Source organism: Methanobacterium lacus (assembly GCF_000191585.1).
GTDB classification, from domain to species: domain Archaea; phylum Methanobacteriota; class Methanobacteria; order Methanobacteriales; family Methanobacteriaceae; genus Methanobacterium_B; species Methanobacterium_B lacus.
Genome location: NC_015216.1, coordinates 57,672 through 115,342, shown reverse-complemented (window position 1 = coordinate 115,342; position 57,671 = coordinate 57,672). Strand labels below are relative to the sequence as shown.

51 protein-coding genes and 2 tRNA genes (1 of these 53 only partly in view) are annotated in these 57,671 nt (G+C 35.9%); 21 read left to right on the top strand and 32 right to left on the bottom strand.

Annotated features, from left to right (window positions below):
• Positions 1–2: 2 nt before the first annotated feature.
• Complete coding sequence (locus tag METBO_RS00555) at positions 3–932, bottom strand: cobalamin biosynthesis protein (RefSeq protein WP_013643715.1); 930 nt, start codon at positions 930–932, stop codon at positions 3–5.
• 1,364 nt (positions 933–2,296) lie between these two features.
• Between METBO_RS00555 and METBO_RS00550 the strand changes: the two genes are divergently transcribed.
• Positions 2,297–3,445 (top strand): orc1/cdc6 family replication initiation protein, encoded by a 1,149-nt coding sequence (locus tag METBO_RS00550; RefSeq protein WP_013643714.1) that lies wholly within the window; start codon positions 2,297–2,299, stop codon positions 3,443–3,445.
• Between the two features lie 39 nt (positions 3,446–3,484).
• On the opposite strand, the gene pyrB is transcribed toward METBO_RS00550, so the two are convergent.
• The 9 genes from pyrB to METBO_RS00505 all read right to left on the bottom strand — a co-directional run bounded on the left by pyrB (position 3,485) and on the right by METBO_RS00505 (position 14,392).
• Entirely contained in the window at positions 3,485–4,408 is a 924-nt protein-coding gene (gene pyrB, locus METBO_RS00545) for an aspartate carbamoyltransferase (protein ID WP_013643713.1), read from the bottom strand.
• A 98-nt stretch (positions 4,409–4,506) separates the two neighbouring features.
• The gene (locus tag METBO_RS00540) at positions 4,507–5,235 is read right to left on the bottom strand and encodes a tRNA (adenine-N1)-methyltransferase (protein WP_013643712.1); all 729 of its coding nucleotides are present in this window, start codon (positions 5,233–5,235) and stop codon (positions 4,507–4,509) included.
• A gap of 92 nt (positions 5,236–5,327) precedes the next feature.
• Complete coding sequence (locus METBO_RS00535; protein ID WP_013643711.1) at positions 5,328–7,637, bottom strand: DEAD/DEAH box helicase; 2,310 nt, start codon at positions 7,635–7,637, stop codon at positions 5,328–5,330.
• Positions 7,638–7,921: 284 nt separating this feature from the next.
• Positions 7,922–8,842 (bottom strand): HAD family hydrolase, encoded by a 921-nt coding sequence (locus METBO_RS00530; RefSeq protein WP_013643710.1) that lies wholly within the window; start codon positions 8,840–8,842, stop codon positions 7,922–7,924.
• Between the two features lie 383 nt (positions 8,843–9,225).
• On the bottom strand, positions 9,226–10,416 hold the full coding sequence (locus METBO_RS00525) for an aconitase X (protein WP_013643709.1): 1,191 nt from the start codon (positions 10,414–10,416) through the stop codon (positions 9,226–9,228).
• A 27-nt stretch (positions 10,417–10,443) separates the two neighbouring features.
• Positions 10,444–11,805: a single-stranded-DNA-specific exonuclease RecJ gene (locus tag METBO_RS00520; RefSeq protein ID WP_013643708.1), complete on the bottom strand. Its 1,362-nt coding sequence runs from the start codon at positions 11,803–11,805 to the stop codon at positions 10,444–10,446.
• A complete protein-coding gene (locus METBO_RS00515) occupies positions 11,771–12,172 on the bottom strand; it encodes a 30S ribosomal protein S15 (protein WP_013643707.1) in 402 nt (133 codons plus the stop codon). The genes METBO_RS00520 and METBO_RS00515 overlap by 35 nt, the downstream gene beginning before the upstream one ends.
• A complete protein-coding gene (locus tag METBO_RS00510; RefSeq protein ID WP_013643706.1) occupies positions 12,173–12,733 on the bottom strand; it encodes an XTP/dITP diphosphatase in 561 nt (186 codons plus the stop codon).
• Positions 12,734–12,757: 24 nt separating this feature from the next.
• Positions 12,758–14,392, bottom strand: coding sequence for a bifunctional N(6)-L-threonylcarbamoyladenine synthase/serine/threonine protein kinase (locus tag METBO_RS00505; protein ID WP_013643705.1), 1,635 nt, complete (start codon positions 14,390–14,392; stop codon positions 12,758–12,760).
• Between the two features lie 135 nt (positions 14,393–14,527).
• On the opposite strand from METBO_RS00505, the gene cobT reads away from it, so the two are divergent.
• Positions 14,528–15,598 (top strand): nicotinate mononucleotide-dependent phosphoribosyltransferase CobT, encoded by a 1,071-nt coding sequence (cobT, locus tag METBO_RS00500; protein WP_013643704.1) that lies wholly within the window; start codon positions 14,528–14,530, stop codon positions 15,596–15,598.
• 59 nt (positions 15,599–15,657) lie between these two features.
• Here cobT and uppP read toward each other — a convergent pair whose 3' ends face one another.
• Both uppP and METBO_RS00490 read right to left on the bottom strand, forming a co-directional pair.
• A complete protein-coding gene (gene uppP, locus METBO_RS00495) occupies positions 15,658–16,479 on the bottom strand; it encodes an undecaprenyl-diphosphatase UppP (protein WP_013643703.1) in 822 nt (273 codons plus the stop codon).
• A 94-nt stretch (positions 16,480–16,573) separates the two neighbouring features.
• Complete coding sequence (locus METBO_RS00490; protein ID WP_013643702.1) at positions 16,574–17,494, bottom strand: branched-chain amino acid transaminase; 921 nt, start codon at positions 17,492–17,494, stop codon at positions 16,574–16,576.
• Between the two features lie 207 nt (positions 17,495–17,701).
• Between METBO_RS00490 and METBO_RS00485 the strand changes: the two genes are divergently transcribed.
• Both METBO_RS00485 and METBO_RS00480 read left to right on the top strand, forming a co-directional pair.
• Positions 17,702–17,773: transfer RNA gene (locus METBO_RS00485), tRNA-Val, on the top strand.
• Between the two features lie 116 nt (positions 17,774–17,889).
• Positions 17,890–17,961, top strand: a tRNA-Val gene (locus METBO_RS00480).
• A 138-nt stretch (positions 17,962–18,099) separates the two neighbouring features.
• On the opposite strand, the gene METBO_RS00475 is transcribed toward METBO_RS00480, so the two are convergent.
• A complete protein-coding gene (locus METBO_RS00475) occupies positions 18,100–18,906 on the bottom strand; it encodes a restriction endonuclease (RefSeq protein ID WP_173319763.1) in 807 nt (268 codons plus the stop codon).
• 156 nt (positions 18,907–19,062) lie between these two features.
• Between METBO_RS00475 and surE the strand changes: the two genes are divergently transcribed.
• Positions 19,063–19,839 (top strand): 5'/3'-nucleotidase SurE, encoded by a 777-nt coding sequence (gene surE, locus METBO_RS00470; protein ID WP_013643700.1) that lies wholly within the window; start codon positions 19,063–19,065, stop codon positions 19,837–19,839.
• A gap of 549 nt (positions 19,840–20,388) precedes the next feature.
• Here the strand turns inward: surE and METBO_RS00465 are convergent.
• Genes METBO_RS00465 through METBO_RS00450 form a run of 4 tightly spaced genes read right to left on the bottom strand, consistent with a single transcriptional unit; the run spans position 20,389 to position 24,713 of the window.
• Positions 20,389–21,390 carry a methanogenesis marker 12 protein gene (locus METBO_RS00465; protein WP_013643699.1) on the bottom strand — a complete coding sequence of 334 codons (1,002 nt, stop codon included), beginning with the start codon at positions 21,388–21,390 and terminating at the stop codon, positions 20,389–20,391.
• A 49-nt stretch (positions 21,391–21,439) separates the two neighbouring features.
• Positions 21,440–22,426 (bottom strand): ketol-acid reductoisomerase, encoded by a 987-nt coding sequence (gene ilvC, locus METBO_RS00460; RefSeq protein WP_013643698.1) that lies wholly within the window; start codon positions 22,424–22,426, stop codon positions 21,440–21,442.
• A gap of 51 nt (positions 22,427–22,477) precedes the next feature.
• A complete protein-coding gene (gene ilvN / locus METBO_RS00455) occupies positions 22,478–22,978 on the bottom strand; it encodes an acetolactate synthase small subunit (protein WP_013643697.1) in 501 nt (166 codons plus the stop codon).
• A gap of 1 nt (position 22,979) precedes the next feature.
• Complete coding sequence (locus METBO_RS00450; RefSeq protein WP_013643696.1) at positions 22,980–24,713, bottom strand: acetolactate synthase large subunit; 1,734 nt, start codon at positions 24,711–24,713, stop codon at positions 22,980–22,982.
• 408 nt (positions 24,714–25,121) lie between these two features.
• Between METBO_RS00450 and purD the strand changes: the two genes are divergently transcribed.
• Together purD and argF are read left to right on the top strand one after the other, a co-directional pair.
• A complete protein-coding gene (gene purD / locus METBO_RS00445; RefSeq protein ID WP_013643695.1) occupies positions 25,122–26,447 on the top strand; it encodes a phosphoribosylamine--glycine ligase in 1,326 nt (441 codons plus the stop codon).
• Positions 26,448–26,536: 89 nt separating this feature from the next.
• Positions 26,537–27,439, top strand: a complete 903-nt coding sequence (argF, locus tag METBO_RS00440) for an ornithine carbamoyltransferase (RefSeq protein ID WP_013643694.1) — start codon at positions 26,537–26,539, stop codon at positions 27,437–27,439.
• Positions 27,440–27,460: 21 nt separating this feature from the next.
• Here argF and argS read toward each other — a convergent pair whose 3' ends face one another.
• The 3 genes from argS to ilvD all read right to left on the bottom strand — a co-directional run bounded on the left by argS (position 27,461) and on the right by ilvD (position 31,313).
• Positions 27,461–29,146: an arginine--tRNA ligase gene (gene argS / locus METBO_RS00435; protein WP_013643693.1), complete on the bottom strand. Its 1,686-nt coding sequence runs from the start codon at positions 29,144–29,146 to the stop codon at positions 27,461–27,463.
• Between the two features lie 76 nt (positions 29,147–29,222).
• Entirely contained in the window at positions 29,223–29,648 is a 426-nt protein-coding gene (locus METBO_RS00430) for a signal peptidase I (protein WP_013643692.1), read from the bottom strand.
• 9 nt (positions 29,649–29,657) lie between these two features.
• A complete protein-coding gene (gene ilvD, locus METBO_RS00425) occupies positions 29,658–31,313 on the bottom strand; it encodes a dihydroxy-acid dehydratase (RefSeq protein ID WP_013643691.1) in 1,656 nt (551 codons plus the stop codon).
• 316 nt (positions 31,314–31,629) lie between these two features.
• Here ilvD and METBO_RS00420 point away from each other — a divergent pair, with 316 nt between their 5' ends.
• The 3 genes from METBO_RS00420 (at position 31,630) to METBO_RS00410 (ending at position 34,913) form a co-directional block, all read left to right on the top strand.
• Positions 31,630–33,474: a threonine--tRNA ligase gene (locus METBO_RS00420; protein ID WP_013643690.1), complete on the top strand. Its 1,845-nt coding sequence runs from the start codon at positions 31,630–31,632 to the stop codon at positions 33,472–33,474.
• 231 nt (positions 33,475–33,705) lie between these two features.
• On the top strand, positions 33,706–34,491 hold the full coding sequence (locus METBO_RS00415; protein ID WP_013643689.1) for a ParA family protein: 786 nt from the start codon (positions 33,706–33,708) through the stop codon (positions 34,489–34,491).
• A complete protein-coding gene (locus METBO_RS00410; protein WP_013643688.1) occupies positions 34,488–34,913 on the top strand; it encodes a hypothetical protein in 426 nt (141 codons plus the stop codon). Before METBO_RS00415 ends, METBO_RS00410 begins: the two co-directional genes overlap by 4 nt.
• Positions 34,914–35,003: 90 nt before the next feature.
• Here the strand turns inward: METBO_RS00410 and METBO_RS00405 are convergent, their stop codons facing one another.
• Entirely contained in the window at positions 35,004–36,122 is a 1,119-nt protein-coding gene (locus METBO_RS00405; protein WP_013643687.1) for a radical SAM protein, read from the bottom strand.
• Between the two features lie 84 nt (positions 36,123–36,206).
• Between METBO_RS00405 and cfbB the strand changes: the two genes are divergently transcribed.
• From cfbB to METBO_RS00385, 4 genes are all read left to right on the top strand, one after another.
• Entirely contained in the window at positions 36,207–37,562 is a 1,356-nt protein-coding gene (gene cfbB / locus METBO_RS00400) for a Ni-sirohydrochlorin a,c-diamide synthase (RefSeq protein ID WP_013643686.1), read from the top strand.
• Positions 37,563–37,585: 23 nt separating this feature from the next.
• On the top strand, positions 37,586–38,656 hold the full coding sequence (locus METBO_RS00395; protein ID WP_013643685.1) for a hypothetical protein: 1,071 nt from the start codon (positions 37,586–37,588) through the stop codon (positions 38,654–38,656).
• Positions 38,657–38,900: 244 nt separating this feature from the next.
• Positions 38,901–39,731, top strand: a complete 831-nt coding sequence (locus METBO_RS00390; RefSeq protein ID WP_013643684.1) for a F420-dependent methylenetetrahydromethanopterin dehydrogenase — start codon at positions 38,901–38,903, stop codon at positions 39,729–39,731.
• A gap of 92 nt (positions 39,732–39,823) precedes the next feature.
• Complete coding sequence (locus METBO_RS00385) at positions 39,824–41,044, top strand: HD domain-containing protein (RefSeq protein WP_013643683.1); 1,221 nt, start codon at positions 39,824–39,826, stop codon at positions 41,042–41,044.
• Positions 41,045–41,114: 70 nt separating this feature from the next.
• Here the strand turns inward: METBO_RS00385 and METBO_RS00380 are convergent, their stop codons facing one another.
• The 9 genes from METBO_RS00380 to METBO_RS00340 form a co-directional block, all read right to left on the bottom strand.
• Positions 41,115–41,618, bottom strand: coding sequence for a flavodoxin family protein (locus tag METBO_RS00380; RefSeq protein WP_013643682.1), 504 nt, complete (start codon positions 41,616–41,618; stop codon positions 41,115–41,117).
• Between the two features lie 15 nt (positions 41,619–41,633).
• Entirely contained in the window at positions 41,634–42,209 is a 576-nt protein-coding gene (gene hisB / locus METBO_RS00375) for an imidazoleglycerol-phosphate dehydratase HisB (RefSeq protein WP_013643681.1), read from the bottom strand.
• Entirely contained in the window at positions 42,187–42,399 is a 213-nt protein-coding gene (locus METBO_RS00370) for a 4Fe-4S binding protein (protein WP_013643680.1), read from the bottom strand. Before METBO_RS00370 ends, hisB begins: the two co-directional genes overlap by 23 nt.
• A gap of 186 nt (positions 42,400–42,585) precedes the next feature.
• Positions 42,586–43,179, bottom strand: a complete 594-nt coding sequence (locus METBO_RS00365) for a flavodoxin family protein (RefSeq protein ID WP_013643679.1) — start codon at positions 43,177–43,179, stop codon at positions 42,586–42,588.
• Between the two features lie 743 nt (positions 43,180–43,922).
• The gene (gene cbiQ, locus METBO_RS00360) at positions 43,923–44,756 is read right to left on the bottom strand and encodes a cobalt ECF transporter T component CbiQ (protein WP_013643678.1); all 834 of its coding nucleotides are present in this window, start codon (positions 44,754–44,756) and stop codon (positions 43,923–43,925) included.
• Between the two features lie 255 nt (positions 44,757–45,011).
• On the bottom strand, positions 45,012–45,314 hold the full coding sequence (locus tag METBO_RS00355) for a PDGLE domain-containing protein (protein ID WP_013643677.1): 303 nt from the start codon (positions 45,312–45,314) through the stop codon (positions 45,012–45,014).
• Positions 45,314–45,985 carry a cobalt transporter CbiM gene (cbiM, locus tag METBO_RS00350; RefSeq protein WP_013643676.1) on the bottom strand — a complete coding sequence of 224 codons (672 nt, stop codon included), beginning with the start codon at positions 45,983–45,985 and terminating at the stop codon, positions 45,314–45,316. The genes METBO_RS00355 and cbiM overlap by 1 nt, the downstream gene beginning before the upstream one ends.
• A 472-nt stretch (positions 45,986–46,457) precedes the next feature.
• Positions 46,458–47,678: a bifunctional 5,6,7,8-tetrahydromethanopterin hydro-lyase/3-hexulose-6-phosphate synthase gene (locus tag METBO_RS00345; RefSeq protein WP_013643675.1), complete on the bottom strand. Its 1,221-nt coding sequence runs from the start codon at positions 47,676–47,678 to the stop codon at positions 46,458–46,460.
• A 182-nt stretch (positions 47,679–47,860) separates the two neighbouring features.
• Positions 47,861–49,153, bottom strand: coding sequence for a TrpB-like pyridoxal phosphate-dependent enzyme (locus tag METBO_RS00340; protein WP_013643674.1), 1,293 nt, complete (start codon positions 49,151–49,153; stop codon positions 47,861–47,863).
• 200 nt (positions 49,154–49,353) lie between these two features.
• Here METBO_RS00340 and METBO_RS00335 point away from each other — a divergent pair, with 200 nt between their 5' ends.
• From METBO_RS00335 to albA, 7 genes are all read left to right on the top strand, one after another.
• Complete coding sequence (locus tag METBO_RS00335; protein WP_048186291.1) at positions 49,354–50,373, top strand: DUF1786 domain-containing protein; 1,020 nt, start codon at positions 49,354–49,356, stop codon at positions 50,371–50,373.
• A gap of 34 nt (positions 50,374–50,407) precedes the next feature.
• Positions 50,408–51,058, top strand: a complete 651-nt coding sequence (locus METBO_RS00330) for a PHP domain-containing protein (RefSeq protein ID WP_013643672.1) — start codon at positions 50,408–50,410, stop codon at positions 51,056–51,058.
• Between the two features lie 58 nt (positions 51,059–51,116).
• Positions 51,117–51,914 (top strand): DUF63 family protein, encoded by a 798-nt coding sequence (locus tag METBO_RS00325; RefSeq protein WP_013643671.1) that lies wholly within the window; start codon positions 51,117–51,119, stop codon positions 51,912–51,914.
• Positions 51,915–51,993: 79 nt separating this feature from the next.
• On the top strand, positions 51,994–53,511 hold the full coding sequence (locus METBO_RS00320; protein ID WP_013643670.1) for a 2-isopropylmalate synthase: 1,518 nt from the start codon (positions 51,994–51,996) through the stop codon (positions 53,509–53,511).
• 37 nt (positions 53,512–53,548) lie between these two features.
• Positions 53,549–54,292 carry an ATP-binding response regulator gene (locus METBO_RS00315; RefSeq protein ID WP_013643669.1) on the top strand — a complete coding sequence of 248 codons (744 nt, stop codon included), beginning with the start codon at positions 53,549–53,551 and terminating at the stop codon, positions 54,290–54,292.
• Between the two features lie 18 nt (positions 54,293–54,310).
• Entirely contained in the window at positions 54,311–55,066 is a 756-nt protein-coding gene (locus tag METBO_RS00310; RefSeq protein WP_013643668.1) for a response regulator, read from the top strand.
• A 265-nt stretch (positions 55,067–55,331) separates the two neighbouring features.
• Positions 55,332–55,619, top strand: coding sequence for a DNA-binding protein Alba (gene albA, locus METBO_RS00305; protein ID WP_013643667.1), 288 nt, complete (start codon positions 55,332–55,334; stop codon positions 55,617–55,619).
• 81 nt (positions 55,620–55,700) lie between these two features.
• On the opposite strand, the gene METBO_RS00300 is transcribed toward albA, so the two are convergent.
• Together METBO_RS00300 and METBO_RS00295 are read right to left on the bottom strand one after the other, a co-directional pair.
• Positions 55,701–56,936 carry an outer membrane protein assembly factor BamB family protein gene (locus METBO_RS00300; protein ID WP_013643666.1) on the bottom strand — a complete coding sequence of 412 codons (1,236 nt, stop codon included), beginning with the start codon at positions 56,934–56,936 and terminating at the stop codon, positions 55,701–55,703.
• A 48-nt stretch (positions 56,937–56,984) separates the two neighbouring features.
• Positions 56,985–57,671: the 3' portion of an ABC transporter permease gene (locus tag METBO_RS00295; RefSeq protein WP_013643665.1), read on the bottom strand. The gene runs 483 nt beyond the window's last position; the window shows 687 of its 1,170 coding nt (coding positions 484–1,170); its start codon lies off the right edge, out of view — the gene reads right to left on this strand; it ends in the stop codon at positions 56,985–56,987.

The following is a 57,671-nucleotide window of genomic DNA, read 5'->3' as shown; positions in this document are numbered from 1 at the left end:
TTTTAGATCCAATTCATGATAATTATTGTCAGTATAGTGTAGCATAATACAGAAATTATCAAAAATATTAGTACAACTACTTTTGTTAAAAGAATGGTTCTTGAAATGGTTTCTATCCTTAAAGGATGTATTTGTTCTCCTAATTGATATACTCCCTTTTTTTCCAGTTGTATTTCTAATGCTCCTGCTGTTGCTGCCATGGTGTAGCCAGAATTTGGGCTGGGAGTTTTTCTAGCATCCCTTACCATGATCTTGTAAGAATTTTTCCAGTTCATTCTTAAAATCCATGCAGCCATAACCATTAGAAATCCTGTGATCCTAGCAGGTACATAATTTAGTAAATCATCTAATTTAGCTGGATACCATCCTGTGTTTATGTACTTGGGTGTTTTATAACCCATCATAGCATCTAAAGTGTTCACAACCCTGTAGAATACAGCTCCTAAAATTCCGAATATGAAAGTGTAGATAAGGGGTGCAGTTATGGAATCGGTTATATTTTCTGTTAAAGTTTCGATGGCTGCTGATATTATATCTGATTCTTCAAGATCAGAAGTTTCTCTGCTGACTAAGTATGAAATTGAATGTTTAGCTTTTTCAATATCTTCATTCAAATCTTCTTCTATTTTTTTCACAGAAGTTATGAGAGATCTGATGGCAAACGTGGTTGATAATACAATGGCAGCAACCAGTAAATAGATGTAATAATTAAATTTAGACAGGTCTAGTAGGGTATAAATGATTATTAAAGGAATAATTAAGGTTAATATAGTGATGATAAGACCTGTGAATTTGGTGTTGTGATTATTTAAAGATCTTATCAAGTAATTTATTAATTTACCAATGAGTACAACTGGGTGGATTCTTGATGGTAACTCACCAAACAAGATATCAATCAGCACAGCTGCCAAAATTATTATTATCAAATTCATTAAGCGGCTCCAAAAAAATTTATTGAAATATTGGATTGAAATCTATTTTAAAGTGTAATTTCAAGTTATTATGAATTTATGGGAATTTTTAAAATATAATAAATTAAATTGTTCTTTATGATATGTTTAAGTTTGGATGGATTAACTTTTGTAGATTGTTTAGGTGAATTATGAATGATGTTGGCTACTAATGTGGTTTTTTGTATGATCATATCAGGGGATGAGAGATGCATTTCAAGTGTAAAAAATTTTTGTTTCCAAAAAAAAAATTTGAGAGTTGAATTTCGTCAATAATTCCTCATTTTATCATGTATTTAATGACAGTAAGAGATCAATTTCAAGTGTAAAAATAAATGTGAAAACAGTTGTGAAGAATTGTTATTAAAAAAATCAAATTTTAAAGGTATATTGCAAGTGTAAAAATATTTTTTTTTGAACGTTTAAAGAAGGTTTATAGTGATTTTCAAATTAAAAAAGGACATAATTTAATTTTTATGTGGGAAAAATGTGTAAATTGACTAAAAATATGGGTATTGTTGATAAAAATTGATATTTATTTTTGAAAAAATTTTTTTGTTCCTGTTTTTATTGGATATTAGTTTCTTTTTTTATATTTATTTTATTTTTAATTTTATATTTATTTTATTTTTAATTTTATACTGATATTTTTAGTAATTTTTTTAATATATAAATTTAATTATTATTATTTATTAATTATTTAATATATATTTAGTAAACTCTACAAATAAAGAGATAGAAAGGTAAAATAAAGATAGTATAACTTAAAAAGTAGTAGTAGAGTTAGAATATCCTTTAAACAAAGATATAAAACTTAATAGATATCATTTAATTTTTTAGCCTAATTTATTTAAATTTCATTAAAATTTTTAAATATTTTCAATAAACAAAACTTAATTCGAAAATTTTTTTGATCTGCAGGATCTTCATGCAAAATTTATTAATTTTTTAATGTATGATAATAACAAAAGTATAATACTCACTGAATACTGAATGATATTTACACTTGAAATGTACCTTTCACCCTGAAATTTTCGGATTTGAAAGGTTTGTTTACAGTTGAAATGCACCTCTCGGATCACATAACCAATATTGGTGATGTTTTTTACACTTGAAATGTACCTCTCAATGGGTTGGATGCTGTAAAATATAATTTTTTACAGTGGAAATGCACCCCTGTTTTACCATGAGTTACATATCGAGTAACTTTAACTTCCCCTGAATAGTTCAATTCAATATTATAATAATCAGGATAGTTTATTTATAAAAACTGTGAATATCTGAATTGCAAAATTATATAATTTTTAACTTTAAATTATAATTATTTAAAGGAATGAGTGGTACTGATGAATATATTTGAAGAGTTAGGCGAAAAAAAGAGTGTTTTTAAATGCAAAAAGTTTTTAGATCACAGATTTCTGCCTGAAAAATTACCTCATCGAGAGGAACAGATAAAATCTGTTGCAAAATATTGGATAGAAGCATTAAACAGTGTGACTCCTCCTGATGTGACAATATATGGTAAAACTGGAACTGGTAAGACTGCGGTTTCTAAATTTGCTCGAAAACAGCTCGAACAAATTGCTAAAGAAAAAAAAGTTAATGTTAGGGTAGAGTACATACGATGCACAGATTATACCACTGAGTATCAAGTAATTGCCAGATTATGTCAACAGATGGGTCGGGATGTTCCTTACAGAGGTTGGACTAAAGCAGAGGTTGTCCATGCTTTCCGTGATCTTTTTAAGAAGAACGTTTTTGGAAAAGATCTTATTTTAATAATTATTTTAGATGAAATCGATATTCTGCTCAAAAACGATGGTGATGGACTTCTTTATACCTTAACAAGGACCGATAACGTGTCCATAGCATCAATAAGTAACTTTGTTGATTTTAAGCAGTTTATTAAACCCAGGGTAAGAAGTAGTCTTCGTGACAGGGAAATTGTATTCCCTCCTTACAATGCTCAACAACTTGTAGACATCCTAAAAGAAAGATCTGAAATGTCTTTCAAGGATGGTGTTTTAAACAACGATGTGATCCCCCTTTGTGCTGCACTTGCAGCTAAGGAAGAGGGAGATGCTAGATATGCATTGGATCTGCTCCGAACTTCTGGTGAATTGGCCGACGAAAAAGCTTCAGAAACAGTTTTTGAAAATTATGTCCGAGAAGCTAAAGACTACATAGAACACAACAAGGTTACAGACATTGTAATGACACTTCCAAGTCAACAACAAAAGGTATTGGAATCAATTATCTACTTGACAAAAGAAAAGGAAGAAATTACTTCTGGTAGACTCTACGAAGTTTATAAACAATTTTCCAAGGGAGATTCTGTTTCGTACAGAAGAATATTTGATTTTATTAATGAACTGGAAATGTTGGGTTTGATCTCAACAAAGACCATATCTCGAGGAAGAGGAAAAGGAAGAACCAATATAATTGACTTACAGTGTGAGATGGGTCTTTTGGAAGATGCAATTTGGAATGGTTAATCATTCCATTAATTTTTTTTTTAAAAATAAAATGTATATTTATTCGTAACTCTCGATTATTGACTTTAGGAGAGCCATACGTACTGGTACACCATAAAAGGCTTGTTCAAAATATTTTGCATGTTTGGTGTCATCCAAATCGTAGGATATTTCATCGATCCTTGGGAGAGGATGCATGACTATGAGGTCTGTGTCTTCAACCAGTTTTTTATCGATCATGTAAGCACCTTTGATCCTTGAAAATTCTTCTGGATCAGGGAATCTTTCCTTTTGTATTCTTGTGACATAAAATATATCCGAATCTTCAAGAACGCTGTGGACATCATCCGTTTGCTGAACTGATACACCTGCCTTGTTTAGATCATGAACTATTCCTTCCGGCATTTTAAGTTCTGGAGGGGAAACAAAGCTCATTTTAACATCAAACATTGCAAGAGCGTATGCAAGGGAATGTACAGTTCTTCCGTATTTTAGGTCTCCTATTAAAGCAACATGGAGATCGTCGATCTTTCCAAATATCTTTTTCATGGTGTAAAGGTCCAGAATGGTTTGAGTTGGGTGTTGGCCTGCTCCGTCTCCTGCATTGATAACTGGAACATCAACTATTCCACTAGCAAATCTAGCAGCACCTTCCATATTATGTCTAATAACTATGGCATCGGAATATTCTCCAACGATCTTTACAGTATCTGTTAAATTTTCTCCTTTGGTTGCTGAACTAACATTTGCTTCTGCAAATCCTATTGTACTCCCACCAAGTCTTTTCATAGATGCTTCAAATGATAATCTTGTTCTTGTACTTGGTTCGTAAAATAACATCCCCAACAACTTTCCAGATAGTACATTTGAAGTTTTCCTGGATCTGGCTATGGGTTCCATTTTATCTGAAAGTCTTAAGATATATTCAATATCATCTTTACTGAAATCACTAATGGAAATTATATTCTTTTGATTAAAGACCATTAAAACACCACTAAAAAATTCTATCAACTTTTTCTAAATTAAATTTGCAACCATACAATGATTAGTTGTTGTATTTACATTCAATTTATTATTTCTATTTAAATTTTCCTTCCAAAACTCAAGTAGCCAGTGTGCCCAGCCATTCGTGTTTTTGGTCTGGTTCCTTTGTTTGTAACTTCAATACCTCTAAATATACATTCAAAACTTTCAACTTCTTTGAATCCAACCTTTTTTAGTATCCTTTGAAGTACTTGGATCTGTTCAATGAATGGGGTGTAGGTTGCTATGTATCCACCATGTTTAAGGGCAGCCATAGCTTCATCTGCTGCATCCCATGGTTTTGGCAGGTCCAGAAATATCAGGTCAAGATCCTTCTCTTCTATACCTTCAGTCACATCCTTACATTTGACCTCAACATTATCCAATCCAAATCCTTTAACATTACGTTCTGCAATTTCTGCAAAGTCTTCTCTGATTTCATAGGAAAAAACTTCACCTTTGTCTCCTACAATGTTTCCAAAATGCATTGCAGTTGCTCCAGAACCACTCCCAGCATCTAAAACTCTATAACCAGAACCAAGACCAGTTATTGCAGTTATTATTCCAACATCCTTGGGAAGAATTATTGAACACTTTCTTTCCATGAGTTCAATGTAGTCGTTAATGTTGGGTTTAATTACTTTAAACTCACGTCCAAGGTGAGTTTTTAGGGTATCACCTGATTTTGAGCTTACTATATCTTCTTCGGTAATATATCCAAAGTCAGTGTGAAATTCTTGGTCTTTGACCATGTATTTTTTTCCTCGTTCATCCATTAATATTCGCAAATAATCACCCGAAAATTTTCGTTAATATTTATAAAATTGTTCTAATGCTATTTCAATTGTTAATTACAGTACTAAACTGCTATTTTTATGAATTAAGAATTCTTCAAATCAAGTTTAAGATATTTCTCGCTTTTGAGAGTTTTAAATCCAGAATCCACAACCCTTATAATATTTTTGGCTATTTTATCTCCAATACCATCAACTTTTTTCAGTTCTTCTTCAGAAGCATTTATCACTCCTCGAACTGTTTTAAATTCTTCTAAAAGTTTTCTAGCAGTTACTGGGCCTATATTCGGTAGTGATTCAACTATGAATATCTGTTGTTCCCATGTTGTCAGGGGTTTTTTCTCAGTTCTGATCTGAATATCTGATCTTTCATGGGTTTGTTCCCGTATTGCTATTCTGTTTATCATGGCAGCAGTATCTTCCGGTGATCTAGTTGGTATTATTGGTATCCCAAAATCGACTGCAATGGATGCTAATGCTCCTCTAACAGCATTTGGATGTATAAATCCTGAGTAGAATTCAGAACCTTCAATGATAATAACTGGCTTTTTAAAGTTATCCACCAGTTCTTTTGCCTGTTTATGAAGCCTTTTATCCATTATGGAGCTTACAAAATCTGTATTAGTTTTCCTTTCTATTGCAACATCATCACTTACTTGATAGTCGGCCACTGCAAGACTCTTAACTTTAATATCAACATTAAGTCGTTCTAATTCTCTTAGAACTCTTGAACTACCTTCCCGTGAATCTGCGTATATTATGGGTCTATTTTCATCGGCTGGTTTTTCCGCGTCTTCTGAGTTTGTTTTAGTTTTAACTGGTTTAAAATCAGTTAAATCTTTATTAAAATTTTTATTAAGCTGTTTTTTCATCTGTTTTTCTTTGTTAATGCTGGACCAGTAATATGATTCGTCTCTTGTTCCTTTTGTTATTAAAATGAACATTCTGCCTCTGTTTTTTCGTCCTGTTCTACCTCTTCTCTGTATCATTCGTATTTCTGATGGAACAGGTTCGTAGAGCACAACCAGATCAACTGAAGGTATGTCAATTCCTTCTTCAGCAACACTGGTAGAAATAAGAACATCATATTCTCCATTTTTGAAGGATTTAATGATTTCTTTTTGCTTTTTTTGTGTTAATCCCTTTTCATTTTCCCTTGATGCTTGGCCATAAAATTTAACTGCATTTATGTTCGTTTCCATACAGTGTTGATAGATATTTTCAACTGAATCTCTGAACTGTGTAAATATTATTATTCTTGAATTCGAGTTTTTCAATTCTTTTTTCAGTATCTGCATTAAACGTTTGAGTTTGGGGTGGTCAACTCCATTTTCAACAGCTTTATCAGCAAGCCCCACTGCCATCTGAAATTCAGCATCATTTAAAAGACCTTTTGCTGCTTTTGTTTTCTTTTTCTTCAACCTTTCTATGTATTTCTGAAGAGGAATTGTGCCTTGGGTTTCAAGTAATTCAACAGAGTGCTGAATATTTATCACTGCAGTCAAGATCGAAACTGCAAGAAAACATTTCTGTGGTGGGTGGAGGCTCACTCCAATACGTTTTTGAGCCCGACCTTTAGCTTTTAAAACATCTTTTTTACTTACATTGGAAATTGAACTTATAACTCCCATCTTTTTTAGAGTTGTTAATCTGGCCTTAAGCGCCTTCTCCAAATGCATTTTAATATCTTTAAGTTCTTGATTTAACTCTGTTTTAATCCATTTAACCTCCACTGGGTTAAAATATGGTTCAACATCAGAATCTTCTTCAGATTTAATTTCCACTTCCTTGATGTAAAGATTTTGACACACTTCTTGTATTTTGTCCTCATTCCAACCTGGAGATGCTGTGAGTCCAAGTAATAGTGGATTTTTAGCTTCTTTCACATACTTATCAGCCAAGTATACGTAGGAGTAGGATCCAACTCCTCTATGACACTCATCGAAGACCATGAGGGAAACATTTTTGAGATCGTACCTCGAAGAAATTATGTCAGATTCCACAGTTTGTGGAGTTGCGCAAATAATTTGTGAATTATTCCATAGTTTAACACGTTCTTCAGGTTTTATGGATCCTGTCAGTGAACTCACACTGGTTTTTAAAAATTCCCTAAAACTTTCCTCATGCTGAATAACTAGTGGTTTGCTAGGTGCAAGAACTAAAACCTTAGAATCTTCAAAGGTTTTTAATCTTTCAGCAGAAACCAAAGCAGCCACTATGGTTTTTCCTAAAGCTGTAGGGGCAACTATCATTGTGTTGCCTTTTTTAAGCACATCTGCTGCTAATACTTGTTGATAAAGTCTAGATTCTATCTTTTCTGGTTTAATCAGAGGATGCTGTATCCATTCCACCTTCTTGGAAGTTTGAACCTCCCTTTCAGTTTTTTTTGAGACCATTGTTTTGACCGTTAATGCAGTGATTTTCTTGACTAATTTGATTCATCTGTTGAATATTTATTTTTATTCATTACTTATATCATAATATTAAATGGTGATCCTAGGTATAATTTATTGGCAAAGCTGACACCAAATATCAAAAATAAATAGATGATTGAATCTTAATATTTACACTAAAATTTCTTCAGGTTCCTAAAATAAAAAATAAACCTATCTATAACTTAAAATTAAAACAGGGATTATATGGCCTTAAGTTGTCCAAATTTATTTGATTATAAAAAAAATTATTTGATTGTATGAATTTCAGCTAAATTTGTTGTTGAAAATCTCTTTCCAGTCATTTTCATACTCACAACAGTGTAATTATTTTCAGAGGCAACTTCAAGCATTTTTTCGGCACCTGTTTGATAGGCATATTCACGTTTATCATCGTCATGATTAATTAATAATTTGAATTCAGAGGCTTCTAACATTTCAATATCTCCATTAGAATTACCAGCTGCAAAGGCAGGTAAACGCCCGGTTCTGGTGAATATATGCTCAACCTTCCCAGGACCCACAACAATTTGCTTAAATGGTTCTTTTACTTTACGTAATCCTCCATTGTAGTATTCATAAATTTCAGTGGTGCCTATTATGTTCTCTTTAGGAATATTAAAAACTCTCTCTGATATGGTCCTAATAAATTCACGACCACTACCTGTGCATAGAAAAATCCTATATTCATACTCTTTTAAAAGTTCAAAAAGTTCTAACATTGGTTTGTATATCAAATCAGTGTAACAAACTCCAAATTTTTCTTGTTTTACTTTTTGGAAAAAATTTGTCACATCTTCCTCATACTCTTCAGGAGTTTGTCCATAACTCCAATTAGCATATGTTTCTGCCATTAATTTAACAATTCTGGGTTTTTCTTCGTCACTAATTACTTTAACATTATTTTCTATCTCAAAAATACTCTTATATGGTTCTTTATCTTTTAAATGGGGATATTCTTCAGCTTTTGAAATAAGAGTCGAAATTAAATAGAGAATTTGTGCTGGTGCTGGTTTTTCTATGCTCAATGTTCCGTCGTAGTCGAAACTTGCAATTCTGTCTTCGGGTTTGATGAAATTTGGACCACTTTCAACAGATGATTCTAGAAATTCAAGTATGGACTGTTTAATTAATCCATCATTCCAGCTCGTTAGTTTATTTTTGCTCATAAATTAACCTCTATAATGCATAATCAATCAATTTTCAAAATAATCCATAACAACTAAGATGGATTACTTCAAAAATACATTTTACTATTGCATCAAATAATTTAAACTGAATTTATCACTTAAATCTAATGCTAATAGTGTTTTTGGGTTTAATTGCAATAAAATGAATTATCATCGTTGCAGTAAACTAAAAACTTAATATATCTTCTTGGGTAAAATATTTAAAATTGTTGGTTCCAGAAACCTGACAACAAACCATAGAAATGCATTAAAACTAATTGAACATAGATGTTAGCAAAAATGAAATAAAATAATCACTACAATAGGAAGCTATGATTAAACACATTATGATAAAAAAAAAGTAGTCAAATTTTAAAAAATAATTATTTGTAAATTATTAAATTTTCCAGTTCGTTGTATACTACATCAAGTCCACACATGTTCGGTACGTAGTTAGCTGCTTTGGCTGAGTCTACACCCACCACTTTGTAGTCTAGTTGTTCAACAGGTGCAACTACCATGCATGTGTCGCAAACAAGCTTTCCACCAGCAGTTTCAATGGTTTTAGTGTAACCCATTCTATCTGCAGCTGCCTTAATTGAGATTGATGTACACACCCAAACCATATTTTTGATTTTTCGTCCCTTTAACAGATCTGCAACCTGTTTAATTTCTTCGAGTGAAGCATGTGGACATCCAACACATATCAAATCTGGTTTTTCATCAGAAGTTGTTAAGGTAGCTCTGGTTTCATTAATATCTTCTCTTCCTACAGAAATTGTTTCAATTTCTTCGTTTAGAGTGTATTGTTTAGCCCATGAACTTTCTGGAGTTACATTTTCAACATGGTACAGTGCAACGGATCCTGAAGATGCGAGTGCAGCTCCCAACCATTTAAGCTGATCTGTTCCGGGATGATTTTTAAATTTGAAGTAAGGTACTCCTCCTCCAACTTTGTTTCCAACAAGATAACCAAGTGCACCGTAATCTGATCCTTGAATTTCTGTATCAACATCCACTATCAAAACAGGTTTCCTTGCTTCATCCATGTGATATCCATATTCTGCTGTTCTTCCACATATTGCTGCTGATAATGCTCCTGGACCACCTTCACGATTTGTTCTAGCTCCAAGCACGGAATTGGCATAGCAAACAGCTGATGATTCTGACCATGCAATATGTGATCCTAATGTTGGTACGTTTCCAACTAGGTATGGTGTACATGTGCAGGTGGTTGAGACACCCATTTTTTGGTAGGCCTCTACTATGGCCTGTTGTTTTAGGGTGAATTCTTCAGAAAATCCAAGTTCCTTCCATATTTCCAAATCCACACCTGCGGGGTTCAATGTTGATGGAACTCTTACATGGGCATCCACTGAAAGTTCTTGAAGATATTCCAGTCCGGCATCACCAATGGTTTTGTAAGACACTCCAGATATCTGTGCTGAACTGATACTCACCAGTTTTTCAGCACCGTAGATATCACCCAATGCCACCAATATTTCCATGGATTTTGCAACAGCAGAACCTTCTTCTCCTTCATACATCCTTTCTTCTTCTTTTGTCAAGTGCATAGAATCACTTTTAGTTTGTTTTATATATTAGGAATTTAACTGTGTCCTTACTATTTCATCCACCAAGTTCAGGAAGTTATCCATTTCTCTGTATGGAACAACAGCACCTGCTGCAATATTATGTCCGCCACCTGAGCCATTAAAGCTTTTAGATGCATTCTCTAATGCATATCCTAAATTAACGCCCATTTCAGTCATTTCTGTGGTTGTTCTTCCAGATACTTTGATGATGTTGTCCATTCTTGACATGGCCAATACAGGTTTGCCGGGATCCAAAATCTCAAGATCAAGCCCTATACTGGAAAGAGTACCCATTATACGTTTTTTCCGTTTTTCTTCGGTGTAAATGTATTGTATATTGTCTTGAATCACGGATCCTTCTTTTTTAATCCATTGAATTCCATGTACTAGATCTTCTCTGTAACTTTTCACCAGTTTCTGAGCTTCTTGGATTGAATCTTTTCTGTCTCCGATACAGATGCTGAGCCCGATACCCTGTTTTTTATTTTTCCCACATGCATCTAGTATGTTGGAATATTCTTCCAGGTTGGTTAATTCAGGTACTTCAGATGGGATCGTGAAAACATCTCCAAATATTTTTGGATTGATCTTAACCAGTTCTGCCTTCAAAATATCCTTTTCTTCGTTGCTCAGTTCTGTGAATTTGATTCCATAGGATATGCCAATTTTTTCTAGGAATGTCACAGCTCCTTCTTCATCTCCTGAAATTCCTTTCAGAACAGGATTTATGGTGTAGGATAAAGCTTTGTAAAGGGGCTCATTCGATCTGTAAGCAATTTTAAGGTCTTCCCGTATTTCGATATTTCCAGAGTCCACACCATCATCTTGTATCATTTTGTTGACACCGGTGAATCCATTTTTATATTGCATATCTCCGAATGCACCAACCAATGCCAAACCTGCAAGATTTTTGCAACCCATTGGCCTGACAGTTAGGTAAGACACTCCTGAACCACTAACATCTTTGGTTCCGTCTAATTCATAGAGGTGTGGATTTACATGTACTATGGAATTTGATAATTCTTCTTTAGAATCAATTGTCTGATGATGATCTGCGATGATCACATCACCTTTAAGTCTTTTAATTCCCCTAAGGTTGCCACTTCCCATATCACAGAAAATAAACAATTTATATTTTTCTTTCAGGAATTTAGCTATATTTTCATCCTTTAATCGGGGTATAATAGTGACATGGAATTTTCCTTGCTGTTTGGCTACTGCATTGCACATTACACCTGCAGCGGAAATTCCATCAGCATCGTTGTGAGAAATAATTCTCACAACATGATCCTGATCAAGATGCCTGCCAAGTAATTCGCAGGCTTCTTCGGCCTTATTTAACAAGGAGTGCTGCTGTTTTTGGATCATATCTCCAACCTTCAGGGAGCACACCTTCCCTTACATAGTATCTTACTAGCCTTCTGATTTTGGATTCGATAATCCTCAGGCCTCTCTTGGTGTGAAGGTCCTTTGGATTTTCCTCTAAGTGGTCCCTTATGTTAACTGCCTTTTTTATGAGATTTATGAGTTCTTCAGGGTATTCTTCTGTTTGTCCGTTCTTTTCTAGAACTGCGGTAATTTTTAAACCAGTTACGGCTTTAACATCAGGAATTCCGTACTGATCTCGGAGTATTACTCCAATTACACTCGTTGATTTTCCCTCTTTTCTGAGTTTTAATATTAATTCTTCAATTTCTTCGTTTGAATATTCTGTCCATTCAGGTTTTGCTGCCATTTAATCACCTACGTAATCTTTATACCATACTGCAAACTTTTCAAGTGACTTTCTGCGGTGTGAAAATTTATTTTTCTCTTGAGTACTCAGTTCTCCAAAGGATTCAGAATATCCTTCTGGGATAAATAAGGGATCGTATGCAAAACCATTTTCACCCAGCTCTGAGTTATCTATTCTTCCGCTGACAGTGCCTAAAAAAATCTCGGGCTCGGTTTTGGGGGTGCAGAACCCAACAGCCGACCTGAATTCGGCATATCTGTCTGTATTATCACTCATTAGTTTCAATATGCCCTCATTTCCTAGTGTATCTTGAACATATGATGAATACGTTCCAGGAAACCATTTGAGGGATTTAATGAAAATTCCAGCGTCTTCTACTATCACTGGCTTGCCAAGACGCACAGCTACATGTTTAGCACCGAACTTTGCTACATCTACCAGATCTCCTTGGATTTCTGGGTAACCAAAGTCAACATGTTCCAGTTCGATTCCAAAGTTATCAAAGATACCTCTGGCTTCTTTTACTTTGTGTTGGTTACCAGTTATAAATGTTATCTTCATTTCATGTCACCATTACCAATAATTTTATTCATAATTTGCTGTGTAACGTCCTCTATTTTCTATTTCAGTAATTTTTTTAGTCACTGCATTATAATCCTGAGCATTTTCATATCCTTTGAGTATGTATCTCATGCATTCATCTGAAATATCGTTGTGAACCCCTGAAATGGCTTTTTTAAACACAAGTAAATCTACTCCCTTATCCTCCACAAGATCAGATATGGTGCCAAGTCCAAAGTCTAGGAAGTACACAGACTCCCCACTCAAGATCAGATTCGAACTCGTTAAATCTCCATGTATAATGCCACAATTATGTAAATTCGCTAGATTTTCCCCTATTTCGACGCATATCTTTTCTAGGGTGCTGGAATCAGAATGGTCTAATACTTCTTTCACGACTTGTCCATCTATTTTTTCCATCACAATTGAAAAGTTCTTTTTGTCTATATCAAAGACTAAGGGAGTTTTGACTCCACAACGTTTAGATTCTCCCAACAATTTAGCTTCTTGTTTGGTTCGTTTTTTCCTTAATCTTAAATCAATTTCAGGTATTCTGTAACTTTTTGAAACTCTGTTTTTGATGATTACGTCATTATCAAGCCACTGACCGGGATAAATATTGGCTTCAGCTCCCTTTTCCAGAATATTTTTGGGTAATTTCAATGATTTCCCTGCACTTTTCATCCATGGAACATCAACCTGGTCAGTTCTGTATTTCTGTATGACTCCTGTGTCTTTAATATCCTTTACTAAGCCATTTTTATGCATTAATTGCCCCATCCATGCGATCATTGCTCCATTATCCCCGCAGTACTTGACCGGCGGCATATAAAATTCACAGTAATGTTCTTCAGACATGGTGGCCAGCATTTCTCTTAAACGTGAATTTGCAGCTACGCCCCCGCACAACATAACTTCCCTCTTATTGGCATGTGCTATGGCTCGCTCAGTTACCTCAACAAGCATTGAAAATGCAGTTTCCTGCAGGCTGTAACATACATCTTCAATGGATTCTCCAGATTCGTATTTCCTAATGGCTGCCGTTAAAAGCCCAGAAAAGGAGAGATCCATGCCTTTAACAGTGTAGGGGAGTTCAATGTATTTGGAATAATTTTTAGCCATTTTTTCTACTTTTGGACCTCCCGGATGGCCCAATCCAACTGATCTGCTGAACTGATCAAGACAGTTTCCCATGGCCACATCCAGAGTTTCACCGAATACACGATATCTTCCATATTCATAGGCTATTATTTGTGTATTGCCGCCGCTAACGTACAGTGTAACAGGATCAACAGCTCCAGTTGTTAACTTACCAATTTCAACATGGCCAATACAGTGATTTACGCCTACAATAGGAATTTTAAGCATTAAAGAAAGGCTTCTAGCTGCTGTAGCTACGGTTCTTAAGGCAGGCCCTAATCCCGGACCTCTTGAAAAGGCCACAAGATCCAAGTCATCCAAAGACAATCCACTTTGATTTAATGAATCGTTGATGAGAGGAACTATAGTTGCAGCATGATGTTCAGCAGCTTCCCTGGGATGAATTCCCCCTTTTTCAGGTATCAATGGTTTGCCTGCTGATGCCAGAATGTTACCTTCTGAATCAACTATTCCTACACCTGTTTTTTCTGCAGTACCTTCAATTCCTATACATATCATCCAATCACTTTAATTTTTTAACCTAATTTATTCTCAAATTCTTTAAAATGCGTCATCATTATTTTTCTTTAAGGTTTAAATGAGCTATCATTACTTATATTGTTTCATAACAATAAGTACTCTGAAGGTGAGGCAATGGATGAAGCAATTAAGTGTTACGGATCATCAGATAAGATTGACAATTTAAAATGTAAGGACTCTTTATTTTTATGTGTTATAGCAAGTACTGAAACATCTAGAATTCCAGGTATCACTGGAGCAGGAGCAACCCCTGAACTTACGGATTACACTCCTGCTGCTGATGTGGAGTTGGTTATTTTGGGAAATCCAATTTGTCTTCCAGAAATTCCAAAAACAGTTGTTAATGGTGGATCAGCACCAACACCTGCGGTGATCACGAAGGCGGCATTGGATCTATCGGAAATTCCATTTATGGTGGCTGATGCAGGGGCTGCAATCAAACCAAACGTTCCATATATTAATATTAATGCCGTTCCTGGGGGCAATATTGGTACTGGTAGGGCAATATTAAATTCTGAAGAAATTTTTAACAAAGGATTTATCCTTGGAAAAACCCTTTCGAAGCTAACAGATCACCTAATTATAGGTGAAAGCACACCAGCAGGAACAACAACAGCCCTTGGAGTTTTAACTGCCTTAGGATACGATGTTGATCATAAGATAAGTGGGAGCACACCAGTGAATCCCCACGATCTAAAACACAAAATAGTGGAAGATGGACTTATTGCATCTGGCTACAAACCAGGTGAACTTAATGACGAACCATTTAAAGCAATAGATTCTGTAGGAGATCCAATGATTCCCGCTGTCGCAGGTATTGTTATGGGTGGTGACATTTCGGTTACTCTTGCTGGAGGAACTCAGATGACTGCAGTTTGTGCAGTTATTAAAGCAATAAATCCTGATTATGATTTTACTGATCTTTCCATCGCAACCACGATATTTGTGGCAGAAGATGAAAGCTCAGATCTAATTTATTTAAAGAGACAAATTGGAGATATAACTGTGTTTGCAGTGGATCCTTACTTTGAGAAATCTAATACTGAAGGTTTGATAAACTACACTAAAGGTTCTGTTAAAGAAGGTGTAGGTGCTGGAGGCGCAATGTTTGCAGCATTATTAAAGGGAAAATCAGTGGATGAAATTAGAGCAAGAACAGAACAGCTTTGTAGGGAAATTTTCTAAATAAAGTTAATATATATTATTTTTTTTAAAAAAAAGAAGAAATGGATGGATATTAACGATTACATTACTACCGTTAGGATTATAACTATAATACCTACTACCCAGCAGTAGTACGCAAATATCATAAGTGTTCTTTCTTTTATTATTTTCATCAGCAATTTTATGGCCAAGTATCCGAAGATGAGTGCTGCTAAAAATCCTGCTGCAAATACTACAATAGTCGCATCAAATGAGGTTATATCCTTAACTTGGACTAATGCTGCCCCTAATATTGCTGGAATAGATAATAAAAAGCTGTATCTTGCTGCTAGTTCTCTGTTTAATCCTGAGTAAAGTCCTGCAGCGATCGTTGATCCAGACCTTGAAATTCCAGGAGCTATTGACAAAGCTTGGAATACACCAATCACAATGGCATTTTTTAATGTCATATCTTTAACATCTTTGTGGCCAGTTTTTACCCTTTCTGAGGCCCATAATAAGAAACCAGTGATAATAAGGAATATACCCACGTAAAGTATGTTGCTGAATAAGGCTTCGAACTCATTTTTAAAAAGGATTCCTGCTAATCCAGCCGGGATTGTTCCTATTATTATTAACCATGAAAGTTTTTTGAAGGGTTCATCATTCAAACCTTGTTTGAAGTTACCTCTAAACAGGTCAAGAAGACTTGATATAAAAGATTTAATTATTTGAACTAGGTCCTTCCAGAAGTACCCTACTACTGCAACCAATGTACCCAAGTGAAGTACTGTGTCGAATGCAACGTTTTGAGGGAGATGTAGTACATCTGTCATGAAAACTAAATGAGCTGAACTACTAACTGGTAAAAATTCCGTTAATCCCTGTATTATACCTAAAATTATTGCTTGTACAATGTCCATTTTATAAACACCTTTTGTAAAATATAAAAAATTACTAAATAAATTATAAGTTATAACTTCTAAGTTATTTGTTATAACTTATAACTCCTTGGTCTCACACATAGCTGAGCCAACCATGTTCATCTTCTTCTTCTCCATTAACCAGTGAAAAGAAATTTTCTTGAATCTTTTTTGTAACTGCTCCTCGTGTCCCATTACCGATTATTATTTTGTCAATGGAGCGAACTGGTGTTACTTCGGCGGCTGTACCTGTTAAGAATACCTCATCAGCTATGTACAGCATTTCTCTAGGAATATTCTCTTCACGAACTTCCAATGAGAGTTTTTGTGCTATTTTGATAACAGAGTCCCTTGTCAATCCTGATAGAAGTGACGAAGATATTGGTGGTGTGTATATTGCTCCATCCAAAACAACGAAAATGTTCTCTCCACTACCTTCACTCACCATTCCCTGATAATCTAACATGATGGCTTCATCGTATCCATTGGCTATGGATTCCATCTTAGCTAACTGTGAATTCATGTAGTTCGATCCAGCCTTAGCCATGTTTGGCATGGTGCCTGGAGCCATTCTTCTCCAACTGGAGGTTCCAATATTAACTCCATTTTCAATGGCTTCTTCACCAAGGTATTTTCCCCAAGCCCACGCAGCAACTACGGTTTCAACTGGACAGTTCAAAGGATAGACTCCCAGTTCTCCATAACCCCTAAATGCTACAGGCCTTATGTAGCATTCTTTTAGTTGATTGATCTTTATGGTGTCTAACACGGCTTGGCTAAGATCTTCTACTGAGTAAGGAATTTCCATCCGGTATATTTTACCGGAGTTTATCAACCTCTTAATATGGTCCTGCAAACGAAATACTGCAGGACCATTTTTAGTATCGTAACATCTTATTCCCTCAAAAACGCTGGTACCGTAGTGAACAACATGTGAGAGTACGTGTAGATTCGCATCTTTCCAATCTACAAAATTTCCATTAAACCATATTTTTCCATTTTCATCAAACGCCATTGTAAACCCTCAAATTTATTTATAATAATTATGATTCTTACAATAAATAGATTTATAAATCATTAATTAATTACTTTTTACTAAGTAAATATTCATTTGTAGCTTTTTTGTCCATCTGTTTAAGAACAAAAAAAGATGTTGCTAAAATGGTAATTTACTGATTTCTTGAAAAGGTTTATATATCCAAACACCTAATATGAGAGAAGAGGGCCGGTGGTCTAGGGGTATGATACCTCGCTTACAACGAGGTGATCAGGAGTTCGAATCTCCTCCGGCCCATTTAAATGTATTTTTTTAGCATTTTAAATTGTATATAATAGTTTAATAATAATATGAAGTTTTAATGCGCATTATACTGGTTTAGAACAGTTATTTTATATTATTTTATATGTGCAGGGCCGGTGGTCTAGGGGTATGATACCTCGCTCACACCGAGGTGATCAGGAGTTCGAATCTCCTCCGGCCCATCTAATTATTTTCATATATGACGAATAGAATTAGATTGAAATACTTCCTGATTTTAATTTGATATTGCTGATAATTTTTAGAGCATTCTCTTAAACTAAATATCAGTAGCAAATAAAAAAATTAGAAATTTATGTGAATTACATAATAATTATGAGTACAACGTAAATAATCATAGAAACAAAAAATACTATGGTTCCTTTGGTTAAAACTTCATTACTATTCTTTTCTACCAGAAATACCAATCCATACGCCAGTATAGCTGAGGATAATATTTTCGACATGCCTGTGACTGCTGTGCTCTTGTTGAAGATCCCTATTAAGTAGGTTATCAAAGAAGACAGTAGCAAGACTATAACAATGAGTGCAATGGTGTTGTGGAGTATGGCTTTAACAGTAGGTACTACTCCACTCAAGTTTACACTGGGACTGATATTTTTACTTTTAACCTTTGATAAACTTTTATTTCCACCTGAAAAAAGTGCAGACTTTTTACTTGGAGGAATTGATGTGTAAACTTCCCTTTGATCGTCACCATACTCTTCAACATTGTCTACATCAGAGTCTTCATACTCATAATCTTTTTTTGAGAATTTTTTAGCAATGGCAATTATGCCTTCTTTATCTACGAGTTTGATATTTTTTCTCGCAGCGTAATTGGATGCACTGGTTGTGAAGTTTGAACTGGTGACTACAACTACCTTTGATGCTTGTAGTGTTTTTCCAACCATTTCCATTTCTTTTAAAACATCCAAACCCACTTCCCAATGTTCGTCATAGTTCTTACAAGCTACTACAACTCCCATATCTCCTAATACCGTAGGCAAAACACCATAAATATCAATTACATGGCGGGATGTTTTATAATCTTTATAGACCTTGAACCCAGATTCTTCCATAACCTTTGCAATGAACCTGACCAACCTATCTTTTTCCAATTTACTCACCTTAAAATACTCAAGGGAATCAAATTTTACAATATCTTTATTATCATTATTTAATAGGTAATATTAATTCTTTTCTAATAAAAAAATTTAAAATGTGCCCAGCTTCCAATATTTCACTCGCAAACTTTTTGAATATAGACGTATAAATATGTGAGTATGAGAATTCTAATTACTAACGATGATGGTGTCAACTCATCGGGAATTGTGGCTGCTAAAAGGGCCGTTGAAAATTTGGGAACAATAGATGTTGTGGCCCCAGCTACTCAACAAAGTGGAATTGGGCATGCTTTAACATTGTTCGAACCAATCAGGGTAACATCTACAAATTTAATGGATGGAACAGAAGCTTTTTCTGTTTCGGGCACGCCTACTGATTCAGTTATTATAGGGATCTACGAAGTTACAGAGTCCAAACCAGATTTAGTAATATCTGGAATTAATATAGGTGAAAACCTTGGAAAATCTGAGCTTACAACATCTGGAACTATAGGTGCTGCTATGGAAGCAGCTACCCATGGTATTCCTGCTATTTCAGTATCGTTACAGGTATCAAGGGGTGACATTAAATTTCATGACGGGCATGTTGCTTTGGATTTCAGGTATTCGGAAAAAATTCTGAATTCTGTAGCTAAGAATGTCATAAAAAAAGGTCTTCCTGAAGGAGCAGACTTCATTAATTTGAACATTCCATCACATCCCGCAAGCGACAAGATCAAGTGTACAAGGCTCGGAGAAAGAATGTACGGCATTCATATCCAAAAACGCCTAGATCCTAGAGGCAGACCTTACTACTGGATCGATGGAGATCCAGTTGAAAACGACGAGTACGGTACCGATGTTCACACTTTAAAAAATGATAGATGCCCTACCATCACTCCAATTTCACTGGACTGTACTTCCGACATGCGATCTATGGATGGCTGGTTAGACTGAACATCTATTCATTTGAATTATAGAATTTAACTAAATAGTTTAAGTTGTAGTAAGTTTCAGTATCTTTTCCCGTGAATCCTAGATTTTAATATTTTCAAGAAAAACTTTGCATGAATCTAACTTTATAAAATTCATGGCATTCTAGTTTTTTTTTAATTTATTTTAATTTTGTATTATCAAAAAATTGTTCGTGTCATACCTTTCAAGTGTAAGTCAATATTACAAATATTTTCTACTGTATACTTTTATCTTAATAAAATCTTTTATAAATCTGATTTTAAGTCCATATAATTTTAATTTTGAAATTTTAAATCTAATCCTCTTAAAATAAACATTTATACAGATTTTGGTCTCGTTTACGATCAAATAATTGTTATATTTTCAAATTAGATGCAATGTTTTTTGGGAATATGCTGATTAAAATTTATGAAATTAGTGGAATGTAGCTAACAAAATAATTCTACTGTAGACTTAATTTTGAATAATTTAAAATCCAAAACTACTGAGATCATCAAAATAGATTCTACTGTATAAAAATTTGTAGGATTCTTAGAATCCTTTTTGTACATCGATACCTAAGATTGAATCTGCACCTTCAAAAACAGCCTTTGCAATTTGTGCACTTCCAACAGATCCTGAAGTTGGAGGTAATTTAACAACAGGTGCCAAATTTTCCAGTTTTTCTTTAGTTTTTCCATAGAAATTGAAGGGAGTTTCCATAGCGCCTACTGAACCTGTTAGAACAATACCTTCCATATTATTATTAGCTATTCCTGCAAGTCCGTATATTTCCATCAAAACAGTCATTAGCATGGTTTCGAATGCAAGTTCTGCCTTGGGTTCATTTTTTATATATTTTAAGATAAGTTCTTCTTTGGCTTGGGACACGTTGGTATCTACTTCAGCTATTTTAACGGCTCCTGCTCTTGAAAAACATTCATTTGCAGTTTTAATCCCATCATCAATATCTCTCAACATTTCAAGATCTAAGGGTCCGTGAACTATGCCCATGGCACCTAAACAAGCGTCCATGGCACCAATTATCTTGCCGTCTTCAATTATCATTGATACGGAATTTGAACTGATGTCTGATACAATCATATTTTCAAATCCAGTTTCTAAATATGCGTTGTAGCAGATACTGATCTTTTCAGAGCTTGCATGGTGAGAGTAAGCAGCCTTAAATCTAGGATCTAAACATTCAGTATTTTTGTGAATTCCCGGGATCAAAACTGTAGGAATCCCTGATTCGCTGATTTCATCGTAAACTGCTGTTCCGCCGCCTGTGACTTTACCAGCACCATCCATGGAGAGAATTCCCCGATCTTTCACTTGGTTAATTGGAGTTATTTTGTTCACACCGTCGCCCATTGCATAGGTAATGGCCATCAAATCGATGGAATCAATGTCTATTCTGTTTTTTAACTCTTTCAAAGCAGATGCTTTACCCTTAGATAATTCATCTCGTCCTATCTTAAAATGTACCGGTTGATCACTCAAAATGGTAAACGAAACACCAGTTGTACCATGATCCATTCCAACGAAGACCATTTAATCACCTATTTGTTTGAAAAAAAGATTTAAAAAAAAATAAGGAAACTTATTTTTGTAGTCCACAAAGTTTTCTTAATTTACTACCAACCTTCTCTATTTGAAGGCTGGCTTCTATTGCCCTTAATCTATTGAGCATTGGTTTTCCGGCTTGATTTTCAAGTGTCCATTCCTTTGCAAATTCACCAGTCTGAATTTCTTCGAGTGCTTTCTTCATTTCAAGACGGGTTTCATCTGTTATTATGCGTTTTCTTCTGGATAAACCGCCGTACTCTGCAGTGTTACTCACATCGTTCCACATTCCAGCAAATCCTTTAGCGTAGATAAGATCGACTATAAGTTTTACTTCGTGGCATGTTTCAAAGTAAGCTATTTCTGGCTGATAGCCAGCATCGACCAGTGTTTGGAAACCAGCTGCTATCAATTCTGTAACTCCTCCACAAAGTACCACTTGTTCACCAAATAAGTCTGTTTCAGTTTCTTCTTTAAAGGTAGTTTCAAGAACTCCTGCTCTGGTTAACCCTGAACCCTGCCCCATTGCAAGTGCTATTTTGAATGCATCTCCTGTGTAATCTCTTTCAATAGCAATGAGACCTGGAACACCGAATCCTTCTTCGTATGTTTTCCTAACCATTGCTCCAGGACCTTTAGGAGCTATCATGGTAATGTTTACGTCCTTTGGAGGATTGATATAACCAAAGTGGATGTTGTATCCGTGTGAAAATGATATGGTATTACCAGATTCTAAATTGTCTTTTATGGATTCTTCATACACTTTGGCTTGGATTTCATCAGGTATAAGCACGTGTATGACATCTGCTTTTGCAGCTGCTTCTTCAATAGTCATAACAGTTAAACCATCTTCTTTGGCTTTATTCCAAGAAGCACCATCCTTTCTTAATCCAACAACCACATTCAATCCACTTTCGTGCATGTTTCTTGATTGGGCCATTCCTTGACTACCGTATCCTATAACTGCAACTGTTTTATCCTTAAGTATATCCACGTCCACATCCTTCTCGTAGTACATCTTCATTTTCTCTCCTCCATAACTAAATATATAAAATTCAACATTTTATGCTGTAATTCAAATTGTTTTTGTTCCCCTTGTAATGGCTGTGGGGCCTGTTCTAGCTATTTCTTTGATTCCAAAAACACTTACTAAATCTATGAGTGCTTCAATCTTTTCGGGGTCTCCCGTAATTTCTACAGTCAGAGTTTCTGGACTCACATCAACAACCCTACCTCGGAATATATTGGTGTACTGTATCACTTCAGATCTGGCCTTTTCTGTAGCTGTATGTACTTTTATGAGGCATAATTCTCTTTTAACGGTAATTCCAGGTTCAAGGTCCCGCACTTTAATAACATCTATGAGTTTGTTAAGTTGTTTTGTAATTTGTTCCAGAACCTTTTCATCTCCCTTGGAAATAATGGTCATCCTGGCAAGACCTTCATTTTCGGAGGGTCCAACAGTTATTGTTTCGATGTTAAAACCTCTTCTAGTGAATAGACCAGCTACTCTCTGAAGTACACCAGGTTTATGAAGAACTAGAGCACTGATAACGTGAGATTTGTTTTCATCCAACTCAATCACCACCATTTTCTTTGGCTGATGCTTTTACTATTATTTCATCTGGATATTCCCGTTCTACTTTGTACTCCCCAACTATCTCTGTTAAGCTGCATCCTGGAGGTACCATAGGGAGAATCTCATCTGGATCAATTATTACATCAAGAAGATATGGTTCTCCTGATTTAATTGCTCTTTCAATGGCTTCTTTCATTTCTCCTGGTTTTTCAATTCTTTCAGCTTTAACACCAAAAGATTCTGCTAGTTTGACAAAATTTGGACTTTCTCCAAGATGGGTGTGGGACATTCTTTCGTCGTAAAATAATTTCTGCCACTGTGCAACCATTCCTAGATGTCTGTTGTCTAGAACCACGATAATTACTGGAATATCGTACTCTTTAATAGTTGCAAGATCCTGACAAACCATCAGGAAACCTCCGTCACCACAAACAGCAATGACATCATTATTTGGTTTAGCTATTTTAGCACCAATTGCTGCGGGGAATCCGAATCCCATAGTACCCAATCCTCCAGAGGAAATAAATTTCCTAGGATTGTTGACATCAAAATAATGTGCCATCCACATCTGGTTTTGACCCACATCTGTTGTTACTATCGTATCATCTGTAACAGCTTCGGATAATTCCTTTATCACTTGTTGTGGCTTCAATGGTACTTCATTAAACGATAAACGAGGAATACATGAATTTTTGAAGTCCTTAACATAGTTCAACCATTCTTGTTTTTGTTCAGGTTCGGGGTCAATGATCTTTATGAGATCTCCCAGGATGGTCTTTGCATCTCCTACTATTGGAACATCAACATCCACATTTTTCCCTATTTCGGCGGGATCTACATCTATGTGTAAGATCTTTGCATTTTTAGCAAATCCGGATAATAATCCGGTAGTTCTATCTGAGAATCTGCATCCAATGGCAATTAAACAGTCGCATTCATCTACAATGAAATTTGAAACCTTTCTTCCATGCATACCTAGCATTCCCAAGGAAAGCGAGTTGTCTTCTGGGAAGGATCCTTTGCCCATCAAAGATGTGCTTACAGGAGCGTTAATAATATTTGCAAATTGTAAAAGCTCTTCTGTTGCACCGGATAGTATTATTCCCCCTCCGGCCAATATAACTGGCTTTTTAGATTCTTGTATCAATTTTGCTGCCCGTTTGAGCTGTTTAGGATGTCCCTTCATTGTAGGCTTGTAGCCAGGCAATTCGATGTCTTTGGCAGATTCAAATTCAAATTCTTCCTCTTGCACATCTTTAGGGAGATCTAAGACAACTGGCCCTGGTCTTCCAGTTCCTGCGATATAAAATGCAGATTTTACCATTCCAGGGATTTCATTAGCCTTCATGGGCTGGTAATTATGTTTAGTGATTGGCATTGTGATACCAATAGTATCTACTTCTTGAAATGCATCATTTCCAATTAAATGAGAAGAAACTTGACCTGCAATGGCCAAAATTGGAGATGAATCCATATATGCGGTTGCAATACCTGTAATGAGATTCGTTGCACCTGGTCCTGAAGTTCCAATGCACACTCCCACCTTTCCTGAAGCCCTTGCAAACCCATCGGCTGCATGAGCTGCACACTGTTCGTGCCTTACAAGTATATGTTTTAGGTCTGAGTCGTATAATACATCATATAAAGGTAGTAAAACTCCCCCCGGATAACCGAAAACAATTTCTACACCTTGATCTGTGAGTGATTTGATTATGGCTTCGCCACCTTTCATTAAAAACACCTTACAATTTAACTAATTTACAATACAAACAATTCTTATTATCCACTTTCGCAGAATTAATTTTTGTTCAATTCAACTTTTAGTGTTAATGTATATATTTTCTTTCATTGGAAATTAACTTCATTGTAAAAGGTTCAAAATATCGTTAACATTAAAACAAACAGACTTTCAAACATTAAAATCAGGGGGACATGAAAATAATTATCCAGATTTCATAATCTGGATCTAGATTAATTTTTTAAGAATAGGAAATATTTGTACAAAACTTATTCTTTATAAACAATGTCAAATTTAAATAAATTAAAGATAATTAGAATGTTTCATTCATAAACTCAAAAGTCTTAGTGAGTGTATTTTAGTGATATATGACGTTATAAACTTAGTTTAAGGAGGATTTCGATGAATATTCTTGTAGTTGGAACCGGAGCAAGAGAACATGCTATATGTAATTCGATTAAAGATGCAGAATTGTACTCTATTATGAGCAACAAAAATCCTGGAATAGCCAGAATTTCAAAATACCAAATTGGTAATGAAAAGGATATTGAAGGTGTCAAAAAATTTGCCAAGTCCAACAATATTGACATGGCAATAATTGGTCCAGAAGCACCGCTTGAAATGGGTATTGTCAATGAACTCATTGAAGAAGGAATTGGCTGTGTGGGGCCAACGAAAGAAGCAGCACGTATTGAAACAGACAAAGCATTCATGAGAGACTTGTTTGAAACCCATAAGATAGATGGGTCCATTGTTTACAAAGTGTTTGACAATGTTGAGGACGCTGGAGAATTTATAGATAATTTTGATAAGGATGTAGTAATCAAACCTATAGGTCTAACAGGTGGAAAGGGAGTTAAAATTGTCGGAGAACACCTTGAAGACGGAGATGCAGCAAAAAAATACGTGGATGAAATAATAAATAACAAGATCAGTGGCCATGCTCAAGTAGTAATTGAAGAAAGGCTTATAGGGGAAGAATTCACTGTACAGGCATTTGTTGATGGTGACAAAATTTTACCCATGCCTGCAGCACAGGATCATCCCCATGCCTACGAAGGAGATCAAGGACCTATAACAGGAGGAATGGGTTCCTATTCAGATGCTACAGGACTGCTCCCATTCCTTGATCACAAAAGTTACAGGAAAGCAGTCAAGATCATGGAAGACACTGTGAAAGCAGTAAAAACTGAAGCAGATCCATACAAGGGTATTTTATACGGTCAATTCATGCTGTGTAGTGATGGTCCGAAAATGGTTGAATACAACGCGCGATTTGGAGATCCTGAAGCCATGAATGTGTTACCTCTCCTTAAAACAGATTTTGTAGAAATTTGCGAAGGGATTGTAGATGGAAATCTTAAAAAAGCGGAGTTTGAACACAAATCCACTGTTTGCAAGTACATTGTACCCAAGGGCTATCCAGAAACAGCTAAAGCAGGACAGGTCATAGAAGTTGATGAAACAAAAATAAACGATGCTGGAGCTATGGTGTACTACGCTGCTGTAAATGAGAAGGATAACAAAATTTTCACCTCAGCTTCAAGAGCTTTGGGTATTGTTGGTGTTGGTAACACCATCTCAGAAGCTGAAGAAATATGTGAGAAAGCCACAAGTTATGTGAAAGGAGACGTCTATCATAGGAGTGATGTTGGTACAGAAGAATTAGTTCAAAAGAGGGTGGCAAATATGCAGAAGCTCAGATTTGAAGCTGGATTGAGATTTTAATTTCATCTTCTTTCTTTTTAGTTAAATTTAAATAAAAGGGGTTCAATATATTCTAATTCTTAAGAGAAATGCTTTATGGGGAGTAATGAATGAAACATCTACTATCAGTTTTGGATGCTAAGGATGAAATATTTGAAATTTTGGAGCTTGCTGGGAAGTTCAAAGAAGACCCATATGGTCTGAAACCCCTAGAAAATAAGACTCTAGCCATGATCTTTGAAAAAGCTTCAACACGTACAAGAATTTCATTTGAAATGGCAATGTTACATCTTGGAGGTAATCCCCTTTATCTATCAGCTGCAGATATGCAGCTTGGACGTGGAGAGATCATAGAAGACACCGCAATGGTGATGTCACGCTATGTTGATGGGGTTATGATAAGGGCCAAGGAACATGAAGAAGTAGTAAAATTTTCGGAACATTCTACTGTTCCAGTTATCAATGGCCTGACAAACAAAGAGCATCCTTGTCAAGCTTTGACAGATATTTTTACGATATATGAGCATAAACAGAGTTACAATGTTAAAATGGCATTTTTAGGGGATGGAAACAATGTTTGTAATTCCCTGCTTCTGGCTTGTGCTTATGTTGGAATGGACATGACTGTGGTGTGTCCTCTTGGCTACGAACCAGACGCTGAAATATATGATGAAGCATTAAAAATAGCAGAAAAGACTGGATCGAAGATTGAGATCACTCCAATTGTTAGTGAAGGAGTTAAAGACGCGGATATCATTTATACTGATGTTTGGGTGAGTATGGGGGATGAAGCTGAAAAATTGAAGCGTATTGAAGACCTTAAAAATTATCAGGTCAACATGGAACTCCTAACCTTTGCAAAACCCGACGCATGTGTGATGCACTGTTTACCTGCAATTCGAGGCCAGGAAATTACAGACGAAGTAATGAAGAGTGATAGTTCCATCATATGGGATCAAGCTGAAAATAGAATGCATGTGCAGACTGCAGTTTTGTACAATATTTTAAAATAAAAAAAAATAGACACTAGAGTCCTACATGGACTCTGGAGCTTCTATTCCAATCAATTCAAGGCTATTTCTGATGGTTATCCTGAATTTATCAACAATTAAAAGCCTTAAATCTTCTTTTTCAGAATCTATTACAGGCAGGGCTTTGTAAAATTTGTTAAATCCCCCAGCTAGATCCAATGAGTACTGTGCAATGTTATGAACCCTGTTTATTCTTGCTGATTCTTCTATGGCTGCAGAGAATTTGGACATTAATTTAACAAGTTCGATCTCAATTTTGTCATCAAGATCAAAATTATCAATTTTTAAGGAATTTCTATCATAATTGGCATTTTCAAGTAGTTTACATGCCCTTGCATGTGCGTACTGAATAGATGCACAACCCCTTTCGAAACTGAGTGCTTCATCCCATTTGAAAACAATATGTTTTTCTGGTGACAAACGGGCAATATAATATCTTATAGCACCAATACCAACTATTTCAGCTATTTTCAAACGTTCAGATTCTCCAAGATCTGTTCTTCGTTTTTCAATTTCTATCATGGCTCTGGATACAGCCTCATTCATCAGTTCATCCACACTAATGAAAACTCCTCTCCTTGTGGACATGGATCCCTCTGGAAGTGTGATAAATTCATAAAATATTGTTTCTGGCGCTTTAGCCCCCAATAACTCCAGTGGTACCTTGAGTTGATCTATTGCTAGTTTGTGATCCGATCCCAGAATATCTATGTACCTGTCTGATCCTTCAGATTTTTCCTTGTGATATGCAAGGTCCCTTGTTGCGTAGAGGGAAGTTCCGTCTGAACGTATGAGTATCAGTTCCTTTTCGATACCATAACTGTTAAGGTCCATATAGACAACTTCGTTCTTCTGGATGTATTCATCTAGAGATTTCAATATGTTGGCAACACTACCATTTTTAATGAAACGACTCTCCCATATAAATGCATCATGGTTAACATTCAACCTTTTAGAGGTAGTTGATATGCCCTCTAGACAGTTTTTAACCACACCTTCAAACATTTTCTCTAGTTCAGGATCATCACCCCTTTCGTAGCGTTTCAGTAAAGCACTTACTTCATCCTTTATTTCTGGATTTGCACGAAGTTTTTCATTCACGTTGAAGTAGAGTTTACCTATTTCATGATCAGGTTTTCCAAATGGATCCATATTATAATCAAGATTCAATAGGCCCCAAACAATCATTGCAATTTGCCTGCCCATATCATTTACATAGTATTGGGTTTCAACTTCGTACCCTGCAGATTTTAGTACACGTGCAAGGGAATCTCCGATTATTGAATTTCTAATATGTCCTATGTGGAGTGGGCCGTTGGGGTTTGCGGAAGTGTGTTCCAATATAATTTTAGTGTTATTCGACTCAAGTTTCCCATAATCTTCAGTGATGGAATTCAAAACCAGACTCGAAAACTCGTTGTAATTAGCATAAAAATTTATGTAAGGCCCTTTAGATTCTACCTTGCTGAATATATCTGGAATCTTTAAAGCCTTTAAAATTTCTTGTGTAATTTCCATTGGGGAACGTTTAAGTTCTTTTGCTAGTTGAAACGAAACTGAACTAGCAACATCTCCAAGTTCAGGATTTGGAGGTTCTTCAACCTTGATTTCATCCGGAATCTCCCAACCTAAACTTTTAATAGCCTCTGAAAGTGCATTAATTGATTCTGATATTAATATTCTGTACATTAAAACTCACCGTTGTGTCAAATTTAATTTTTAATAAATAAAAAAGAGATTTCAGGAAAAGTCCTGAAATGTTAAATTACAATCCTCTTATCCATAAAGTGATGTATCCTACTTTTGGAATAACAAATGGAGTGTTTCCTAGCGTAACCACCTTTGCCATGACTTGATCATGGTAAACTGGTGCAGGATCCTGAACCTGGTTATTATCCCCCTTGGTTACGTAATACGGCGTTCCATTCACGTCAGTTCCAGTGGCGATGATCCTGTGAATAACTGGATCAGGGAACCATGTGGCTTGGTAAATAACAATGTCTCCAACCTTTAAATCATCTTTATTTATTTCTTGAATGCCCAAGAAATCCGTTTTTTCAATAACTACTACGTCACCTCTGTAAAATACAGGTTCCATACTTCCTGATACTACAACGTTCATATGTTGTGCTAATATTATTCCAATGACGATTATTACAACATAACTAATTATTTCACGGTTATCGGTCATTGTTTACTCCTACCTTAGAATTGCTCCTTCATCTGCAGATGTTGCTAATTTCCGGTATCTAGCAAGCCAGCCCTTGACTGGTCTTTCTGGTTTATCTGCTACTTTGATTCTTTCTTTGATTTCGGATTCAGGTACTTTAAGTTCTAATTTTCTATTTGGAATATCTATTTTGATAATATCTCCGTTGTTTACAGCAGCTAATGGACCATCAGCCATGGCTTCGGGCGATATGTGCCCTATTGATGGGCCGCGTGTTCCACCTGAAAATCTACCATCGGTGATGAGTGCCACAGATTTTATTTCCATACCTGATATAGCCGAGGTAGGATTTAACATTTCTCTCATACCAGGCCCACCCTTTGGACCTTCATAGCGGATGACTATTACATCACCTTCATCAATTTTCCCATCAAAAATTGCTTCTACACACTCTTCTTCGCTGTCGAATACTTTTGCAGGCCCTTCATGTACCATCATATCTTCTTTAACAGCTCCTTGTTTAACAACAGATCCATTAGGGGCAAGGTTTCCCTTAAGTACAGCAATGCCTCCTTCGACATGTATGGGATCTTCTAGGGTGTGGATGACATTTCCATCTAAAACCCTTGCTTCTGCAATGTTTTCGCCTAAACTTTTGCCTGTACAAGTAATAGTAGTAATATCTAGCTTTTCCTCGATTACTTTTAAAACTGCAGGTATTCCTCCTGCTTTATCTAGATCAAGCATGGTGTGTTCACCTGCAGGACTTAGGTGAGTTATGTGTGGAATTTCTTTGCTCATATCGTTGAACAAATCCAGATCCACCTTAACTCCCTGTTCTTCTAGTTCAAATGCAATTGCAGGAACATGCAGGGCTGTGTTGGAAGATCCTCCCAATGCCATATCCACTGCTATTGCATTTTTAAATGCCTGCTGTGTCATTATCTTGGAGGGGGTGATATTTTTTTCCACGAGTTCGAGGATCTTTTTCCCAGAATCAGATGCTATACTAAGTTTCTTTTTATCAACTGCATGGGCTGTTGCACAGTAGGGTAAACTCATTCCAATGGCTTCGGTAATACATGCCATGGTATTTGCAGTGAACAAACCAGAACAAGAGCCCGGACCTGGACATGCACATCGTTCCAATTCATCAATTTCTTCTTCAGTCATTTTACCTGATGAAACAGCTCCAACTGCTTCATAAACACTTATTAAATCTACATTCTTTCCCTTATATTTTCCTGGAAGCATGGGGCCACCAGTAACAACTATTGCTGGAATATCTAATCTTGCAGCTGCCATGAGCATTCCTGGAACAATTTTGTCACATGTAGGAATGAGTACCAGACCATCAAATTGATGTGCCATGGCCATGCTTTCAACTGTATCTGCAACAATTTCCCTTGATGCAAGGGAGTACTTCATGCCCTCATGATTCATGGCTATTCCATCACAAATTGCCATGGTGTTAAATTCAAATCCAAGCCCTCCTGCCTCTGCAATGCTCTGTTTAACAGTATCTGCAATGGAGTTGAGGTGTACATGTCCTGGAACAATATCTGTATAACTGTTTGCAATACCTATGAATGGTTTTTTCATATCTGCATCGTTTAATCCACAAGCTCTCAAAAGAGATCTGTGTGGAGCTCGATGTAATCCCTTTTTAATAGTGTCACTTCTCATTCGATCACCATGAGTTAATATAAAAATTAATAATTCAGATAAAAAATTTTGTAATTTATTCTGGACTATATTTATATAACAATTTGTAGTACATTTATAATTATCATATCATTTAAAATGAACATTCAAACAATTTAATTTTGTTTGTATAAAAACCTGTTTTCAATAACTACATAAATAAAATTGTTTAAATTTATATTAATGGTTTTCAATATCATTTCTAAATTATGAGATGGAATTGCATAACAATTTTTAAAGTAATTTTATGGAAATAGTAAGAAATCAACAGTTTTTTTAATATAACTAAGGTGGTACAATGAGAATACTTTTGATTCATTCTGATTATTTAAAATACAAAACCAAATCCAAAACAAGGATAGCTGAAGAAATACCTGAGGATAAGAAGCAAGGAGAGTATGAGAATGCTCTTGTGGTATTCACAGCTGTTGAGAAGGAAGACGAAAAAAATCCAGATATCATCGTTGAAAATGCTATTAACGAGATTAAAGATGTATTTGGTAAAGTTGGAGCCGAAATTGTAGCAGTATATCCTTATGCGCATTTAAGTTCCTCTTTAAGTTCTCCAGATATGGCGAAGCAGATTTTAACCAACATGGAAACTGGCCTAGCTAATTTGGGTGTAAATGTCAAGAGGGTTCCTTTCGGATGGTACAAATCATTTGAAGTGGCCTGCAAAGGCCATCCGCTTTCTGAACTTTCAAGAACTATAACTGATGAAAAACCAGAAGATGCTTCTGAAGAATCTAAAGAAGAATCCGAACCAGCAAAATCTGAATTTTACATGCTGTCAGATGGAAAGATTCTAGGGGTTGAAGATTACAATTTCGAAAATAACGATCTTAAGAAGCTGGTCGATTATGAGTTGGGTCGAGGCGAATCCACAGGAGAAGAACCACCCCACGTAAAAATTATGAGGGAGAAACACCTTGCAGATTATGAACCATCTGCTGATGTGGGTCATTTAAGGTGGTATCCTAAGGGCAGGTTAATACGTGATCTTTTAGCAGATTATGTTTACAACTTGGTAACTGAAAGGGGAGCAATGCCAGTTGAGACTCCAATAATGTACGACTTGGCAGATGATGCCATAAGGGTGCATGCTGAGAAATTCGGTGAGAGACAGTACAGAATGGGTACAAAAAACAAGGAATTAATGTTAAGATATGCGTGTTGTTTCGGGGCATTTAGAGTGCTTTCAGATTCCTTTTTAACCTGGAAGAACCTTCCTGTAGGAATATATGAATTATCAACCTACAGTTTCAGATTAGAGAAAAAAGGAGAAGTTGTCGGTCTAAAACGTTTAAGAGGTTTTACAATGCCGGATCTCCACACTGTTTGTGCAGATGTCGACCATGCAATGGTTGAATTTGATGGCCAGATTGACATGTGCAAACAAACAGGAATAGACCTTGAAGTCAACTACGAAGTAATAATGAGGGCAACCAAGGACTTTTTCGAAGAAAACAAAGAATGGGTCTTTTCTTCCGCAGATAAAATAGGGAAACCGGTTTTATTGGAAATTTTACCTGAAAGAAAGCATTATTGGATTGCAAAGATGGATTTTGCAGCAATCGATTATCTTGGAAGGCCAATTGAAAATCCAACCATACAGATCGATGTGGAGAGTGGTGAAAGATTTGGAATAACATACATCGATCCAGATGAGAACGAAGTACATCCCATCATTATTCACTGCAGTCCTACTGGCAGTATAGAAAGGGTAATTTGCAGTTTACTTGAAAAGAGTGCCATTGAAAGAAACTTCAGACCACCTATGTTACCTATCTGGTTAACTCCTTCACAAGTTAGGGTGATTCCAATTGCAGAACGTCATAATGACTATGCGCAGGATATTGTTCAAAAGATAAGGGATCAAAATGTCAGGGTAGATCTCGATGAAAGACATGAAACTGTTGGTAAGAAAATTAGAAATGCAGCAGGAGATTGGGTACCATACGTTATTGTAATAGGTGACAGAGAACTCGAAGGTGGAGCTGTTACTGTTAACGTAAGGGAAACTAATGAAAAGATAGAAATGGATATTGACGAATTAGTCAACAGGATCCACGAAGAAACTAAAGGCATGCCGTTTAGAAAACTTCCACTTCCAATTACATTGGGAAATAGAGTTAATTTCTAATCTCTATCTTATCATTTTTCTATTTTTTTTGGTAGGATCAACCTTTCAGATTTATTTTTCGGGTAAAGATTATTTTTCTTCTATTAATTGAATATAATCCTCAATTGTCTTTGGAAATAGAATTGTTTTAATCTGTTACCCTGTTATGGGCTAGGAATTTGACAAAAATATTTATATTATAAGTTATAAGTTATAATTTAGAACTTATAATAACTAATGGAGGCAGATCACATGGCCGAAATAATAGCAATACTAAATCAAAAGGGGGGCTGTGGTAAAACCACGACTGCAGTAAATTTAGCAGCAGCCCTAGCACTTAATGATAAGCGTGTTCTTGTTGTGGATATGGATCCACAGGGAAATGCAACAACTGGTTTTGGAATACAGAAAAATGAAGTAGATAGCACCATATATTCTGTTTTAACAGGTAACAGTAGTGTTGAAGATGCAACAGTTTCAACCGATATTTCAGGGCTTGATGTTGTACCTAGTAATATTGCTTTGAGTGGAGCAGAAATTGAATTAAGTAAAGAAGTGGGATACCACACCATTTTGGAATTGGCAATGGAAAGTGTGGCTGAAAATTATGACTATATATTTATTGATGTTCCACCTTCACTGGGTATTTTGACTATTAACTGTCTTGTAGCAGCAAATAGTGTAATAATACCAATACAAGCTGAATTTTATGCATTAGAAGGTATGGCAGATTTGTTAGAAGCTATAGGGTTAGTGGAAAGGAGATTAAAAAGTCCTTCTCCAATTAAAGGTATTTTACTCACACTCTACGATTCGAGAACCCGCCTTGGAAGAGACGTATACAGTAATGTTAAGGAGTACTTTGGGCAATCCGAATACGTATTCAAGACTACCATTCCTCGAAATGTTACCCTTGCAGAAGCACCGAGCCATGGTAAACCTTGTATCATATACGATGAGGAATCAAGTGGTTCCCAGGCTTACGTAGATCTGGCCAAGGAAATCATCAAGATCGATGGGACGGTGGACAGTAAATGACTCAGAAAAAAGAAAGCGCCCTTGGAAGAGGGTTAGACGCATTGATACGAGTGGAACCTGAAGATGAGAAATCTGAAGAACCACAAACACAAAAATCCAATGAAAAACCAAGATCTAATACTTCAAATCCAAAAACCAGTAAACGCAAACCAACACCTAAGAAACAAAGGTCCACTAAAAAATCTAAGGCAGTAATTCGAGACAACTCTATTCAAGAAGACCTTGTGGATAGTGTTATCGTTGAAGTCAATAAAAACCCTAGAATATCTTTGTGGTCAGCTAAATCTGCTGCAGTGCTAAGGTTACTAAAAAAGACAAAGCCGGAATTCAGTATTAGTAAAGAAGCATCTGCACTTATTGAAGATGCTGTTAAAGATAAGTATCCTGAACTTTGGGAAGTGTTTGAAGACAAAGATATATGATGTCTTATAACTTATAAGTTCCAACTTATATCTTATAAGTTATAACTTATACTTGTTTTTTTACACGATAATTGCAAGAAATTAACCACTTTAAAGAGTAGTTTGATAAGAATTTTTAAGTTTAACAAATATTTCAGCTTTTTTAATATTTACGCCTATATTTTTAAGTTCTTCTAAACTTTTATATTGTTTTCCACGTTTTCTAGATTCAATAATCCTTCTGGCAGAGATTTTTCCAATACCTGGAACTCTAAGTAGTTCTTTATAAGTAGCTGTGTTGAGCTCAATTGGAAACATGTCCATGTTCGAAACTGCAGTAACATACTTAGGATCCATATCAAGGATCATGTTACCATCCTCTTCAAAGCTCAGTTCTTCCAGATCGAATCCATAGGATTTAACAAGATGATCGGCTTGGTAGAGTCTTCCAGTTCTTAGAGGAGCAGGTTCTTCATGACCTTCCAGAGGTGTACCCTCCATGGAATTGAAAGCACTGAAATAGCTTCTTCTAATATCCATTTTTTTATAAAGCCAATTTACTCTCTTTAAAATATCAGAATCTGATTCATGTGAGGCCCCAACTATGAATTGTGTGGTGTGGCCAGAGGGTGCTAGGTTCTCATCCCTTTTCATTAGTCTTTTGATCCATGCCATCCTCCTCAATATATCAGTGTTAAAATTTTTGGTTGAGGATAGTTCGTTGAACCCTTCAGAAGTAGCTGCTTCAATGTTTATACTGACACGATTAGCAAGGCTCATGGCTCTTTTAATCATGTCATAAGAGGATCCTGGTAATATCTTCAAATGAATGTAACCCTGATAACCATGATCCATCCTGAGCTGCCTTGCGACTTCAACCATGTTTTCCATAGACACGTCAATATCTCCCGGAACCCCTGAACTCAAAAAAAGACCTTCAACCAACTTGTTATTGTAGTATTCGAGAAAGATGGATGTCAGTTCTGAGGGAGATAGTTCCACTCTATTGAATTTGTTGGCACAGTTATTGACACAGTAGGTACAATCATTTGAACATTTATTGGTCATTAAAACCTTGAAAAGCGGCATGCAAACTCCGTTAGGATTAGTTGCATTATAGACTCCGGGTAATTTCTCAGAAAAAAAATTGTCAGGATTGTAATTTCCATAATTACATCTGTCGTATTTGGCAGATTCTCCAAGAATTTCCATTCTTCTAACTCTGTTCATTACAAAAAATATTATGAGTTGATATTAATTATAATTTTTCAAAAATAATCAAATTATAAATAAGATCAACACTTACTAAATAGTATGAGAGCCGTTATAGCAGGAACAGGAAGTGCAGTTGGTAAAACAACAATTTCTACGGGCATAATGAGCGCCCTTTCTTCTGAGTACAATGTCCAACCCTTTAAAGCCGGTCCTGATTATATAGATCCAACTTATCATGGTTTAGCCACTGGAAATGTTTCAAGGAATCTAGATTCTTTTTTCATGTCAGATGGTCAAATTCGCGAAGCATTTGAAAGGGGAATAAATAGCTCTAAATCAGATATGGGAATAATTGAAGGTGTCAGGGGTCTTTATGAAGGTATAAGTCCTTTAGGTGAAGTGGGCAGCACAGCATCTGTAGCAAAAGCCCTAAATGCACCAGTGATCCTGATTCTAAACTCGCGAAGTCTTGTTAAAAGTGCTGCTGCAGTAGTTATTGGATTTAAAACACTTGATCCGTCAATACGGATAGATGGGGTTATTTTAAACTACGTGAAAAATAAAAAACACTATTTAAAAACCAAGGAAGCCGTGGAAAAACTCTCAGACACTCCTGTGATAGGGGGCATACCTAGAAAAGAAGCTATAACAGTAGAACAACGACATCTGGGGTTGGTACCCGCTGTAGAACGTCAAAATATTCTCCAATCCATTGAGAAATGGGGAGAAGAAATGACCAACAACATAGATCTAGATGCCCTAATAGCTATAATGAAAAATTCCGGTGATCTACCTCGTGGAAGGGAACCAATTTGGGAGGAAGGAAATAAGAAACCCGTTAAGATAGGGGTAGCAATGGATGAGGTGTTCACGTTCTACTACAAAGAAAACATCGAATCTTTAGAAGCAAATAAAGCTAAAATTATCCCATTCAGCCCGATCCATGATGAAACAATTCCTGATGTGGATGGATTGTACATTGGAGGGGGTTACCCGGAAATATTTGCCAAGGAACTATCAAGAAACAGTTCTATGAGGAAGTCCATACTTAAGTTTCATAACGATGCCCATCCCATTTATGCCGAATGTGGGGGGCTGATGTATTTATCCAATTCTATAAATGGTCATTCAATGTGCAATGTTTTTAAATATCCTTCAAAAATGACAAAGAATGTTCAAGCATTGAGTTACGTTATTTCAGAAGCGCAAAATGATAACATCATTTTAAACAAAGGGGAACAGTTTAAAGGTCACGAATTCCACTATTCAAAGATCGAGGTAGATGGAAACAATCCTAAATATGCCTTTAAAATATTAAGGGGTCGTGGAATAGATGGTTCTAATGATGGTTTAATGGAAAACAACACAGTTGCAAGCTATGTTCATACCCATGTAGCTGCATGTCCCCAGTTTGGTTTAAATTTTGCAAGGAACTCACACAACAAAGATTCATAACCAGAAGGTAAGTGGAGATGACAATGAAAATAGCAGTTTTAGCAGAAATGGCACCAGCAAAAGCATTTGTACCGATTATTCAACAGCTAGATGCGGATGTCATTGGATTAACCCATGGCCACGGAGTCGAAGAAATACTGGGTAACTACTGTACAGAAATACATTCCATTGGCCAGAGTAGGGGGCATGGTGCTAAAAAACGTTCCAACTCTAAGATTGCTACTTTGGTAATGGAGGATGTCTGGCGAGTCATTAAATTCCTAAGAGGTAGGGATATTGATCTTTTAATGACATGTGGAAATGCAGGGGATGTCCGAAAAGGGATTTCTGCAGCCAAAATCCTTAGAATACCCAACTTACACATCGAACAAGACATTTACAACCCAATAGAAATGTTGGCATTTTCAAATTTAGTCACTGTTCCATCTCCTGAATACAAAGAGTATGTCGAAGCTAGATATGGCCTCAAAAATGTGCATTCAATTGGAGGCTATCCCATGGCAGTTTATGTGGATTCACTTGAAATGGAAGATTCTGATTCTGTTAAAACTAAATATTCAGTAGATGAATTTTATTTACTTGTTTTAGGGGGAGATGTGAAGGGGGAAGATGTCCCAAATATTATACGCCAAGTGGAAAGTCTCAATACAAATATACTTGTTGTCCCATTTAGATTCAGCGAATCTTATGTTAAATCCTTCATAAAATCTCCGAATTTAAAGGTTTTAGAGGGATATGTTGAGTTACCTGGACTTATGGAGGCATCTAAGGGAATAATATATGGTGCGGGTATGGGCTTAACCATTGAAGCCGGAGTACTTTCCACCCCTGCAGTTAAAATAGCTGGATTTCACAGGAAACATGCAAGTGTGGATCTGGCCCATGAAATTGGGATCGAAGTTGCTGAAATAAAGGATATTGCAGATGCAGTCTTAGAAATAAAAACTCCCAACGGTAGAAAATTAGTAGATGATGGTAAAACTGCCGTTAAAAACACTTTAGAAATCATACAAAATTTTGATAAGCTCAAAACCACATCAAGTGGTATTCAAAGCTTTAGAAGCATATGGAATGCCAGATCCGAATTTAAATAAATATTATGCTCTAAATTTATCAATTAAACTTATATTTGCGAGTTAATTTGTTTTAGACATTAATTTAGGATTAGATTCCGTGTTGAATTGATTTATTCCTAAATTTAAAGGATCAGTATAGGTACATCAAATCTAATTTTAGTTCTCTTTATATCGTCCTTCTCAACACCTATAAAAGCTTAGTCAAAAAAATTAAATCAAAAAATACTTATTAGATCATTTGAATAGCAAGTCTGGTGATAAAATGGTTGTAAAAATAGGAATCATTAAATGCGGTAACATCGGTACCTCCCCAGTAATTGACTTATTACTTGATGAGAGGGCTGACAGACCAAACATAGATACTTGTGTAGTTGGTTCTGGGGCTAAAATGAACCCAGAAGAAATCGAGAAGGCTGTACCATTAATGTTAGAAATGGACAGAGATTTTGTTATATTCATAAGCCCAAACCCAGGTGCACCAGGCCCTGCTAAAGCTAGAGAATTATTATCTGCAGCAGACGTTCCTGCAATCATAATTGGTGACGCTCCAGGATTAAGATCCAAGGACGAAATGGATGAACAAGGCTTAGGCTACATCATCGTCAAAGCAGACCCAATGATAGGTGCAAGGAGAGAATTCCTTGACCCAACAGAAATGGCATCTTTTAACTCCGATGTAATTAAAGTGTTAGCTTTAACCGGAGCATACAGAGTAGTTCAGAACACAATCGATGCTGCAGTAACTGCAGTTGAATCTGGAGAAACTCTCGAACTCCCTAAAGTTGTTATAACAAGGGATAAAGCTGTCGAAGCAGCTGCTTTCGGTAGCCCATACGCAAAAGCAAAAGCAATGGCTGCATATGAAATAGCAACCAAAGTGGCAGACATAGATGTCGAAGGATGTTTCATGGTTAGGGACGCTGAAAAGTACATACCTTTAGTTGCATCTGCTCACGAAATGTTAGGTGTAGCAGCTAAATTAGCATCTGAAGCAAGGGACATAGAAAAAGCTAACGACACCGTTGTAAGGACTCCTCACGGTGGAAAAGGCCAGACTCTAAGTAAAGTCGCTTTAGCTGACAAACCAGAATAAACATACTCTAAAACGGCCAACTTTGGTCGTTTAAATATTTTTTTTTGAATTAGATTATTTTTAGATTTTCTCAATAATTTTACAGGTGTAGCATGATAGAGGATCTTATTGAAAGATTGTACGAAGCAGCTAGCATGAATAGATGGAACGATCATATCCGGCCAGTAGAATTAACAGAATTAGATAAACAAGCACATAAAATGGTTTTAGCATATGTAATTGCCAAATTTGAGGAAAAAGATCGAAATGCTGATGTAAACTGGCAAAAACTCATCGAAGGCGGTATTTTTGAATTTTTACACAGAACCATATTAACTGATTTGAAACCTCCGATATTCCACAAGATGATGGAGGAAAAGGCCAAGGATCTAAACGATCATGTAATATCAAAATTGAAAGGGGATTTCAAAGGTCTTAAACCCCAATTTGAAGCTAATTTTAAACGTTATCTATTTGATACTGAATATTCCAAATTTGAAAGAAAAATACTCAAAGCTGCACATTATTTGGCTACAAACTGGGAGTTTAGAATCATTTATCATTCATCTCCATTTATTTATGGCATTGAAGACACTAAAGCAGAGATAGAAAATCAGATCGAGGATCATTACGATCTAATAGGTGTTCAGAAACTGTCGCTTGAAAAAAAGTCATTTGGATTCATAGATCTCTGTGGTCAGCTCAGGTTTCAAGAGAGATGGGCCCATTCTCCGCGTGTTCCAAAAACTTCGGTTTTAGGGCACATGTACATAGTTGCAATAACTTCTTACCTCTTTTCACTTGAAAATGAGGCATGCCCAAAGAGACTTTACAACAATTTCTTTGCAGGACTCTTCCACGACCTTCCGGAGGTGCTTACGAAGGATATAATATCTCCTGTTAAAAGTTCTGTTAAGGGACTTGAAGATTTAATTAAAGAATTTGAAGAGAATCAAATGAAAACAAGACTACTTCCCCTCTTACCTGTATCATGGAGAAGGGAAATGAACTACTTCACTAAGGATGAGTTTGTAAACAAGGTAAGGGTAGAGGATTCCATTAAGAAGGGGATCGATTTTAAAGAAATTAACCGAAAGTACAATAAAAATGAATACTATCCCTTGGATGGGGAATTGATCAAGGCTTGTGATAAACTAGCAGCATTCATAGAAGCAGACCTGTCAATAAAACATGGCATCACTTCAAAAAAGTTAGAAGAAGGAAGAATGGACATTTATAAGAAATTTAAGGGAAAAAAGATATCTGGTATTGATTTTGGATACTTGTTTGATTACTTCTTTAAAAGAACATTCACAATGGAATCGAACCCTTAATTGATATTGTGGAGGGAATATTCCATATTTTTTTATTAATGGATTTAGTAGGAAGTGAAAAACCTAGGATTTACTCTGTAATATTTTTGGAGTTTTCTGATTTTGGGTCCTTGAATTTTCCGGCGAATAGTGGAAATATTTCCCCATATTTTTCATTCTCAACATCTTTGGTAATTAACCTCATTTGACCTAAAAATTTCATACCTTGCAGATCCAAATTTTCCCTCATTTGAATGGTAGCTTTTTGGGATCTATTCCCTCCAGAAGTAATAAAGACTCCAAATTCTTTGTCTTTAATATTTTTTAAATCAAACATGTACTGGTTAACAGCAGCTGGAGTTTTACCAGCCCAAACAGGACAGCAAAGAATCAATTTATCGTAATTCATGAGGTCTGTCTGGCAGGGTTTTATTGTTGCCTTTTTCTCCCTTATGGAATCTAAGATTTTAAGTAGATACCATCTGTCTTTTTCAGTTTTTATCTCAGTTAGATCGGCACCTATTTCTTTTTGCAATTTTTTTGCAACTTTCAATGTGTGCCCTGAATAGGAGTAACAAGCAATTAGAGTTTTCATCTTTTCCAGTTCCTTTTACAACGCACCTTTGGTAGATGGTAGTGAATCGTGTTCGATCAAAGAAGCATCCTTAAGAGCACGTGCAAATGCCTTAAATAAAGCTTCTATTTTATGATGATCATTTTCTCCTTCGATTTTGGCGTTGATATTAATTTTTGCAGAATTCGCAAAGGATTCAAAGAAATGTTCAACATTTTCTGTGCTCATATCTCCAACTTTAGGTTTTTTGAATTCGAAATCTAATACTGCATAGCTCCTTCCACTAATGTCAACTGCTACGGTGGCCAATGCATCATCCATAGGGATGAGTGCATGAGAAAATCTTTTAATTCCCCTTTTTGTCCCAATTACTTCGTTATACGTTTCTCCAAGAAGTATTCCCACGTCTTCGATTGTATGATGATCATCGACTCCAATGTCTCCATTGGCATGGATGGTTAGATCTATAAACCCATGTCTGGCAAAGGAATTTAACATGTGATCGAAGAATTCGATTCCTGTGTTGATGTCGTAGTCACCGTTACCATCTAAATTCATGGTTACGCTGATATCAGTTTCTGATGTTTTTCTATTCAGAGTCTTTTTTCTCATTTGGTTCATCTCTAATTACCTGTATAGCACCTTCAGGACATTTTCCTGCACATATTGTACATAAATGGCAGAATTCAAGGTTTGTTGCCATGGCCTTCTTTTTTACATCCCATATTTTAGCACCCTTGGGACAAGCTTCTTTACATATTCCACATCCGGTGCACTTGTCTTCATCTACAATGATCTTCATGTAACATCTTCCTTATAACTTATAACTTATTACTTATAACAGTTTAATCGCACATTTTTTTTAAGGCCAATTAGGCTTTAAATTTAAGTTTAACCTTCACTTTAAATCTATTTTGTTATAACTTATAACTTATTTCTTATAACTTATAATTAATTTTCATTGAAATTTAGGTTTGATTCTCTTCAACTACTTCTTTATTTCGAAGTTTTCAATGAAATTGCTAAATCTTTTGACAGTTTTTCTGAGACTCTTGAATCCTTCTTCGTCCTGTTTCACACCTTCGAGGGTGTCTTTAGACCAAAAGTTAGCCCCCATATTGGCACCATAGGCACCACCACTAACTGGGATTGCACCAGTTAATATAAAAAAGGTCATTATCTGTTGTATTGCAAGCTCTTGACCACCAATGCGGTCACCACCTACGGCTATGGCCATTCCTACTTTATATCGCAGAAAATCAAAGTCGCGTGCTCCCAAAGCTCTGCAACGATCCATAACAGCTTTAAGCTGAGCACTTAAACCCCCGTTGTATACTGGCGTGGCCATGATAATGCCTTCTGCTTCTGTGATAAGTGGATAGATATCCTGCATATCATCATCTACTACGCACTCTTTGTGTTTCATACAGTAGTCACAATGTCTACATGGACTAATATTTTTACCACGCAAACTATAAAATTCTGTTTCAAAACCTTTTTCATCAAGCATTTGCAATGCTTCGTTTAAAACGTGATGAGTTGCCTGTTTTCTTGGACTTCCACATATTCCTAATACCTTCATGAAATTACTCCAATAATAGTTTTTGGCTTAATACGGTTGTTATTGTTTATATATTAGTTTTTGGTACTAAATAATGTTCCATCTGAAATTATTTTTTTCATTTGGTATATACAGTACTGTTCTTTCTGGAATAAATTTATTACTCCTCATTTTAGATTGGTAACATTATCATGTATTTAGTTAATACTAACTTATAATTTTCTAAATGAAGAATACGTAATTAAGCCCCATAGTTTAGTTAAACAAATAAATTATGTAATTATGGCCATAATAAGCTAGAATATAACTAATTTAAGATTAAATGGGTTAAAATCGAATAATTTTTAAATTCTGGATAAATTTGTGTTACAGTTTAATTTACTTAAACCAATTCAATTTTTTTTTAAGATGAAATGGGGGTGAAGTGGTAAAGATGCGAGTTGGCTGGATTTACATGATTTGCCCAGCTTCTCTTCGTTAAGTGAAGAGAACTTCTTAGTTATAACAGTCGATTTTATCAAGGTGCTCTATGATTCGGGTACGGTATCAGTTTAATCCAAAATTCTAGTAGGGTTCTTCCATAAAAGTACAGACTCAAATTTAGAGCTGTTCCACTATTTTTTTTTAAACTGTATTCTGACTTTAATAAAACATTAAAAAAAACTACTGAATGATGGATCTATCACAACTACTAATTTGAACACTAGACTAATCCATTTTTTTTAGTTAGGATCCATTATTTTGGTTTAAAATATCATTCAGAATTATTTTATTATGTACATTCCTAAAATGCCAAATTGGGTAAATAGGTACATTGCCAAGTATTGTAAACAAACAACCGTTGATAGTGTTGCTAGGATAAATATATATTCTGGTGTTCCGAATTTTCTCCTTGTATCAGAGTATAAATGGGATTTATCTGAGTAACCCCTACTTGCCATGCTCATGTAGATAGTTTCACCCCTTTCAAACGCTCTAAGAAACATCATGGCCACTGTGTATCCAAGTTGCTTCATCCTCCAAGTGTATGGAAGTTTTTTATTAAATGCATCGAAGCATCGTGTTTTTTGGGCGTGCATTATCCTATTGAGTTCGTCAAAGAACATGAATAAAAATCTGATCATTAGACTAAAAATTAGGGCAAATTCACGGGGCATTCCTAATTTTCTAAAGGATTCTACAACCTCTTGCATAGGGCTAATTGACGACAAGATCACTATGGAAGTGAGTGCAACAACGAGCCTCGACATGAGGAGTACTGCCCAGAGTAATCCTGCATCAGTTATATGTATTCCAAATGCTCCGGACCAAATAATGATACCGGGGTGGATGAATGGTTGGAATGCAATTATAAAACCTCCAAATGGTAAAAGCAGTAAAATTCTTGTTAAAGAAGTTTTAAATGAAATATTAGATATGTACATCAAAATAAGTAGGTATATTTCTAGGAATATTAAGACGAGGATTTGTGTTGAAAATACAGAATATACAATAATGAATATCAATAAGACTAATTTGACTCTACCATCTATTGCATGCAAAGGACTTTTTTTATTAGTTTCTGTTTCAAGCTGAAGAATTGAACTTACTCCATTCATAAAGATTTACTCCTTTTTTTGAATAGTACTGCATTGTTCCCATCACTTCGTTGCAATCTTAATAATTATTACTAATTTAGAGGATTTAAGGGCATAATTATTACATTAAGACTCATAATAACTGTTTTAGTTAAATAGATTAGAATCATTCATAATATAAGTTTAACCCTTAGTATTATTCTTGATAAATATTTCTGTAAAATAGTAATAATCAAACATTTCGTTTTTAAAAGAATAAGAAAAAATAGAATGGAATCATTCAGATTCCTTAGGTTTTCTTCTTTTCAAGACATATGCTACGGCAAATCCTACTCCTAAAGCAATTAAGATTCCTATTGCAAGTGCCACTACTTCTGCAAGTGGACCATCTCCAAGTGCAGCTACATAATAATCCTGAAATGGAGCTTGGTATCCAAGTCCGTCATCTGAAACAGCAAGGTTTTCAGCAGATTTTTCTAAACCATCTGGATTGGGGGAAGCTAAAAATGGGGATAAAACTGCAATTATCAAACAGACAATTACTCCACCAATTATTAAGGTTTTATCTTTTTTATTCATTATGATGCCACCTCCCCTGTTTCAGTATCAATATCTTCCACTCTTCTTTTTCTGTTCCATCCAAGTAAATCTGGTCTTAGTTTTTCAAGGGCCATTATTACAACCACAGTTAGCACAGCTTCGATGATTCCTATGAAAGCATGGTATAGTCCCATGAAGATTAATCCTGCTCCGAGTGGGAATGTTCCAGCCAACCACATTTCTACTGCCACAGCTTCGGCAGCTAAGAATATGGATAGCCACGATGCAATTGCAATTGCAGGATATTTTCCAATTGGTTTTCTAAGGGCTTTAAAAACGTAAAGTCCTGTAAATCCTCCAATTATCCCCATGTTAAGTACATTCGCTCCTAAGGCGGTTACTCCTCCATCTCCAAAGAATATGCCTTGTACTAGTAACACTAAAGTAAATACAATTATGGCGGCCTCGGGGGCACAGAATACAATTGCTACTAAAGCTCCGCCCACCATGTGTCCACTTGTACCGAATGGTATGGGCATGTTCATGGACATGATAGCGAATATACCTGCAGCTAAAACTGCCATCAAAGGGACCATTTTTTCATCAAGATTTTTTCTAGCCCATTTCTGGGAGAAGTACAATGCAACTATCAATATTACGTAGTAAATAGCACATTGCCACAAGGGTATAAATCCGTCAGGTATATGCATTTAATTCCTCCTTAATTTTTTACTACGTTAAAGAGTATTTGAATGGTAATACTATGCCTCAATTTTATTAAGGAATCGTAATACCTCTGTAAACGTACTTTAACGCCTTTAAATCACAATAAATGCTTTTGGCTAATATAATATATATCTATTGGTTGTTATTACTTAATTAATCTTTTATGTTTCAAATTTATTACTGAATGATTAATAGTTGGACATTATTTTAATGATTGTTATTAATTAACTGATAATTTTGAATTAATTTGGAAGTATGTAAAATTTATTGTGGGATTTCAAAAGAAATTTTTTAATTTCCATGAAATTTAGTATTATTACATTTGAATGCATTAACAGTGATTTCGTAATAAATTATCTCAGTTAATAATTCATTTAAAGATGTAATAACTACTGGAAAAATTAAGAATAAAATCAAAATTATTATTTTAAAAAAAAGAAATATTAATCGATCTGTTTAGATCGATTCGTCTTCGTCCATTGCAAGTCTCATTGTATCTGGATCCTGAGGCATGCGGTCAAGGAAGTCTTGAGCAGAACGTCTAACATCTCTGGAACCTATTATGTACCTTCCAACAACGATTATATCTGCGTCACTATCAATTGCCTTGTCAACACGATCAGGTGTAATTCCACCGGCCACTGCAACTAGTTTGCCTTCACCGAGTATGGATTTGATCTGGTGGATGTTACCCCATTCTGTAACTTCAGCTAATTCTTCTCCCCTCTCTGCCTGCATAGTTTCTAGATCAACATTTCTGTGTAGAAGAACGATGTCTGGTTTGAACTGGACAGCTTCAAGTTTTTCAACGAAGTTTTCCACGTTCATCATGTCGAGTATGGAATAAATTCCCTGTTTTTTGGCTTCATGTATAGCTTTTTCAATGGATTCAACAGTTCCAAGTCCAGATATTGCAATTGCATCTGCTGTTTCATCTGCAGCCATTTTAACTTCAATACGGCCTACATCTAATGTTTTAAGATCTGCTATAATGAATGCGTCTTTCTTAAGTTCCCTTATCTTACCAATGATTCCAACACCGAACTTCTTAACAAGTGGAGTTCCTGCTTCTATCAGGATTCTTTCTCTGTCAGGAAGGGTTTTGATAATTCTTTCCATTTCTTCCATGTTGTCAAGGTCCAATGCAACCTGGAGATAAGGTGGGTTCCACAGTCTTGTGACTTTGAATCCCATTATTGGGTGAGTTCCACGATCTTTTTCTGCTAATACTTTTTTAACTGATGGATATCCTTCCATTGCCCTTTGAATTGCCAATTTTGTAGCTCCATAGTTATACTGGTAAATTTTACGGAAATCCTTTGCACCAGGATGTATAAACACATTTGCTATTATGACTATGTCTTCCACATCTTCCTTTGGTATTATTCCTTCGTCCACTGCATCTGCAACTGCGCGACCCACAGCTGTCTGTGCAGGGCCGAAAATCTTGTCAGCATCTTCCAAGTCCCTAACAGTTACCTTTGGAACTATGAGTGTTGCAGGTTTAGTGAGTAAGTTTGGTCTAATAACCGATAAGAGTGGTGTGTGTCCTATTGACATACTGGCCATGTTGTTAACAAATGCTGTTCCAACAGGTCCATTTTTGTCTCCAATTACTAAATCAACGTGAGCTATTTCGTTGCCATTTCCTATTAAGGCTTCCCCTATTTGATACATACTAATTATCCTCCATCTTTATCTATTAATTTTATAGATCGAATCCTATAAATAAATATTTCAAATTTATATATCGAACATTAAGTTTCGATAAAACAGTTTCTAATATGGAATTATATTATGAATATGATCTTAAAGAAATGAGTAGTTTGTTAATTTTAAAAAAAAGAGTAGTGGGGATTTTACTGTGTTAAGTGTCCCTCTATGAAGTCGTCGTATCCCTGAAGATCCAATAGACCATGGCCAGAGAAAGTGATCATGATATTCTTTTCTTCTCCAGTCTTTTTGCATTTATTTGCTTCATCTATTGCGACTTTTATGGCGTGACAGGTTTCAGGTGCAGGTATGACTCCTTCTGTATTGGCAAATAGCTTACCTGCTTGGAATAATTCTGTCTGGTTTACAGTTCTTCCTTCGACAAGTCCTTGGTTAACTAGTAATGCCACTAAAGGTGCCATTCCGTGGTATCTTAATCCTCCTGCATGCACTGATGGTGGGACAAATTCATGACCCAATGTGTACATCTTCATGAGGGGAGTTAATCCTGCAGTGTCACCGTAATCGTATTTGTACTCCCCCTGTGTTAAGGTTGGACAGGAAGCAGGCTCTGCAGCTAGGAACTGGCAGTCTAGGTCTCCGGAGAGTTTGTCTTTCATGAATGGGAAAGCTGCTCCACCAAAGTTACTTCCTCCTCCAACACATCCAACTAGGATATCTGGTTTTTCATCAATTTTAGCGAACTGTTTTTGAGCTTCAAGACCAATCACTGTCTGATGGAGTAGAACATGGTTTAATACACTGCCGAGAGTATAAAATGCACTATCATCGTTGAAGGCATCTTCCATAGCTTCTGAAATTGCTATTCCAAGGGATCCTGGATGGTTTGGATCTTCTGCTAGAATTTTTCTTCCGAATTCTGTTCTGTTACTAGGGGAAGGGAGTACTTCGCCATCGTATAAGTGCATTACAGTTTTACGGTATGGTTTTTGTTTGAATGAAACGTTTACCATGTAGACGGTACAATCCAATCCTAACAATGAACATGCCAGGGATAATGCTGATCCCCATTGTCCTGCACCAGTTTCGGTGGTTAATCTTTCAGCACCTGCTTTTTTAGCGTAGTATGCCTGTGCAATTGCGGTATTGAGTTTGTGACTGCCCACAGGGGACTGATCTTCACGTTTGTAGTAAATTTTTGCAGGAGTATCTAGGTACTTTTCGAGTCCTGTAGCTCTGAAGAGGGCAGAAGGTCTTCCAATCTGTTTGTAAACTTTCCTAACTTCTTTTGGAATGTCTATCCATCTTTCTGTGGACATTTCCTGTTGAAGAACATACTTAGAAAATAATTTTGGCAAATTGTCAATTTGATGGCCTTCCTCTGTTTGTGTTGATGGGGGAAGTTCCACAGGAAGATCTGCAGCTATATTGTACCATTTTTTCGGTGTTTCCTTTTCTGAAAGAGTTATTTTATACATTTAACCACCTATTATATTTTTTTTAAATTTAAAGACGTAATTCATGAATTAATCAAAATATTAGATTTTGTCTAAAAGAATTTTCGCCTCAAATCAGTTGAATAATTTATATTTTGTGCCCTACTTAAACCTTTGTTGTACATATCTGTACATAGATTTTTTGATAATTTAATATATGATCTGTAACAAAGTATAGGAGCATGAAGATATTGGCAGTGGATATAGGTGTAGGCACCCAGGATATTATGTTGTACGACTCAGAAGATACAATAGAAAATTCGTTTAAAATGGTAATGCCATCTCCAACCAGGATAATTGCAGAGAAAATAAGAAACCATCACAACGATATTTTTATCAAAGGAAGTACCATGGGAGGAGGCCCAATCAACAAGGCCATAAAAAATCATTTGGATCGCGGTTATAAAGTAATAATGACAGAAAGTGCAGCAATAACTGTTAGGGACGATCTAGATCGGGTGAGACAATTTGGAATAACCATAATACCTGATAATGAAAAACGTCCTGAACTGGGCTCTGTTGAATTAAAAGACATAGATCTAGATGCAATAGAAGGAGCATTCTCCAAGTTTGATGTGGAAATGGACTTTGACGAGTTGGGAATTGCTGTACAGGATCATGGATACATGCCTGGAATGGGGGATAGAAACTTCAGATTCATGAAGATCAAAGAAAAACTGGATGTTCCCCGAAGTCCTGAAGAATTTGCTTACCATGGTGATGTTCCAGAATATTTCTCACGAATGAATGCGGTGGTAAAATCTTTAAAAGGTTATAAACCAACCATGATGGACTCTAAATTTGCATCAGTGTGTGGTGCTACTTGTGATGATTATGTGAAGGATCTTGAAAGTTACATTGTCATGGATATTGGAAACGGTCATACGCTTGCAGCTGCCTGTGAAGAAGGAAAAATTATTGGTGTATTTGAACACCACACAAGGGCTCTTACACCAGACAAACTGAAAAGTTTGGTGTTAAAACTTGAAAAAGGTACCATCACACATGAAGAAGTTCATGATGATGGGGGTCATGGAGCATGGGTTACAGGCCCCATGAGTAAATGCGAGTGCATTGTTGCTACAGGACCATTGAGAGAGTTGTTGAAAAAAACTGATTTAAAGGTTCACAACGCAGCCCCTGCAGGTGATGTGATGATGACAGGTCCAGTGGGTCTTATTAAATCAATCATTAGGAAATAATAGTACAGCTAAGGAAAAAATAAAAGGTTTAAACATGATATTTGACCCCCATATACACAGTACATATTCGAGCGATTCTACAGCTTCACCTAGGGATATTATCAAACGGGCAAAAAAGATTGGGTTAGATGCCATCGCAGTGGCAGATCACAACACCATCAAAGGATCCCTAGTTACAATTGAGGAAGCCAAAGATTTTGAAGACTTTGTTGTGGTCCCTGCAGTTGAAGTAAGTTCAAGCAAAGGTCATATTGTGGCGCTTGGAATTAAAGAAGATGTTGAGAAGGGTTTGTCTCCAGAGGATACCGTTGAAAAAATCCGTTCATTGGGCGGTATTGCAGTAGCAGCACATCCATTTGTTAGTTACAGGGATGGTTTATGTGATAGTGTTAAAGAGTTGGATATCGATGCAATTGAAACCTTGAATTCAAGGTACATATTTGGATATTCCAACTGGAAGGCAAAAAATCTTGCGGAACGTCGAAACCTTCCTGAAATAGGTTCAAGTGATGCTCATTTCATAGGTGCAATCGGTAGTTGTGTAACAGAATTTGAAGCTGATTTTTCATATGAATCCATTATTGAAGCGATATTATCCGGGAAAACCAATGTATATGGGGACAGAACACCGTTGCCCCTTATTTTAAAAGAAGTGATAAACAAGAAGATCAAAAAAATTGGATGAACTGTGATTATTAACAGTTTATACAAAATTTTATAGCATTAAGATCCATATTAGAACCATGATACCTCAAATCATGCAGTATATCCGGGAAAATTTCATATATTTACACCCTGGTTACACTACACTTAACACCGTTGTTTTTGGATTAATACTTGGTATTTCAATTCTTTTGATTATAAAGATGTTTAAGTATATTGAGAAAGATCCAGCTGATCTGATAATACCTCTCACACCATTCATATTCTTTGGGTCAGGTGCCCGTGCCCTTGTTGATAACAACATTTATCCACTCACCTACCTTCTGGTAACACCCGGAATATACCTCTTAACAGGTTTCATAGCCATAATAACCGTATTATCTGCATACTTCATCGAGAAAAAAACTCAGATTGATTATAGGTACATAATTTTTGGTGTGGGTGCGGTGATATGCATACCCAACATAATCTTCTTGGGTCCAATCAATGTTGTAGCTGCACTTCAAGTCCTTGGTATTTGGGCTTTAATATCTTCCATATTTGTGTTGCTTCGAAACAAATGGTCCTTACTCAGCAACAAAATCAACTTAACCGTCTTAATGGCCCACCTTTTCGATGCATCTTCAACGTATGTGGCAGTTGACTTTTATGGGTACAGTGAACAACATGTGCTTCCAAGTGCATTAACTGGACTGGTAGGAACCGCCGCTGTGATGTTTCCGTTAAAAATAGCTGTGATATTGGCAGCGTTATATGTTATAGATAGTTATATCGAAGACAAGACAATTGCAAACATGTTGAAGTTGGCAATATTTATTTTAGGATTTGCCCCTGGTTTGAGAAATTTCTTGAGTCTGATAATGGGAACTGCATTATAAAAAATTATTCAACAACAACTTTTTTTTATAGTTTAAGATAAACTATTAATATAAAATGTCAACCAAAAGAGGTCTTTCAATGTACATAGAAACAGTCAAACAGACTATGAATCTTCCAGATACCGTTAAAATTCTGGACACTACCCTAAGGGATGGGGAACAAACACCTGGAGTAGCCCTAACTGTAGATGAAAAGATAAGAATAGCTAAAAAGTTAGATAAATTGGGTGTTAACACCATGGAAGTTGGATTTCCAGCTGCATCAGATGGTGAAGTTAGAGCTACAAAAGAAATTTTAAAACTTGAACTTGACTCCCGAGTTTGTGGTTTGGCAAGACCTTTACGTGTTGATTTAGATGCTGCAATAGACTGTGGTGTGGATTACATTCACACGTTTATAGGGACTTCTCCATTACACCGAGAGTACAAGTTAAAAATGGATAAGGAAGAAATTTTAAATAAGTCTGTAGAGGGTGTTGAATACATAAAGGATCATGGAATAACTGCTGAATTTTCAGCAGAAGATGCTACACGTACTGAATTTGATTATCTTAAAGAAGTGTATCTGGCTGTTGAGGATGCTGGTGCAGATTTCATAAACGTACCAGATACAGTTGGAGTAATGATCCCGTCTTCAATGAACTATTTAATTACTGAACTGAAGAAAATATTGAAAACTCCCATCAGTGTTCATTGTCATGATGATTTTGGGCTGGCTGTTGCAAATTCCCTGAGTGCGGTAGAAGCAGGTGCAAGTCAAGTGCATTCAACCATAAATGGATTAGGGGAGCGGGCAGGAAATGCTTCTTTAGAAGAGGTTGTAATGGCTTTAACATCTCAATATAATATTAAAACATCTATAGATACAAAACTATTAGTTGATACCTCTGAATTTGTATCAAGGATAACTGGTATTAAAATGCCTCCAAACAAGGCAATAATTGGGGAGAATGCATTTGCACACGAGGCCGGAATCCATGTCCATGGTGTCCTTCAAAATGCAGAAACTTACGAACCAATCACACCAGAAATGGTTGGCCATACCAGAAGAATAGTCCTTGGAAAACACACAGGGGCAAATGCTATAAAGGCCAAACTTGATGAGTATGGCATTGAACTCAATGAAGATCAGTTCATAAGGGTTTTTGATCAGGTTAAAAGGCTTGGAGACAAGGGTAAATGCGTAACAGATGCTGATCTAAAGGCAATGTCCGAGACTGTGCTTGGAAAGGCCCACAAAGAAATTGTCAAACTCGAGGGCTTCTCAGTAATGACTGGTGATAATGTAATGCCAACAGCAACAGTAAAGCTTGATATCAACGGCAAAGTTAAAACAGCTGCAAAAACAGGAGTAGGTCCAGTAGACGCAGCTATAAATGCAATACAAAGCTTAGTAGGGGAGACAGCAGATATTGAACTCAAAGAATATAATATTGAAGCAATAACTGGTGGAACTAATGCTCTAGCTGAAGTATTTGTTATTATGGGTGATAAGAAGGGCAACAAGGCAACTGGAAGATCAACAACAGATGACGTGGTCATGGCAAGTGTTGAAGCAGTTTTAGATTCAATTAACAAGATACTTATTGAACGTTAAACTAACTAATTTTTAGTTAGCTATTTAGGGGGATATAATGGGGCCTAATATACTGGTGGTAGAGGATGAAAGGATAACAGCAGAAGATATAAAGAGTGGTCTAGAATGTTCAGGGTACAACGTAATAGATATGGTTGCATCAGGAAAGGAAGCCATAGAAAGTGCAGGAAAACTTCAGCCCGACCTTGTTTTAATGGATATTAAATTAAAAGGTAAAATGGATGGAATTGAAGCTGCAGGGCAAATTAAATTAAAATATGATATTCCTGTCATATACTTAACAGCATTTTCTGATGAATATACTCTTACTCGAGCTAAAGCAACAGAACATTCGGGATTCGTAATGAAAGACGAGACTGGCTTAATAAAAAAGCCATTTGAAGAAAGTGAATTACATTCGGCGATAGCTACCACTCTCTACAGACATAAAATGGAAAAAAACCATGACAATTTAGTGTCTGCAATGCTTAAACATTACAACGAAGCTGTAATCGCTACAAATTCTGAGGGTCTAGTTAAACTCATGAATTCTTCAGCTGAAAATCTAACTGGATTTAAACTTGATAAAGTAGTGGGTAAGAAAGTTAGCACGGTATTTCAGCCCCTTAAAACCTTCGAATCGTTTGATCTGACGTTAATGAAGGAACATCTACAACAAAATGAACATATCCTTGTATCTAATGGGCAAGAAATAAAAGTTAAATGTGATTTAAATTCTATATCTGATAATGATGGCCAAATTAATGGTTTTATCCTAGTATTCAAACAAAAAAACCAATAAATACTGGAGGTATCATTCATGACACCCGTAGATATTCTGGTTGTTGAAGATGAAGGGATTACGGCAAAGGACATAAAAAATAGTCTTGAAAAGGCATATTACAATGTAATAGCCGTTGTTAACAACGGGGAAGATGCCGTAAAATTCAGCCAAGAAAAGAAGCCAGATCTAGTTATAATGGATATCAAACTTGAAGGAAAATTGGATGGAGTGGATGCTGCTCAGATCATTGAATCTAAGTTTGGCATTCCAATAATTTACCTAACTTCTTATTCAGATAAAAATACAATTGAAAGGGTTAAATCTACACATCCTTCTGCTTTTATAGTTAAAGAACCCTTTGAATTTCTTCACAAGCCCTTTGAAGAAAATGAGCTCTACACTGCTATAGATATAATTTTGTACAAAAACAAAGGTGTATCTGAAAGTTACAATGCTAAGGGTCATTATAAATTACTTGAATCTGTTCTCAAAACTGTTAGTGAAGGTGCGATTGCAACTGATCTAAAGGGAAGAATTATTTTTATTAATCCTGTTGCAGCGAATTTTGTAGAAATATCTAATGAGAGTTTCATTGGAACCTCTGTGGGAGAATTGATACCCGATATAGATTTAAACGATATAATCGGAAGGTTCAATTCAACCGAAGTAATTGAACAGAATTTTTCAATAAAATCTAATGATAAAAATTATACATCAATGGAATGTACTTTTAATCCCATACTTAACGAATTGGATATATTGGACGGAGTTATTATTATGTTTAGGACATGATGATTAGAAGATGAACTTCAACTAATTGCATTAAAGTTTTATTATACAAAGTTTTTATAAAAAAAAATAAAGTATTTTGTGTTATCTATTCTTATTTTAATCCATATAAATCCGGTTAAACTTGTATGAATTGCGTAATATGATATTATCCCTACTTAAACTACTTATTTAATTATTGATCTGTTAAAAAAGGTCTTATGAACGTAAAATATATATAATATTAAATATATCTAAACAATCAGGGTATTATTTGGAGGTTAAAGCGATGCCAGAGGAAAATATTGTATACATTGGAAATAAACCAGTAATGAATTACGTTTTAGCAGTAGTAACACAAATGAATGGCGGACTTTCTGAGGTTGTTCTAAAAGCTAGAGGTAGGGCAATCAGCAGAGCTGTTGATGTTGCTGAGATAGTTAGAAACAGATTTATTACTGATGCACAAGTGGAATCTATAGACATAAGCACAGAGGAAATTATGAACAATGAAGGCACAAATACTAATGTTTCTGCCATAGAAATTCAGCTTTCAAGGGATGATACTTCCATCTGAAGCCTAAAAAAACTAGTTTTATATTTGTTATCTTTATAAATTTGGATATTTTTTTTAAAAAAAAATTAATAAGGGAAAAATTTATTCTTTCCCTTTTCTTCTTCTTCTAAGTGTCCTTACTGCTAATAATCCTCCAACTATGACTACAACTATGGCTATCACATAGTAGAGGTAGTTAGAAACAGGTCCGGTTTTTCTTGAGAAGTCTATTGCGTACATGTTTCCGTTATTATCACCCACAAATATATCGTCACCATATACTATTGGTGATGTTAATGGTGAATTAAATAGGTAATAACCCGGAGTATAACTCCATTCTTCTTTTCCACTGTACTTGTTTAGAACGTAGACTGTTCCAGTTTCTGAAGTTACTACAATATTGTCTCCCATAAGTGCAGGGGTTGTTTTAACGTTTCCGGTGTTGACGGACCATTTAAGTTTTCCATCACGCATATCAAGGGCCGTTACATTTCCGTTATCTGAACCTATGAAGAGGGCATTATCGTTTGGATCTAAAAGTGCAGATGATTTCACAGAATCATTTAGGTTATAATTCCATAAAACTGAACCATCGGCAGTGTTTAGTGCGTAGAAGTTTCCATTATCGGTACCCATATACAAAGTTGTGTTGTTAATGGCAGGAGATGATCTTACGGCACTGCCTGTATCATATGCCCATGTTTGTGTTCCGTTGGCTATGCCTAAAGCATATATTTTTCCATCATCAGATCCGAAGTATACAGTATCATTATAAACTGTAGGGGAAGATCTAACAGCGTTTCCAGTTTGGAATTCCCATTTTTTGGTACTGTCGTTGGTATTTAGGGCGTATAATCTCTGATCATCTGATCCGAAATATATTATCCCATTATCTATGGCGGGGGTTGTTTCTATTGCATTTCCTGTTTTATATTTCCAAACGTCATCTCCAGTTTTTTTATTCAAAGCATAGAGATAGCTGTCTCCAGATCCGAAGTATACATTGTCTCCAACTACTATTGGAGCGTTTGTTATGTTTCCTCCTGCCTTGTAATCCCAGACTTTTGTACCGTCTTCAAGGTTAAGGGCAGAGAATAAACCGCTGCTTGATCCGAAATAGATCAACTTGTCAGTTATTGCTGCTGATGTTAAAAGTCCAGAAGTTTGGAATAACCATGTGTCTGGATTGAAATCAGAAGCTTCGTCCATGTATGCGGTATGGTTCAAATTTTCTTGAAACATTGGCCAGTCGGTTGCCGAAGCAGTAGAAACTGTCATTGGAACTATGAAAATGCTAAGCATCATAATTCCAATCAATATATTCTTTTTTCCAATCATTTTTTCACCTTAATTATTTAGATTTAGTCATTAGAATCTATGACTCAATTATATATCTCTGTTAAATTTCGATACTCCTAAATAGAAGAATATTGCTGTAAATCCTAGTAAAACCACAATATCTATCCATATATCTCCTACGCCTGATCCTTTTAACATAACTGCTCTCAAAGCATCGTTAACGTAGGTTAATGGTAAGATATATGCAATTTTTTGGAATATCCATGGCATTGTTTCTATTGGATAAAATACTCCTGATAAAAACATCATGGGCATTGTAATAGGCATCACAGTCTGCATGAAATCTTCCTGGGATGAAACCCTTGCAGATACCATAATTCCAAATCCTATGAAACACAGCGCTCCCAGTATTAACAGCAAAATTGTCAACACCATGCTGCCGTTTATAATAATTCCAAATAGAGCTATGGCTGCCACAATTAAGATAATTCCTCGCCCAGTTTCTTGAACTAATTTGGATATAATTTTTCCTCCAATGACAGTTGCAACACTAGTAGGGGTCATGAACAATCTGGCAAGTTCTCCTCTTTCCCTTTCACCAGCTACAATTTCTCCCATACCAAACACACATCCAAAGAGTATGGTCATTCCAATTATTGCAGGTGCAAGGAAATTTAAATAACTAATATTACCGTATAACTTGTTTACTTCAACATTAATCGTGTTCAATATGCTTTGGTATGGGGCTACTTGAGTTCCATTTACCTGACTACT

Bases quoted from the DNA above. Each gene is read 5' to 3' on its own strand.
- METBO_RS00450 (WP_013643696.1), bottom strand. From the start codon at position 24,713: ATGAAAGGTGGCGAAGCCATAATCAAATCACTCACAGATCAAGGTGTA.
- METBO_RS00365 (WP_013643679.1), bottom strand. From the start codon at position 43,179: ATGAAGGTATTAGGAATATGTGGAAGTCCAAGAAAACAGGCAACTCAT.
- METBO_RS00465 (WP_013643699.1), bottom strand. From the start codon at position 21,390: ATGGTCTTCGTTGGAATGGATCATGGTACAACTGGTGTTTCGTTTACC.
- METBO_RS00525 (WP_013643709.1), bottom strand. From the start codon at position 10,416: ATGCACTTGACAAAAGAAGAAGAAAGGATGTATGAAGGAGAAGAAGGT.
- METBO_RS00310 (WP_013643668.1), top strand. From the start codon at position 54,311: ATGACACCCGTAGATATTCTGGTTGTTGAAGATGAAGGGATTACGGCA.
- METBO_RS00335 (WP_048186291.1), top strand. From the start codon at position 49,354: ATGAAGATATTGGCAGTGGATATAGGTGTAGGCACCCAGGATATTATG.
- METBO_RS00325 (WP_013643671.1), top strand. From the start codon at position 51,117: ATGATACCTCAAATCATGCAGTATATCCGGGAAAATTTCATATATTTA.
- METBO_RS00340 (WP_013643674.1), bottom strand. From the start codon at position 49,153: ATGTATAAAATAACTCTTTCAGAAAAGGAAACACCGAAAAAATGGTAC.
- uppP (WP_013643703.1), bottom strand. From the start codon at position 16,479: ATGGACATTGTACAAGCAATAATTTTAGGTATAATACAGGGATTAACG.
- METBO_RS00430 (WP_013643692.1), bottom strand. From the start codon at position 29,648: ATGACCGATAACCGTGAAATAATTAGTTATGTTGTAATAATCGTCATT.
- METBO_RS00355 (WP_013643677.1), bottom strand. From the start codon at position 45,314: ATGAATAAAAAAGATAAAACCTTAATAATTGGTGGAGTAATTGTCTGT.
- METBO_RS00510 (WP_013643706.1), bottom strand. From the start codon at position 12,733: ATGAAGATAACATTTATAACTGGTAACCAACACAAAGTAAAAGAAGCC.
- METBO_RS00520 (WP_013643708.1), bottom strand. From the start codon at position 11,805: ATGATCCAAAAACAGCAGCACTCCTTGTTAAATAAGGCCGAAGAAGCC.
- METBO_RS00535 (WP_013643711.1), bottom strand. From the start codon at position 7,637: ATGGTCTCAAAAAAAACTGAAAGGGAGGTTCAAACTTCCAAGAAGGTG.
- METBO_RS00415 (WP_013643689.1), top strand. From the start codon at position 33,706: ATGGCCGAAATAATAGCAATACTAAATCAAAAGGGGGGCTGTGGTAAA.
- METBO_RS00300 (WP_013643666.1), bottom strand. From the start codon at position 56,936: ATGATTGGAAAAAAGAATATATTGATTGGAATTATGATGCTTAGCATT.
- METBO_RS00515 (WP_013643707.1), bottom strand. From the start codon at position 12,172: ATGGCAGCAAAACCTGAATGGACAGAATATTCAAACGAAGAAATTGAA.
- METBO_RS00315 (WP_013643669.1), top strand. From the start codon at position 53,549: ATGGGGCCTAATATACTGGTGGTAGAGGATGAAAGGATAACAGCAGAA.
- METBO_RS00555 (WP_013643715.1), bottom strand. From the start codon at position 932: ATGAATTTGATAATAATAATTTTGGCAGCTGTGCTGATTGATATCTTG.
- METBO_RS00410 (WP_013643688.1), top strand. From the start codon at position 34,488: ATGACTCAGAAAAAAGAAAGCGCCCTTGGAAGAGGGTTAGACGCATTG.
- METBO_RS00490 (WP_013643702.1), bottom strand. From the start codon at position 17,494: ATGGCGTTTGATGAAAATGGAAAAATATGGTTTAATGGAAATTTTGTA.
- cobT (WP_013643704.1), top strand. From the start codon at position 14,528: ATGGATGAAGCAATTAAGTGTTACGGATCATCAGATAAGATTGACAAT.
- METBO_RS00385 (WP_013643683.1), top strand. From the start codon at position 39,824: ATGATAGAGGATCTTATTGAAAGATTGTACGAAGCAGCTAGCATGAAT.
- purD (WP_013643695.1), top strand. From the start codon at position 25,122: ATGAATATTCTTGTAGTTGGAACCGGAGCAAGAGAACATGCTATATGT.
- METBO_RS00320 (WP_013643670.1), top strand. From the start codon at position 51,994: ATGTACATAGAAACAGTCAAACAGACTATGAATCTTCCAGATACCGTT.
- cbiQ (WP_013643678.1), bottom strand. From the start codon at position 44,756: ATGAATGGAGTAAGTTCAATTCTTCAGCTTGAAACAGAAACTAATAAA.
- METBO_RS00420 (WP_013643690.1), top strand. From the start codon at position 31,630: ATGAGAATACTTTTGATTCATTCTGATTATTTAAAATACAAAACCAAA.
- METBO_RS00370 (WP_013643680.1), bottom strand. From the start codon at position 42,399: ATGAAGATCATTGTAGATGAAGACAAGTGCACCGGATGTGGAATATGT.
- argS (WP_013643693.1), bottom strand. From the start codon at position 29,146: ATGTACAGAATATTAATATCAGAATCAATTAATGCACTTTCAGAGGCT.
- METBO_RS00345 (WP_013643675.1), bottom strand. From the start codon at position 47,678: ATGTATCAAATAGGGGAAGCCTTAATAGGAAATGGCAACGAAATAGCT.
- METBO_RS00330 (WP_013643672.1), top strand. From the start codon at position 50,408: ATGATATTTGACCCCCATATACACAGTACATATTCGAGCGATTCTACA.
- METBO_RS00395 (WP_013643685.1), top strand. From the start codon at position 37,586: ATGAAAATAGCAGTTTTAGCAGAAATGGCACCAGCAAAAGCATTTGTA.
- METBO_RS00505 (WP_013643705.1), bottom strand. From the start codon at position 14,392: ATGATATGTATAGGAATTGAAGGTACTGCAGAAAAAACAGGTGTAGGA.
- surE (WP_013643700.1), top strand. From the start codon at position 19,063: ATGAGAATTCTAATTACTAACGATGATGGTGTCAACTCATCGGGAATT.
- ilvC (WP_013643698.1), bottom strand. From the start codon at position 22,426: ATGAAGATGTACTACGAGAAGGATGTGGACGTGGATATACTTAAGGAT.
- ilvD (WP_013643691.1), bottom strand. From the start codon at position 31,313: ATGAGAAGTGACACTATTAAAAAGGGATTACATCGAGCTCCACACAGA.
- hisB (WP_013643681.1), bottom strand. From the start codon at position 42,209: ATGAGAAAAAAGACTCTGAATAGAAAAACATCAGAAACTGATATCAGC.
- albA (WP_013643667.1), top strand. From the start codon at position 55,332: ATGCCAGAGGAAAATATTGTATACATTGGAAATAAACCAGTAATGAAT.
- cfbB (WP_013643686.1), top strand. From the start codon at position 36,207: ATGAGAGCCGTTATAGCAGGAACAGGAAGTGCAGTTGGTAAAACAACA.
- cbiM (WP_013643676.1), bottom strand. From the start codon at position 45,985: ATGCATATACCTGACGGATTTATACCCTTGTGGCAATGTGCTATTTAC.
- argF (WP_013643694.1), top strand. From the start codon at position 26,537: ATGAAACATCTACTATCAGTTTTGGATGCTAAGGATGAAATATTTGAA.
- METBO_RS00550 (WP_013643714.1), top strand. From the start codon at position 2,297: ATGAATATATTTGAAGAGTTAGGCGAAAAAAAGAGTGTTTTTAAATGC.
- METBO_RS00405 (WP_013643687.1), bottom strand. From the start codon at position 36,122: ATGAACAGAGTTAGAAGAATGGAAATTCTTGGAGAATCTGCCAAATAC.
- METBO_RS00530 (WP_013643710.1), bottom strand. From the start codon at position 8,842: ATGAGCAAAAATAAACTAACGAGCTGGAATGATGGATTAATTAAACAG.
- METBO_RS00390 (WP_013643684.1), top strand. From the start codon at position 38,901: ATGGTTGTAAAAATAGGAATCATTAAATGCGGTAACATCGGTACCTCC.
- METBO_RS00380 (WP_013643682.1), bottom strand. From the start codon at position 41,618: ATGAAAACTCTAATTGCTTGTTACTCCTATTCAGGGCACACATTGAAA.
- pyrB (WP_013643713.1), bottom strand. From the start codon at position 4,408: ATGGTCTTTAATCAAAAGAATATAATTTCCATTAGTGATTTCAGTAAA.